The sequence below is a fragment of the Streptomyces sp. NPDC001292 genome, assembly GCF_042896465.1.
GTDB lineage: Bacteria > Actinomycetota > Actinomycetes > Streptomycetales > Streptomycetaceae > Streptomyces.
This window is the reverse complement of record NZ_JBIAXG010000049.1, coordinates 1-56,041: the sequence shown is the minus strand read 5'-3', so window position 1 is coordinate 56,041 and position 56,041 is coordinate 1. Positions and strand designations below refer to the sequence as shown.

Annotated in this window: 56 protein-coding genes and 2 pseudogenes; 44 read left to right on the top strand and 14 right to left on the bottom strand. The window is 69.7% G+C overall.

What is annotated here, in order from left to right:
• Positions 1-28 precede the first annotated feature (28 nt).
• The gene (locus ACFY4A_RS35375; RefSeq protein ID WP_390833403.1) at positions 29-811 is read left to right on the top strand and encodes an HAD family hydrolase; all 783 of its coding nucleotides are present in this window, start codon (positions 29-31) and stop codon (positions 809-811) included.
• Between the two features lie 61 nt (positions 812-872).
• Here the strand turns inward: ACFY4A_RS35375 and ACFY4A_RS35370 are convergent, their stop codons facing one another.
• On the bottom strand, positions 873-1,124 hold the full coding sequence (locus tag ACFY4A_RS35370; RefSeq protein WP_390833402.1) for a helix-turn-helix domain-containing protein: 252 nt from the start codon (positions 1,122-1,124) through the stop codon (positions 873-875).
• A 43-nt stretch (positions 1,125-1,167) separates the two neighbouring features.
• Between ACFY4A_RS35370 and map the strand changes: the two genes are divergently transcribed.
• Together map and ACFY4A_RS35360 are read left to right on the top strand one after the other, a co-directional pair.
• Complete coding sequence (map, locus tag ACFY4A_RS35365; protein WP_390833401.1) at positions 1,168-1,935, top strand: type I methionyl aminopeptidase; 768 nt, start codon at positions 1,168-1,170, stop codon at positions 1,933-1,935.
• Positions 1,936-2,062: 127 nt separating this feature from the next.
• Positions 2,063-4,615, top strand: a complete 2,553-nt coding sequence (locus tag ACFY4A_RS35360) for an ATP-dependent Clp protease ATP-binding subunit (RefSeq protein ID WP_390833400.1) — start codon at positions 2,063-2,065, stop codon at positions 4,613-4,615.
• A gap of 62 nt (positions 4,616-4,677) precedes the next feature.
• Here the strand turns inward: ACFY4A_RS35360 and ggt are convergent, their stop codons facing one another.
• A complete protein-coding gene (gene ggt / locus ACFY4A_RS35355) occupies positions 4,678-6,489 on the bottom strand; it encodes a gamma-glutamyltransferase (RefSeq protein WP_390833399.1) in 1,812 nt (603 codons plus the stop codon).
• Positions 6,490-6,624: 135 nt separating this feature from the next.
• Here ggt and ACFY4A_RS35350 point away from each other — a divergent pair, with 135 nt between their 5' ends.
• Positions 6,625-7,386, top strand: a complete 762-nt coding sequence (locus tag ACFY4A_RS35350; protein ID WP_390833398.1) for a hypothetical protein — start codon at positions 6,625-6,627, stop codon at positions 7,384-7,386.
• A gap of 367 nt (positions 7,387-7,753) precedes the next feature.
• Here ACFY4A_RS35350 and ACFY4A_RS35345 read toward each other — a convergent pair whose 3' ends face one another.
• The 5 genes from ACFY4A_RS35345 to ACFY4A_RS35325 all read right to left on the bottom strand — a co-directional run bounded on the left by ACFY4A_RS35345 (position 7,754) and on the right by ACFY4A_RS35325 (position 12,849).
• A complete protein-coding gene (locus tag ACFY4A_RS35345) occupies positions 7,754-8,194 on the bottom strand; it encodes a DUF6278 family protein (protein WP_390833397.1) in 441 nt (146 codons plus the stop codon).
• Between the two features lie 116 nt (positions 8,195-8,310).
• Positions 8,311-9,090 (bottom strand): exodeoxyribonuclease III, encoded by a 780-nt coding sequence (locus tag ACFY4A_RS35340; protein ID WP_390833396.1) that lies wholly within the window; start codon positions 9,088-9,090, stop codon positions 8,311-8,313.
• Between the two features lie 45 nt (positions 9,091-9,135).
• Positions 9,136-9,771, bottom strand: coding sequence for an MBL fold metallo-hydrolase (locus tag ACFY4A_RS35335; protein WP_390833395.1), 636 nt, complete (start codon positions 9,769-9,771; stop codon positions 9,136-9,138).
• 72 nt (positions 9,772-9,843) lie between these two features.
• Complete coding sequence (locus ACFY4A_RS35330; RefSeq protein WP_390833393.1) at positions 9,844-11,139, bottom strand: alpha/beta fold hydrolase; 1,296 nt, start codon at positions 11,137-11,139, stop codon at positions 9,844-9,846.
• A gap of 492 nt (positions 11,140-11,631) precedes the next feature.
• A complete protein-coding gene (locus ACFY4A_RS35325) occupies positions 11,632-12,849 on the bottom strand; it encodes a tyrosine-type recombinase/integrase (RefSeq protein ID WP_390833392.1) in 1,218 nt (405 codons plus the stop codon).
• A 1,036-nt stretch (positions 12,850-13,885) separates the two neighbouring features.
• On the opposite strand from ACFY4A_RS35325, the gene cutA reads away from it, so the two are divergent.
• Positions 13,886-14,212, top strand: a complete 327-nt coding sequence (gene cutA / locus ACFY4A_RS35320; protein WP_006143010.1) for a divalent-cation tolerance protein CutA — start codon at positions 13,886-13,888, stop codon at positions 14,210-14,212.
• A 65-nt stretch (positions 14,213-14,277) separates the two neighbouring features.
• On the opposite strand, the gene ACFY4A_RS35315 is transcribed toward cutA, so the two are convergent.
• On the bottom strand, positions 14,278-15,519 hold the full coding sequence (locus ACFY4A_RS35315) for a helix-turn-helix transcriptional regulator (protein ID WP_390833391.1): 1,242 nt from the start codon (positions 15,517-15,519) through the stop codon (positions 14,278-14,280).
• A gap of 131 nt (positions 15,520-15,650) precedes the next feature.
• On the opposite strand from ACFY4A_RS35315, the gene ACFY4A_RS35310 reads away from it, so the two are divergent.
• Entirely contained in the window at positions 15,651-16,160 is a 510-nt protein-coding gene (locus ACFY4A_RS35310; RefSeq protein ID WP_181802170.1) for an ATP-binding protein, read from the top strand.
• Between the two features lie 62 nt (positions 16,161-16,222).
• On the opposite strand, the gene ACFY4A_RS35305 is transcribed toward ACFY4A_RS35310, so the two are convergent.
• The 3 genes from ACFY4A_RS35305 to ACFY4A_RS35295 all read right to left on the bottom strand — a co-directional run bounded on the left by ACFY4A_RS35305 (position 16,223) and on the right by ACFY4A_RS35295 (position 18,927).
• A complete protein-coding gene (locus tag ACFY4A_RS35305) occupies positions 16,223-16,723 on the bottom strand; it encodes an SAM-dependent methyltransferase (RefSeq protein WP_390833390.1) in 501 nt (166 codons plus the stop codon).
• Positions 16,724-17,217: 494 nt separating this feature from the next.
• Positions 17,218-18,135, bottom strand: a complete 918-nt coding sequence (locus tag ACFY4A_RS35300; RefSeq protein ID WP_390833389.1) for an SUMF1/EgtB/PvdO family nonheme iron enzyme — start codon at positions 18,133-18,135, stop codon at positions 17,218-17,220.
• Positions 18,136-18,144: 9 nt separating this feature from the next.
• A complete protein-coding gene (locus ACFY4A_RS35295) occupies positions 18,145-18,927 on the bottom strand; it encodes an aminotransferase class IV family protein (RefSeq protein ID WP_040896747.1) in 783 nt (260 codons plus the stop codon).
• A 390-nt stretch (positions 18,928-19,317) separates the two neighbouring features.
• On the opposite strand from ACFY4A_RS35295, the gene ACFY4A_RS35290 reads away from it, so the two are divergent.
• From ACFY4A_RS35290 to ACFY4A_RS35195, 20 genes are all read left to right on the top strand, one after another.
• The gene (locus ACFY4A_RS35290) at positions 19,318-19,710 is read left to right on the top strand and encodes a DUF6415 family natural product biosynthesis protein (protein ID WP_040896748.1); all 393 of its coding nucleotides are present in this window, start codon (positions 19,318-19,320) and stop codon (positions 19,708-19,710) included.
• A 182-nt stretch (positions 19,711-19,892) separates the two neighbouring features.
• Complete coding sequence (locus ACFY4A_RS35285) at positions 19,893-21,410, top strand: ATP-binding protein (protein WP_390833388.1); 1,518 nt, start codon at positions 19,893-19,895, stop codon at positions 21,408-21,410.
• A gap of 70 nt (positions 21,411-21,480) precedes the next feature.
• Positions 21,481-21,996, top strand: coding sequence for a roadblock/LC7 domain-containing protein (locus ACFY4A_RS35280; protein ID WP_061916021.1), 516 nt, complete (start codon positions 21,481-21,483; stop codon positions 21,994-21,996).
• Entirely contained in the window at positions 21,993-22,397 is a 405-nt protein-coding gene (locus ACFY4A_RS35275; RefSeq protein WP_355152121.1) for a DUF742 domain-containing protein, read from the top strand. The genes ACFY4A_RS35280 and ACFY4A_RS35275 overlap by 4 nt, the downstream gene beginning before the upstream one ends.
• Entirely contained in the window at positions 22,369-23,037 is a 669-nt protein-coding gene (locus ACFY4A_RS35270; RefSeq protein WP_390833387.1) for an ATP/GTP-binding protein, read from the top strand. Before ACFY4A_RS35275 ends, ACFY4A_RS35270 begins: the two co-directional genes overlap by 29 nt.
• Positions 23,037-23,678: a GAF domain-containing protein gene (locus tag ACFY4A_RS35265; protein WP_285557742.1), complete on the top strand. Its 642-nt coding sequence runs from the start codon at positions 23,037-23,039 to the stop codon at positions 23,676-23,678. The genes ACFY4A_RS35270 and ACFY4A_RS35265 overlap by 1 nt, the downstream gene beginning before the upstream one ends.
• Positions 23,679-23,765: 87 nt before the next feature.
• Positions 23,766-25,019 (top strand): acyl-CoA dehydrogenase family protein, encoded by a 1,254-nt coding sequence (locus ACFY4A_RS35260; RefSeq protein WP_390833386.1) that lies wholly within the window; start codon positions 23,766-23,768, stop codon positions 25,017-25,019.
• Positions 25,020-25,147: 128 nt separating this feature from the next.
• Positions 25,148-25,639 carry a LuxR C-terminal-related transcriptional regulator gene (locus ACFY4A_RS35255; RefSeq protein WP_390833385.1) on the top strand — a complete coding sequence of 164 codons (492 nt, stop codon included), beginning with the start codon at positions 25,148-25,150 and terminating at the stop codon, positions 25,637-25,639.
• Positions 25,640-25,713: 74 nt separating this feature from the next.
• On the top strand, positions 25,714-26,286 hold the full coding sequence (locus ACFY4A_RS35250) for a hypothetical protein (protein ID WP_390833384.1): 573 nt from the start codon (positions 25,714-25,716) through the stop codon (positions 26,284-26,286).
• Positions 26,283-26,858 (top strand): DUF6624 domain-containing protein, encoded by a 576-nt coding sequence (locus ACFY4A_RS35245; RefSeq protein WP_359223443.1) that lies wholly within the window; start codon positions 26,283-26,285, stop codon positions 26,856-26,858. Before ACFY4A_RS35250 ends, ACFY4A_RS35245 begins: the two co-directional genes overlap by 4 nt.
• Before the next feature lie 73 nt (positions 26,859-26,931).
• Positions 26,932-27,399, top strand: coding sequence for a DUF6082 family protein (locus ACFY4A_RS35240; protein ID WP_390833383.1), 468 nt, complete (start codon positions 26,932-26,934; stop codon positions 27,397-27,399).
• Positions 27,400-27,458: 59 nt separating this feature from the next.
• Positions 27,459-27,869: a 6-pyruvoyl tetrahydropterin synthase family protein gene (locus ACFY4A_RS35235; protein WP_390833382.1), complete on the top strand. Its 411-nt coding sequence runs from the start codon at positions 27,459-27,461 to the stop codon at positions 27,867-27,869.
• Entirely contained in the window at positions 27,866-28,609 is a 744-nt protein-coding gene (locus ACFY4A_RS35230) for a 7-carboxy-7-deazaguanine synthase QueE (protein ID WP_285557734.1), read from the top strand. The genes ACFY4A_RS35235 and ACFY4A_RS35230 overlap by 4 nt, the downstream gene beginning before the upstream one ends.
• 56 nt (positions 28,610-28,665) lie before the next feature.
• The gene (folE, locus tag ACFY4A_RS35225; RefSeq protein ID WP_181802182.1) at positions 28,666-29,295 is read left to right on the top strand and encodes a GTP cyclohydrolase I; all 630 of its coding nucleotides are present in this window, start codon (positions 28,666-28,668) and stop codon (positions 29,293-29,295) included.
• Entirely contained in the window at positions 29,292-30,119 is an 828-nt protein-coding gene (locus tag ACFY4A_RS35220; protein WP_189902691.1) for a hypothetical protein, read from the top strand. Before folE ends, ACFY4A_RS35220 begins: the two co-directional genes overlap by 4 nt.
• Positions 30,116-31,195 (top strand): hypothetical protein, encoded by a 1,080-nt coding sequence (locus ACFY4A_RS35215; RefSeq protein ID WP_222995842.1) that lies wholly within the window; start codon positions 30,116-30,118, stop codon positions 31,193-31,195. Before ACFY4A_RS35220 ends, ACFY4A_RS35215 begins: the two co-directional genes overlap by 4 nt.
• Positions 31,192-31,884, top strand: coding sequence for an AAA family ATPase (locus ACFY4A_RS35210; RefSeq protein ID WP_222995841.1), 693 nt, complete (start codon positions 31,192-31,194; stop codon positions 31,882-31,884). Before ACFY4A_RS35215 ends, ACFY4A_RS35210 begins: the two co-directional genes overlap by 4 nt.
• Before the next feature lie 36 nt (positions 31,885-31,920).
• The gene (locus tag ACFY4A_RS35205; protein ID WP_390833381.1) at positions 31,921-32,850 is read left to right on the top strand and encodes a DUF2797 domain-containing protein; all 930 of its coding nucleotides are present in this window, start codon (positions 31,921-31,923) and stop codon (positions 32,848-32,850) included.
• A gap of 60 nt (positions 32,851-32,910) precedes the next feature.
• Complete coding sequence (locus ACFY4A_RS35200; RefSeq protein WP_222995839.1) at positions 32,911-33,756, top strand: class I SAM-dependent methyltransferase; 846 nt, start codon at positions 32,911-32,913, stop codon at positions 33,754-33,756.
• Entirely contained in the window at positions 33,753-34,298 is a 546-nt protein-coding gene (locus ACFY4A_RS35195; RefSeq protein WP_390833380.1) for an NUDIX hydrolase, read from the top strand. The genes ACFY4A_RS35200 and ACFY4A_RS35195 overlap by 4 nt, the downstream gene beginning before the upstream one ends.
• Positions 34,299-34,318: 20 nt before the next feature.
• On the opposite strand, the gene ACFY4A_RS35190 is transcribed toward ACFY4A_RS35195, so the two are convergent.
• On the bottom strand, positions 34,319-34,825 hold the full coding sequence (locus ACFY4A_RS35190) for an NUDIX domain-containing protein (protein ID WP_176945002.1): 507 nt from the start codon (positions 34,823-34,825) through the stop codon (positions 34,319-34,321).
• 166 nt (positions 34,826-34,991) lie between these two features.
• Between ACFY4A_RS35190 and ACFY4A_RS35185 the strand changes: the two genes are divergently transcribed.
• The 18 genes and pseudogenes from ACFY4A_RS35185 (at position 34,992) to ACFY4A_RS35100 (ending at position 54,015) form a co-directional block, all read left to right on the top strand.
• Positions 34,992-36,200, top strand: coding sequence for a hypothetical protein (locus ACFY4A_RS35185; protein WP_390833379.1), 1,209 nt, complete (start codon positions 34,992-34,994; stop codon positions 36,198-36,200).
• A gap of 470 nt (positions 36,201-36,670) precedes the next feature.
• Positions 36,671-37,138 carry an NUDIX domain-containing protein gene (locus tag ACFY4A_RS35180; protein WP_390833378.1) on the top strand — a complete coding sequence of 156 codons (468 nt, stop codon included), beginning with the start codon at positions 36,671-36,673 and terminating at the stop codon, positions 37,136-37,138.
• Positions 37,135-38,232: a DNA-3-methyladenine glycosylase family protein gene (locus tag ACFY4A_RS35175; RefSeq protein WP_390833377.1), complete on the top strand. Its 1,098-nt coding sequence runs from the start codon at positions 37,135-37,137 to the stop codon at positions 38,230-38,232. Before ACFY4A_RS35180 ends, ACFY4A_RS35175 begins: the two co-directional genes overlap by 4 nt.
• 577 nt (positions 38,233-38,809) lie before the next feature.
• Positions 38,810-40,678 (top strand): ABC transporter ATP-binding protein, encoded by a 1,869-nt coding sequence (locus ACFY4A_RS35170; RefSeq protein ID WP_390833376.1) that lies wholly within the window; start codon positions 38,810-38,812, stop codon positions 40,676-40,678.
• Positions 40,679-40,954: 276 nt separating this feature from the next.
• Complete coding sequence (locus ACFY4A_RS35165; RefSeq protein ID WP_390833375.1) at positions 40,955-42,346, top strand: MFS transporter; 1,392 nt, start codon at positions 40,955-40,957, stop codon at positions 42,344-42,346.
• Positions 42,343-42,792 (top strand): NUDIX domain-containing protein, encoded by a 450-nt coding sequence (locus ACFY4A_RS35160; RefSeq protein ID WP_390833374.1) that lies wholly within the window; start codon positions 42,343-42,345, stop codon positions 42,790-42,792. The genes ACFY4A_RS35165 and ACFY4A_RS35160 overlap by 4 nt, the downstream gene beginning before the upstream one ends.
• Before the next feature lie 191 nt (positions 42,793-42,983).
• The gene (locus ACFY4A_RS35155) at positions 42,984-44,216 is read left to right on the top strand and encodes a methyltransferase domain-containing protein (protein ID WP_390833373.1); all 1,233 of its coding nucleotides are present in this window, start codon (positions 42,984-42,986) and stop codon (positions 44,214-44,216) included.
• 101 nt (positions 44,217-44,317) lie between these two features.
• The gene (locus ACFY4A_RS35150; protein ID WP_390833372.1) at positions 44,318-44,746 is read left to right on the top strand and encodes an HIT family protein; all 429 of its coding nucleotides are present in this window, start codon (positions 44,318-44,320) and stop codon (positions 44,744-44,746) included.
• A pseudogene (locus ACFY4A_RS35145) lies at positions 44,743-45,174 on the top strand (class I SAM-dependent methyltransferase); the annotation flags it as partial. The gene ACFY4A_RS35150 and the pseudogene ACFY4A_RS35145, both read left to right, overlap by 4 nt.
• Before the next feature lie 15 nt (positions 45,175-45,189).
• Entirely contained in the window at positions 45,190-45,579 is a 390-nt protein-coding gene (locus ACFY4A_RS35140) for a hypothetical protein (protein ID WP_390833408.1), read from the top strand.
• Positions 45,576-46,955 carry a phosphotransferase gene (locus ACFY4A_RS35135; protein WP_390833371.1) on the top strand — a complete coding sequence of 460 codons (1,380 nt, stop codon included), beginning with the start codon at positions 45,576-45,578 and terminating at the stop codon, positions 46,953-46,955. Before ACFY4A_RS35140 ends, ACFY4A_RS35135 begins: the two co-directional genes overlap by 4 nt.
• Positions 46,956-47,005: 50 nt before the next feature.
• The gene (gene fxlM / locus ACFY4A_RS35130; RefSeq protein ID WP_390833370.1) at positions 47,006-49,330 is read left to right on the top strand and encodes a methyltransferase, FxLD system; all 2,325 of its coding nucleotides are present in this window, start codon (positions 47,006-47,008) and stop codon (positions 49,328-49,330) included.
• A 190-nt stretch (positions 49,331-49,520) separates the two neighbouring features.
• On the top strand, positions 49,521-50,135 hold the full coding sequence (locus ACFY4A_RS35125; protein WP_390833369.1) for a GFA family protein: 615 nt from the start codon (positions 49,521-49,523) through the stop codon (positions 50,133-50,135).
• 374 nt (positions 50,136-50,509) lie between these two features.
• Positions 50,510-51,583, top strand: a complete 1,074-nt coding sequence (locus tag ACFY4A_RS35120; protein WP_254586648.1) for an NUDIX hydrolase — start codon at positions 50,510-50,512, stop codon at positions 51,581-51,583.
• A gap of 132 nt (positions 51,584-51,715) precedes the next feature.
• Complete coding sequence (locus ACFY4A_RS35115; RefSeq protein ID WP_390833368.1) at positions 51,716-52,543, top strand: NUDIX domain-containing protein; 828 nt, start codon at positions 51,716-51,718, stop codon at positions 52,541-52,543.
• A gap of 14 nt (positions 52,544-52,557) precedes the next feature.
• Positions 52,558-52,746: pseudogene (locus ACFY4A_RS35110) on the top strand (NUDIX hydrolase); the annotation flags it as partial.
• 75 nt (positions 52,747-52,821) lie between these two features.
• Positions 52,822-53,457: a M15 family metallopeptidase gene (locus ACFY4A_RS35105; protein ID WP_254586655.1), complete on the top strand. Its 636-nt coding sequence runs from the start codon at positions 52,822-52,824 to the stop codon at positions 53,455-53,457.
• A gap of 39 nt (positions 53,458-53,496) precedes the next feature.
• Entirely contained in the window at positions 53,497-54,015 is a 519-nt protein-coding gene (locus ACFY4A_RS35100) for an ATP-binding protein (protein WP_055493681.1), read from the top strand.
• Here ACFY4A_RS35100 and ACFY4A_RS35095 read toward each other — a convergent pair.
• A complete protein-coding gene (locus ACFY4A_RS35095; RefSeq protein WP_390833367.1) occupies positions 53,993-55,441 on the bottom strand; it encodes an amidase family protein in 1,449 nt (482 codons plus the stop codon). The two genes, ACFY4A_RS35100 and ACFY4A_RS35095, sit on opposite strands and share 23 nt — an antisense overlap.
• Positions 55,438-55,947, bottom strand: coding sequence for a DUF6545 domain-containing protein (locus ACFY4A_RS35090; protein WP_390833366.1), 510 nt, complete (start codon positions 55,945-55,947; stop codon positions 55,438-55,440). The genes ACFY4A_RS35095 and ACFY4A_RS35090 overlap by 4 nt, the downstream gene beginning before the upstream one ends.
• Positions 55,948-56,041: the final 94 nt, after the last annotated feature.

The window sequence follows — 56,041 nt, the reverse complement described above, 5'->3', positions numbered from 1 at the left end:
CCGTCCCGCGCCAGAACGGCAAGAGCACATGGCCACACATCACATGTTCGACCTCGACTGGACCCCCGCAGCCGTCGTCTTCGACTGCGACGGCACGCTGGTGGACTCCGAACAGCACTGGCAGCAGGCCCGGGTCAGCGTCCTGCGGCACTTCGGCTGCGAACCCGGCCCGGACTTCACGGAACGCGCGAAGGGGCTGCACTACACCGAGTGCGGCGCCCTCATGGCGCGCGTCGCCGGGAGGCCGGACGCCGCCGAGGAGATGACCGAGCGGCTGCTGACGGCCTTCCGCACCCTCGTCGCGCGCGAGCCCGTGGCCGCGCGCGGAGCCAAGGGGCTGGTGACGATCCTGAGCCGGGTCGCACCCCTGGCCGTGGCCAGCAACTGCCCCGCGGACGTGGTGGAGTTCTCCCTGGAGTCGGTGGGCTTACGGCACCACTTCCGGCACATCGTCGTGCCCGACGAGGGGGTCCGCCCCAAGCCGCATCCCGGCACCTACACGGAAGCCGTGCGCCGCCTGGGGGTGGACGACGGCAACGCCCTGGCCGTGGAGGACTCGGTCAACGGGCTGAAGGCCGCGGCGGGCGCCGGCCTGCGGGTGGTCGGGGTGGGTCCGCGACCGGGCCCCGAGGCCGCCGCCCTCGCCGACCTGTGGGTGGGCGCGCTGGACAACGCGGGCTTGATGGCCTGGGCGGCGAGCCGCCCCAGGACCGTCCGGCTCAGGACCGGCACCACCGGCGCGGCGCCGGCCCGCCCGTCGGTTCCGCCCCCTGGCGGCCCCACCCGGTCCGACACCACGTCCGCCCCCTGAGACCCGCGCCGCCCGCGGTGGTCCACCCCACGCCGACGGCCACCGCGGGCGGTGCGGACGGTCATACCCCGGCCAGTGCGCTCCGCTCCGCCAACTCCTCCATGGACAGCCCCAGCACACGGGCCAGCGCGGCGATCGTGAAGAAGGCCGGAGTCGGGGCCCGGCCCGTCTCGATCTTGCGCAGCGTCTCGGCCGAGATGCCCGCGCTCGCCGCGATCTGAGCCATGCTGCGGTCGCCGCGCGCCGCGCGCAGCAGGCGGCCGAGCCGCTCGCCGCGCTCGCGTTCCTCGGGAGTCAGAGGCGTGCGCACCATGCGGGCATTCTACCGCGATTCAAATACCGGTATAGTAATTGGCATGGTAGAACTGAAGACGGATACGTCGATCGACGCGATGCACGAGGCCGGCCAGGTCGTGGCGCGGGCCCTGACCGCCGCGCGCGAGGCCGCCGGCGTGGGAGTGTCCCTGCTGGAGCTGGACGAGCTGGCCCACGACGTCCTGCGGGAGGCGGGCGCCGCCTCGCCGTTCCTCGGCTATCGGCCCTCCTTCGCCCCGACCCCGTTCCCCGCCGTGCTCTGCGCCTCGGTGAACGACGCGATCGTGCACGGGATCCCCACCGGGTACCGGCTGCGCGACGGCGACCTCCTCTCGCTGGACTTCGGCGCGACGCTCGGCGGCTGGGCCGGCGACTCGGCGATCAGCTTCGTCGTGGGCCGGCCGCGCCCCGCGGACCTGCGGCTGATCGAGACCGCCGAGCGGGCTCTGGCCGCGGGCATCGAGGCGGCCGTGGTCGGCAACCGCATCGGCGACATCGCCCACGCCATCGGCTCGGTGTGCCGCGCGGCGGGCTACGGCATCCCGGACGGGTTCGGCGGCCACGGCATCGGCCGCCACATGCACGAGGACCCCGCCGTCCCGAACGAGGGCCGGCCGGGCCGGGGCCTGCCCCTGCGTCACGGCATGGTCCTCGCCATCGAGCCCATGCTGATCGCCGGCGGCTCGGACGGCTACCACGCGGCCCCTGACGGCTGGACCCTGCGCACCGACGACGGCTCCCGCGCGGCCCACGTGGAACACACGGTGGCGATCACGGAAACGGGCCCGCGCGTTCTCACGGAACGGTAGGGCCACCCGCCCGAGGGGCGCGGGGCCCTTGCATGTGCCGTCCGCACGAACTCGTGCCATCGTGGCATGAACGACCCCCACACCGGTTACCCGGCGGGAGCCACTGTCAGCGAAGGAACGGACAGCGATGACCAGCGGCTTCAACGGCCCGGAGGGCGACCGCGACCCCTTCGGTGAACTCTTCGCCCGCTTCTTCGGCGGACCGCGCCCCGGCCCCCGGCAGATAGACATCGGCCGGCTGCTGAGCCAGCCCGCCCGGGAGCTGGTGCGGGGCGCGGCGCAGTACGCCGCGGAGCACGGCAGCCGGGATCTGGACACCGAGCACCTGCTGCGGGCCGCGCTCGCCACCGAGCCCACCCGCAGTCTGCTCAGCCGGTCCGGTGCGGACCCCGACTCCCTGGCGACGCAGATCGACGAGCGGGCCGGCCCCGTGCAGCACCCCCCGGGCGAGACGCCACCGCCGACCTCCCTCTCGCTCACCCCGGCCGTGAAACGCGCCTTCCTCGACGCGCACGACATGGCGCGGGCCAGCGGCGCCGGTTACATCGGCCCGGAGCACGTGCTCAGCGCGCTCGCCGCCAACCCCGACTCGGCGGCCGGGCACATCCTGAACGCGGCCCGGTTCGCCTCGTCCGGCCTGCCGCCCGAGGCTCCGGAGGCCGCCGCGCCACCCGGGACGGAGCGGCAGCGGCCCACCTCGACACCGACCCTCGACAGGTACGGGCGCGATCTGACCGAACTGGCCCGGCAGGGGCGCATCGACCCGGTGATCGGGCGGGAGCAGGAGATCGAGCAGACCATCGAGGTGCTCTCCCGGCGGGGCAAGAACAACCCGGTGCTCATCGGTGACGCGGGCGTCGGCAAGACCGCCATCGTGGAGGGGCTGGCGCAGCGGATCGCCGACGGGGACGTGCCCGACATCCTGACCGGCCGCCGGGTGGTGGCCCTGGACCTGACGGGCGTCGTCGCGGGCACCCGGTACCGGGGCGACTTCGAGGAGCGCCTGAACAACATCGTCACCGAGATCCGCACCAACTCCGAGCGGCTGATCGTCTTCATCGACGAACTGCACACCGTCGTCGGCGCCGGCGCGGGCGGCGAGGGCGGCGCGATGGACGCGGGCAACATCCTCAAGCCCGCCCTCTCCCGCGGCGAGCTGCACATCGTGGGCGCGACCACGCTGGAGGAGTTCCGGCGGATCGAGAAGGACGCGGCGCTGGCCCGCCGGTTCCAGCCGATCCTGGTGCCCGAGCCGTCCGTCGCGGACGCGCTGGAGATCCTGCGCGGACTGCGCGACCGCTACGAGGCCCACCACCAGGTGCGGTACACCGACGAGGCGCTGGTGGCCGCCGTGGAGCTGTCCGACCGCTATCTGACGGAGCGCCGTCTGCCGGACAAGGCGATCGACCTGATCGACCAGGCCGGTGCCCGGGTGAAGCTGCGGGCGCGCACCAAGGGCACCGACGTACGGGCCATGGAGCGCGAGGTCGAGCAGCTCACCCTGGACAAGGACCAGGCGGTCGCGGACGAACAGTACGAGCAGGCCACGCAGTTGCGCGACCGGATCACCGAGCTGAAGCAGCGGATCGGCCAGGCCACCGGCGGCGGCGAGGCCGACGAGGGGCAGCATCTGGAGGTCACGGCGGAGGCCATCGCCGAGGTGGTGTCGCGGCAGACCGGCATCCCCGTCAGCAGCCTCACCCAGGAGGAGAAGGAGCGCCTGCTCGGCCTGGAGCTGCACCTGCACCGGCGGGTCGTCGGTCAGGAGGAGGCCGTGAGCGCGGTCGCCGAGGCGGTGCTGCGCTCCCGCGCCGGGCTGGCCAGCCCGGACCGGCCGATCGGCAGCTTCCTGTTCCTCGGCCCGACCGGCGTCGGCAAGACCGAGCTGGCCCGGGCGCTGGCCGAGGTCCTGTTCTCCAGCGAGGACCGCATGGTCCGCCTGGACATGAGCGAGTACCAGGAGCGGCACACCGTCAGCCGGCTGGTGGGCGCCCCGCCCGGGTACGTCGGCCACGAGGAGGCCGGCCAGCTCACCGAGGTGGTGCGCCGGCACCCGTACTCGCTGCTGCTGCTCGACGAGGTGGAGAAGGCGCACCCCGACGTCTTCAACATCCTGCTCCAGGTGCTCGACGACGGGCGGCTCACCGACTCCCAGGGCCGTACGGTGGACTTCACCCACACCGTCATCGTGATGACCAGCAACCTGGGTTCGGAGGCGATCACCCGGCGCGGCGCCGGCATCGGGTTCGGCGCGGGCGGCGCGGACGCGGACGAGGAGGCACGGCGCGAGCAGATCCTCAGGCCGCTGCGCGAGCACTTCCGGCCCGAGTTCCTCAACCGGATCGACGAGATCGTCGTCTTCCGCCAGCTGACCGCGGAGCAGTTGCGGCAGATCACCGATCTGCTGCTGGAGAAGACACGCCGGCTGCTGCACGCGCAGGGCGTCACGGTCGAGTTCACCGAGGCGGCCGTCGACTGGCTCGCCCGGCGCGGCCACCAGCCCGAGTACGGCGCCCGTCCGCTGCGCCGCACCATCCAGCGCGAGGTCGAGAACCAGCTCTCCCGGCTGCTCCTGGCCGGACGGGTCCGCGAGGGTGGCCGGGTCATGGTGGACGCGAAGGACGGCCGGCTCACGTTCGACACCCAGAACAGGGAGTCGGCGCCCTCGTCCACGGAGTGAACCGAGTGAACCGCCGGGGCCCGCCGTCCCGTTCGGGAGGCGGGCCCCGGCGTGTCACCGTTTTACGGTGAAGGATTCACCACCATCGCCGAGCCGCCGCCCCGGCGCACCTTCTCCGCGGCGGCCAGCCACCTGCCGTCCGGAAGGCTCTGGACGCCCGTGGCGGCACCGATCTCGGGGTTGAGCTTGAAGGAGTGGCCGATCCCCTCCAGCTGCTTCTTCAACACGCTGTCGTAGAGATCGGGTTCGAGTTCCGTCTGCGCGGCGTTGCGCTGGCTGGCGCGCGGTGCGGCGATGGCGTCGACCAGGGACAGGTGCCGGTCGAGGAACCCGGTCAGGGTCTGCAGCACGGTGGTGATGATGGTCGCCCCGCCCGGCGAACCGAGCGCCACCACCGGCCGGTTGAGCCGGTCCAGCACGATCGTCGGCGAGATCGACGAGCGCGGCCGCTTGCCCGGACCGGGCAGGTTCGGGTCGTGCACGGCCGGGTTGGCCGGGGCGAAGGAGAAGTCCGTCAGCTCGTTGTTGAGCAGGAAGCCCCGGCCGGGCACGGTGATGCCGCTGCCGCCGGTCTGCTCGATGGTGAGGGTGTAGGCGACGACGTTGCCCCACCGGTCGGCGACCGTCAGATGCGTGGTGTTCTCGCCCTCGTACGTCGTCGGGGCGGCCGTGCCGCCGCGCGAGCAGGCAGCGGGGTGGCGCGGGTCGCCGGGGGCGAGCGGACTGGTGAGGACCGCGTCGTCCTTGATCAGGCAGGCGCGGGAGTCGGCGTACTTCTGCGACAGCAGTTGCTTCGTGGGCACGTTCTCGAAGGCGGGGTCGCCGACCCAGCGCCCGCGGTCGGCGAAGGCGATACGGCTCGCCTCGATGAAGTGGTGCAGGTACTGGAACTCGCTCGCCGTCGAGAGCTCGGTGCGCTGAAGGATGTTGAGCGCCTCGCCGACGGTCGTGCCGCCGGAGGAGGAGGGCGCCATGGAGAACACGCGCAGGCCCCGGTACGAGGTCTGCGTGGGCACCTGGAGCTTGGCGCGGTAGGCCGCGAGGTCCTTGGCGGACAGCTTGCCCGGGCGGGCGTTCCAGCCCGACTCGGGGTCGACGGGCGGGTGGTTGACGGTCTTGACGATGTCCTTGCCGAGGTCGCCGTGGTAGATCGCGGCGACGCCCTTTGCGGCCAGTTCCCGGTAGGTGCGGGCGAGGTCGGGGTTCTTCAGGGTCGAGCCGACCGCCGGCGGCTTTCCGCCCGGCAGGAACAGCTTGGCGGTGTCGGGGAAGTAGCGGAAGCGGGTCTCGTTGGCGGCGGTCTGCGAGCGGAAGGTCTCGTCGACGGTGAAGCCGTCGCGGGCCAGCTCCTCGGCCGGCTTCAGGACCGTGCCCAGCCGCTTGGTGCCCCAGTGGTCCAGCGCCGTCTGCCAGGTGGCGGGCGTGCCCGGGGTGCCGACGCCCAGACCGCTGCTGACGACGTCACCGAAGGCGAGCGGCTTGCCGTTCTCCAAGAAGAGCTTCGAGTCGGCGGTCAGCGGGGCGGTCTCGCGGCCGTCGATGGTGTGCACCGTGCGCGAGCGGGCGTCGTAGTAGACGAAGTAGCCGCCTCCGCCGATGCCGGCGGAGTAGGGCTCGGTGACGCCGAGGGCGGCGGCGGTGGCGACGGCCGCGTCGACGGCGTTGCCGCCCTGCTTCAGCACCTCGATGCCGGCGGCGGAGGCGTCCGCGTCGACGCTGGCCACGGCGCCGCCGTAGCCGGCCGCCACGGGGACCTTCTCGACCGGTCTCGACTTCGCCTCCTCCTGCGCGGTGGGCGGGGCCGCGGCGCCCACCGACACCACGGCGGCCGAGACCGCCAGGACCGCCAGTTTCCGTGCGACAGGACGACGCATCCGCACCTCCACGCTGGTTGTGGTTCCGTTGCCTGACCGTTCGCGCAGCTTAATTCATTGCCATGCTCTCGTCAGGCCGACAGGGCCAGTCGGGTGTCGAACAAGGGTGCGCAGGACCGGCTACCATGCGCGGCCATGAACGACGACGTGCGCAACATCGTCCTGGGAGTGGCCGCTACAGGGGTCAGCGCCGCGTTCGGCTGGCTGGCCCGCACCTATCTGTGGCGGCGCAGGCTGCGCCGCAAGCAGGCCTTCTTCGGGCTGCCCGAGAACGCCGAGTCGCTGCTGGTGGTCAACCGCGACCCGGCGACGGCGGAACTCGCGGTGCACCGGTTCGACGTGTTCGCCCTGCTCGAACTCGCCGCCCTGATCAAGAGCTGCGGGGCACACGTCCAGATGGTCACCCAGGACACGGTCCATCAGGGCTTCGGTGAGCGCACGGAGTTCTGCGTCGGTGGCCCGGGCTCGAATCGGCGGATGGTGGCGCACATGGCGGCCATGCTGCCGGGCGTGCGGGTGAACACCGACCGGGAGCCGGGCCCGGACCGGTGCGCCTTCCGGATCGGCACCGAGCACTACCGTATGGACCCGGGCGTCACGGAGTACGTGCTGCTGGCCCGTCTCACCGCCGGCGAGCGCAGCGGCACCCGGCCGGTGTTCCTGTTCTGCGGCCAGCGCGCGATCGACAACCAGGCCGCGACCCGCTATCTGGCCCGCAACCACGAGCGGCTGCACCGCAAGTACGGCAACGGCTCCTTCGTGCTGCTGCTGAAGGTGATCAACTCCCAGGCCTACGGCCCGGACGTGGTCGAACTCGTCGCGGACGTGACCCGCGCGGCCCGGACGCCCCTGCCGGAACCCGAAACCGATCCCGCAACAAGCTTTACCAGCACGTAACTTACCGCCGCGCGCCCCGGTGAGCCGTTCGGTGCGGATCCGCGTCGAGCACAACCCGTCCGGCGCGCAGCTGACCTTCTCCTCGCCGGCGGACGGTCCGTCATATCGGTCCGTCCCACTGCGCGAGCAGTGATCTCCGGCTGCCGCCGGCCGGGTATGGCTCTCTGTGACCTGCTGCCCCCTAAGGTCGAGGGGCCGCCGTGGGGGTGCCTCACCCTGCAGCAGCGTCCCCGTCCCGGGGGCGGTGGGCCAAGGCGCCATCACCACAAGGGACGAGCGAAACATCGTAGTCGAGGTCGGACTCGCCGAGCCCGGCGGTGTGGCGGAACGCCCTCCTACGGTCTGCCGCCCTTGCTCGTCCCGGCGCTCACGCCTCCGCGATTTCCGCGTACAGCTGGGAGAGTTCGGGTACTCCGGCGCAGGCCCAGTCGTGGCCGGCGGTCACCACGTCGATCTCGCGTCCGGAGGCCAGCCGGACGACCGGACGGCCGCCCGGCCCGATCTCCCAGCCGGCGCCGGGCACGGTCCGTACGACGACCGTGCCCAGGTACAGCCCGGCGTCGTTGCCGAGCCAAGTCAGGGTCTCCTCGTCGTCGCGCCAGCGCGGCAGCAACTGGTCCAGCGCCTCCAGGGAGGCGGCGGAATCGTCGAGCCGGAGGCCCGCCCCGGACACCTGGGACCGCAACAGCTCGCACTCGGAGAGGAGTTGGGCGAGGCCCGCCCGGCCCTCGGACCCCTCGGAGAACACCACGGCACCGAAGGACGAGTCCTGCCTTTTGCGCCACCTGCCCAGGAAAGGGATGTCCATGGCCCCAGGGTGACATCCGCACCGCCGGGCGCACCACAGGCGCGCGGGCCCGGCCGGACCCCGGGGCCTCTCGTTCGGATCATGCCGGGCTCGCGGGCTGATCCGCACGAAAGGCCCTAGACGTCGAGGTCCACCACCACCGGGGCGTGGTCGGACGCACCCTTGCCCTTGCGCTCCTCGCGGTCGACGTAGGCGTCGGTGACCGCCTTCGCGAAGGGCTGGTTGGCGTACACAAGGTCGATGCGCATGCCGCGGTTCTTGGGGAAGCAGAGCTGGCGGTAGTCCCAGTACGTGAAGGGGTGGTCGTACTTCAGGGGCCGGGGGACCACGTCCGAGAGGCCGACCTCGCGCAGCGCTGTCAGGGCGGCGCGCTCGGCCGGGGTGACGTGGGTGGAGCCCTCGAAGGCGGCGCGGTCGTAGACGTCGTCGTCCGTCGGCGCGACGTTGTAGTCGCCGAGGACGGCGAAGGGGCGGCTGCCGCCCGCGTCACCGGCGACGGCCGCCCTGAGGGCCTCGAACCACTGGATCTTGTAGGCGTAGTGGGGGTGGTCCACCTCGCGGCCATTGGGCACGTACACCGACCAGACGCGGATCGGGCCGCAGGTCGCCGAGATGGCACGGGGTTCCTCGACGCCCTCGTAGCCGGGGTCGCCGGGCAGGCCGCGGACCACGTCCTCGAGCCCGACGCGGGAGAGCACCGCCACGCCGTTCCACCGGCCGGTGGCGTGGACCGCCGCCTGGTAGCCCAGTTCGCGCAGCTGGTCGAACGGGAACTGGTCCTCGGCGACCTTGGCCTCCTGCAGGCACAGCACGTCCGTGCCGCTGCTCTCCAGCCAGGCCAGCAGCCTGGGCAGGCGGGCGGTGATCGAGTTCACGTTCCAGGTCGCGATGCGCATGCCTCACAACCTACCCGGCGCCACTGACAACGCCCTCTGCCCGGCTCAGACCTCCGCCGACGCCCCCGGCGTCAGCCGCAGGTGCTCCGCGCCGCCCAGGGCGCCGATCTGACGGTCGTAGATCGGGCGGGCCAGGTCGGTCAGGAGGGCGTCGTGAATGTCGTAGGCGCGCCGCGGCCCGACCTCGCGAACGTAGTCGATCACCTCGGAGATCTTGTTCCAGGGCGCCATCACCGGCAGCATCAGTGTCTCGACCGGGACACCGGGCACGGTGAGCGCGTCGCCCGGGTGGAAGACGCGGCCGCCGTCGACGAGGTAGCCGACGTTGGTGATGCGCGGGATGTCCGGGTGGATCACCGCGTGCAGCTCGCCGTGGACCTGCACGTCGAAGCCCGCGGCGGTGAAGGTGTCGCCGTGGCCGACGGTGTGGACGCGGCCCGGGAAGGCGGCGGCGATCTGCTCCGCGACGGACTTCAGGGTCCAGATCTCGGTGCCGGGGCGGGACTCCAGGGCGGCCCGCAGACGCCCCTCGTCGAAATGGTCGGCGTGCTCGTGGGTGACCAGGATCACGTCCGCGCCGGACGCGGCGTCCTGCTCGCTGAACCCGCCGGGGTCGATGACGAGCGTCTGCCCGTCCTTCTCCAGGCGTACGCAGGCGTGCGACTTCTTCGTGAGTCTCATACTCCCCAGCCTGGACCACCCGTGCGCCGGGCGCGCGGGTGGTCCCCGGTAGCGGCGCCCGGCCGTGGGGGATCACTCCGTGAGCGTCGTCTCCTCGCGTATGACCTGCTGGGCGATCCGGAAGGCCGCGCCCGCGGCGGGAATCCCGCAGTACACCGCGGTCTGCAGCAGCACCTCCTTGATCTCGTCCGGGGTCAGGCCGGTGCGCAGGGCGGCCCGGGTGTGGGCGGCGACATCCTGGAGATGGCCGCCCGCTACCAGGGCGGTGAGGGCGACACAGCTGCGGGTGCGCCGGTCGAGGCCGGGCCGGTCCCAGATCTCGCCCCAGGCGTAGCGGGTCAGGAACTCCTGGAAGTCGCCGGAGAAGTCCTCCGCCTCGGCGAGCGCCCCGTCCACGTGCGCGTCGCCCAGCACCTCGCGGCGGATCTTCAGACCGGTGCCGTACCGGTCCGGCAGGCCCGCCGCCTGCGCCGGTACGGGCGCCGGGGCGATCTCGGCGATGGGCGAGGTCTGCGGGGGCGCGGCGAGCACCGGCTTGACCGGGGGCCCGACGATCGCCATGTGACCGGTGGTCGAGTCGAAGCCGGGGTGCCAGGCGGTGGAGAAGTGCCGCACCAGCAGGTCGGTCACCGCGACGGGCTGTTCCACCGGCACCAGGTGGGAGGCGCCGGGCACGACGGCCAGGCGGGCGTCGCGGATGCCGGCGACCAGGGTGCGCGCCTCGGCGGGGCCGGTGACCTGGTCGTCGGAGCCGACCAGGACCAGCGTGGGCACGCCGACGTGGCCGAGGTCGGCGCGGGCGTCGAAGACGGCCAGGGCCTCGCAGGCGGCGATGTAGCAGCCGGGGTCGGTGGTGCGCACCATCTGCACGGCCCAGTCGGTGATCGCGGGCTGCGCGGCGGCGAAACCGCCGGTGAACCACCGTTCCGGGGAGGTGCGGGCGATCGGGTCGAGCCCGTTCGTCCGGACGATCACCCCGCGCTGCCGGAACTCGTCCGGGGTGCCGAACCGCGGCGAGGTGGCGATCAGCGCGAGGGAGGCGAGACGTTCCGGGTGGCGCAGTGCCAGTTCGATGCCGATCGCGCCGCCGAGCGCGCACCCGGCGTAGCCAAAACGCTGCACACCCAGTCCGTCCAGAGTGGCCAGCAGTCGGGTGACCAGGTCGGAGACCGAGTCGGCGGGGTGCGCGGGCGCTCCCCCGTGTCCCGGCAGGTCGAACCGGAACACACGCCAGTGCTTCGTCAGCTCCGGGACCTGCCGGTCCCACATGTGCCATGTGGTACCCAGTGAGGGACCCAAGATCAGGACCGGAGCGTCTTCTGGCCCGTCAAAGCGGTATTGCAGGGTGTTCGGGGGTGTCTCACTCACGCCCCAGACCCTCTCACGTCTCACGAAATCTCACACGGCCAGGTGAACCCGGCGGCTCGTGACCTCGCGGCGCGGCATGCCCGGCACTGCCGAGACCCTCATGGGTGCAGGTACGGGTTCTTCGATGTGCACGCCTGACGGTGGGGACAGTGCGTCCTCCCGGCTCGCCCACCCTCCCAATCCCTGCGCCGCACAGCTTCCCACCCTCGGCACGGCTTTCCAGACGGTCTGGTTTGCAGCAAAGCGTGTAGTGCCGTCCCCAAGGATCGGCATGACGCACCTGAAAACCTTCCGGGATTCACCGACGAACAGCCCGAACGCCACACGGCGGGCAAGCTCTGCCTTCCCTCGCAGGAGGGGAGACGTTGGCCGCAGCCTGGCCGCCCCTCCCCCGTTGCCGTCGCTGGCCCACAGCCAGCAGCCGGCCTCCGGGTCACCTCGATTTGACTGCCATACGGCTGGGCAGGTCTCCCAATCGGCAGGCCGCCTGAGTCACGCTTGCCCCTCCGTCGCAGTACCGTGCAGGCCGTCCCACGTCGTGGCGGCTCCGCGGAGGTCCTCCACGTCCGGCTTCACGTACCACTTCTTGGTGGTCTTGACGTTCGTGTGTCCGGCCCACCGGGCAAGGATGTGATCCGGCACGCCTTTGTTGGCGAGGTATGTGAGGCAGGAGGAGCGAGCGTCGTAGAGGCGCACTCTGCGGAGTTCAAGGATCTCCATGAGCCGGTAAGCGCGTCTGCGGAGCTGCTTGATCGTGAAGGCTTCCCCGGTCTCGTGCACCACGACGTATCCGGAATCCGAGTAAGCCTCACCGAGGACGAGCTTCTCCTTGGCTTGGAGAGCCCTGAACGACTTGAGGGCAGCCAGCACCGGTGCCGGCAAAGGAAGATCCCGTTCCCCAGCCAGGGACTTGGTGTCCTTCTCCACAACGTACCGATTTCCGATCATCGTCCGCGTGTTGGCTATGGTGATCGTGGCGGCTTCCAAGTCCACGTCTTCCCATCGGAGTCCGCAGACTTCAGCCGGACGTAGACCCATGAGGGACAGCAAGAGGGCAGCGTAAAGCCGTTCTGTCCGGACACCGTGAATGAACGTCTGAATCTCCTGCACGTTCCACGGCTTCACCTCCTGCTTCTTCTTTCGCTCTTCTTTACGTGCCCTACGTGGGATGGTCACATGTTGGGCTACATTCATGGTTACTAGCCGACGCGTAACGGCTCGATTCAGGGCGTCCTTCAATCGGGCGAGACTCATTTCCACGCTGGTCACTCCCAGCGGAGTACCTGCTTTACCACCACGTACACGCCCGTGCTTCAACGCCCAGTGCATCCACTCTTCTACATCTTCCTCGGTGAGTTCCTGAAGCCGGATGCGCCCCAGCCTCCCCCGAACCCGGTCGAGGGTGACCCGATAGTTGTAGACAGTGGTCTCTTCCAGATCCTCTGCTTTCATGGCCAGCCACTGATCAAGCCACTCATTGACAGTTATCTGGTTGGGAGGTACGAATGTCCCTTCCTCGCGGCGGTTGGTGATGCGCGCGTACTCAGCCTTCGCCTCCTTGAGAGTGGCGAACGTACGCGTCAGCTGCTTCCGCCTCCCGGTGGCAGGGTCGACACCCACGTCGACTACGAACCGGTAGCGCACCTGCCCCTTGGAGTTGGGTGGAAGCTTCTTGATCGGAACGGACAGGGGGTACTCACTCTCCTTCAAGGGAACCTGCACCAGCAGGGCGCCGGATCATCTGGCTGGCACCAGACCAGTGCCATTCCGTTTCACGGGCTGCTGAGTTCGCTGCAGCTCCGCCGCCAAGCACAGCCGCGCATGCGAACGTCCTCAAGGAACCTCACGATCGCCGGTTTTGCTAACCGGCGATCGTCGTCTATGTTGCGCACCGCATCACGAAGGCGGCATCTGCTTAGGCCCGCCGCAGCCAGGGCCAGCCGACGCGCAACCAGGTGCGCGCCGTCCGTGGCGAGCACCAGCAGACCGTCATCGGTGAGGCGGTCGAGATTCCGGGCAGCGAGTCGCTCGTCCTGATGGCGAGTGCCACTTGCCGTGTTGCGGCGCCAAGACGTGCCGCACGGTATGCGAGGGCGGCACTGACGCTGCGATAGCCGGGTTGCAACAGGTCCTCGCCGAACAGGCCAGCCACGCAAAGGCAGACGTACAGCCCGGCGGAAAGGGTCCCGTAGTCGCCGGCTGCCTGGCTGTACCAGGCGTTCAGACGCGCCGCGGGTATAAAGAGCGGGTGCAGTGAAGCGAGCTGATCGAATAGCGGAGTCAGACAGGCGGACCTCCCCAAGTAGGAGCCCTGCCAGCAAGGCAGTCACACGGGTGCAGGATTCCAAGGCATTTCGCAACCTGAGCCGCAGTGGAGCATCTGCACATCCTGGCCTGGTGTTTTCCGGGACGTTGTACGTTGACATGGTCCGGACGGAGGTATCCAGTCCTGTGGTCCTATTTCTCGTCTGCCGTGAGCGAATGGCCGCCGACAGCCAGCAAGTCCTCCTGTCGCGGGCTTGTGAAGCACACGGACCCGGCGCCTGCATAATGAAGCCGCACGACCTCGTTGATGAGAACCTGCCACCGCAGTGCCGAAGCGACGCGTCCCCCGCATGGCCCGCCGTCACTTGACTGGTACAGGTCGTGGTCGAGCCCTCACTCGCCTTCAGAGGTGGCGACCGGCTCTCGGTGTGCCCTGGACGGCTGGGTAGGGTCGCGGTACCCGAGCTGGAGAGGTAGTTGCATGGCCCACGATATTGTGATTGCTCAGACGACCAGCGACGACGAGGGGCAGGCGACGATGCTGGCCCGAGGTGCGGTCGAGAGCAAGCTGGCAGCGGGAGTTCACATCGATGCGCCAATCACCGCCTTCTACTGGTGGAAGGGGAAGGTCGAGGCGGCGCGGGAGTGGCGCATCTCGTATATGACTACGACGGACCGCCTTCCCGCGCTAGAAGCGTGGGTGCACGAGAAGCACTCGTACGACGTCCCCCAATGGATCACACTGCCCGTAACCGGCGGGTCGGAGGCGTACCTGTCCTGGGTCTTCGAGGAGACGGAATCCGACTGAGGAGCCACGGGCCGGGCGTCGGTGACGTTGGTGCCCTGGGCTTGCCGCGTGCCACCCGAGGTGGATCAGGATGCGAACCGCCGGAAATGAACGGCAAGTTCGTGCTCGCTGTCAGGGAGCAACGCTGCAATAGCCGCCGCCCGCTCCTTGCCCATGGTGTTGGGCTTGGCCTGTGCCGCCGCAGCGAACTGGCGGGCCACGTAGACGCCTTGGTCGACGTCACCCCCACGCAGTAGGGCCGACGCCAGATCACCGAGGACTACGACGCCTCCGTCCGGTAGCCCGTCTCCGAGGCGGTCGACCGCGGTATCAGCTGTGGACGTGAGCTCGGGGCGCCTCAGCTGGCCGTACACGGACAGGGCCAACGAGTCCATGCGGTATGGGGTCACGAACCTGACCCATGCCTGCTCGCTGGTGTAGTCCGCGAAATCGTAGGCGAAGCGAGCTCGGTCTAACGCCTGGAGCGCCCCCACCTCGTCGCCGGCCGCCGCAGCTTCTTCCGCGTGCCTACCGAGAACCCAGGCGGCAGCAGTAGCGTTACCGTGGCCTCGCACGTCGTTGGCGGCTTGGGAGAGGAACTCCATCTTCGCCTTTGGCGTCAAAGCGCCGTAGCTGCTGTAGGTCAGGGCCAGGGCTCGGAGTGGAGGATGCCCGGCAGCCGCCGCGCACTGCGACGTGACCTTGTAGTAGGCGTTGGCTTTGTCGTGCTCCCCCAGGTCCCAGGCCACCCAACCGGCCAGAGCGGCGGTTTCCCCGGCGGCGATGGTGAGAGCGCCTTCGTGTTCGCCTGCACGAGGCAGGGCCGTAGTGATCGCGTCAAGATGCGACTCGACCGTTTTTTGTAGCCGCCGCGCGCTGAGGTTGAGTTCCTGGACGTGCAGTTCAGCGGCTCGGTCGATGAGCGCAGAGGCAGCGGGCGAATCGATCTTGGTCCCCTTGCTGAGGGCGAAGGCGAGGCGCCCCCAGGGCTCGGCGGCCACGCTCACGCCGATAGTGGCGCTACCCAGGAGCGTGCGACGCTTCACGGCGTCTTGGTCCTCCCCTGCATCGGCATGCCCCTTTCTCTTCCGAGCGCGGGCGGCCTTGGCCTCTCGCTGTAGTTCCTCGAAGGGGACACCGCAGGCCGCCGCGATGTGGCCGATTGTGTGGTTGGTAGGAATGTTCTCGAAGTTCTCATAACGGCTGATCTCTCGGCGGGTCATGGTGTCCCGGCCGGAGACAGCGTTGATCGCCTCCGCCTGCTCCTCCTGTGTCCGGCCCGCCTCCTGCCGAAGCCGGAGGAGCAGGTCGGCGAACGGGTCTGGCATGAGTGTGACCTCTGTTGGTGGGCGGAATCCAATCATGGCCTCAATTCCCCCCTCCAGTTTCCCCCTTGACATAATTTTCCCCCTCTGGATTCCCCTGGTCGACGGCGTCGCAGCACGGTGCCATAGCCCACATGACCAGGCTCCAAGAGGCGGCCCCGCCCGGCGGGGGCATCCGTAGCTGTGCGGCTACAGCAGGCGCGTCATGCGTCAGGCCAGTTCAGGAAGACGAGCCCGGCGCATGGGAGAGGGCAGAGGTACCGGCGGCATCCCATGCCTGTCAGGCGGCCCTTCTCCCCGACCTCGCGAAGGTCGGGGAGATGCGGCGCATAGCCAGGGCGTTCCTGCGGCGGTGCCGTGTTTCGGAGCCGGTGGCGGGGCTCGTCGTACTGGCCGTTTCGGAGCTGGTCACCAACGCCGTGGTCCACGGTGAGGGCGAAGTCGTGCTCCGCATCACGGTGGCCGTCGACGTGGTGCGTGTCTCGGTAACCGACCACAACCCGGCGCCCGCTGTGCTCAAGGAAGCCGGACCCGACGGCGAATCGGGGCGCGGGATCCGGCTGGTCGATGCGATCTCAGACGTATGGGAGAGCAGCGGTGAGGAGACGTGGTGTGAGTTCCGAGACGCGAGGGCTGCAGCTTGAGCCAGACCTCCAGTTGGTTCCCGACGATGCAAATGGCAAGCCGGGCAGCTCAGTCGCTTCTGTCATGCAGGGCGCTCCGAGGGCCGTTCGCCTGCCTTCGCCCAGTAATTCGGTTCGAGCATCTCGCCGGGCCAGGCGGGCTGACGGATCGGGCCACGAGGCCCCATCTGTTCGAAGTACGGTGCCAAGTCGATCACGGGCGTTCCGTCTACAGCGTCGAGATCGGTGACCAACAGATCCCGCCCCTCGACCTTGAGCAGCCGCGGGTAGCTGATCGCCAGTTGATTGGGACGCCGATGGTTGCGGTGGACGAAGGTACCGGTCGGCGGCCAGTCCGGATTCCCGCGGGGGCTGCGCGCGTGGAGCTGGACGTCTTCGGGTCGCGCCAGATGGAAGCGCCACGTCACCGTCAGGTGGGAGAACTCATCGATGCCCTGGAGGGTTTCCAGGGGGTATGCGTCGTTGAGTCGGATGACCGACTCGACCCCACCCTGGTAGTCATCCTGAACGCAGGTGTGGCCGCCAACGACCGTTGCGATCGATTCGACCTCGTACGTCGTCACCGGTACTGGGTCCTCCCCCTTGGAGACGCGGATCCACGAGGTGCCGTACGGGGCCCTGAGCCCGTGTCGCGGTCAGCCTATGTCCCGCAGCATGTTCCGCGCCCGGTGGTCCAGTTCGGTGAGGTGGCGACCGAGGCGTTGCCGGTCAGGCGGCAGCTCGCTCTGAATGCGGACGATGCCGTCGCGGGCACGACCGAACTGCGCTGGACATCTGTCATGGCCGCGCCCGGCAGGAAGCCCTTCGTGACGCCGACGAGAACGGCCGCTGCCTGGTGCTCGTGCAGTCGCTCACCCAAGAGGGACGAGGGGCCTGGCCGAGTCGAGGACGCCGACGCCATCACATGGTGTGAGCTGAGATTGGCGGCAAGCTGATGACAAGCAACCGCAGTACGAGGTGCGCCCCGTCATCGCCTGATGCGGGCAGCGCCCTGATGGCCGGAGCCGTCTCTCACGGCAACCGATGCAGGATCGACTGGTCGCTCACGGCTCCCGAATCACGCTGGCACAGCACAGCGGAATCCAGTGTCGTTGTCCTTCATCGAGGCAGCGGCAGTGTTCATCAAGGACGGCGCAGCCCGTTCGATCGGGGACGTGAACGCCGAGCCTTTCAGGTAGTACCGCCCGATGCCGGGCTCCTCTTCGGTGGAGCACCACTCCCAGACGTTGCCGCACATGTCGAAGATGCCGAATGGGCTGACGCCGGATTGGTAACGGGAGACGGGGGTCGTCGCGTCGATGCCGGCCTCGGCCGTGTTCGCCTTCGCGGCGGTCGGTTCGTTGCCCCAGGGGTAGATGCGCCCGCGCGGTCCGCGAGCCGCCTTCTCCCACTGCCGAGCGGTCGGCAGAGCTTTGCTTGCCCAGCGGGCGTAGGCGGTCGCGTCGTGCCACGTCACCCACACCACGGGGTGGGTGGCCAGGGCGGCGGGGCAGCGGCCGTCAGGCCAGTGCTGGGGTGGCCGGTGATTGGTGGCCTGCACGAACTTCGCGTAGTCCTCGTTGGTCGTCGGGTAGACGTCGATGAAGAACGGCTCCAGCCACACCGCGCGGTTGTCGGGGCCGGAGAGGTAGATGCCCTCTTCGACGAGGGTCATGACCTTCCCGTCGATCGAGTGCCGGCGGGTGCTCGGGTCCTTTCGCAGCAGTTCCTCGGCGCGCTCATCATGCTCAGCAGCGGCACGTTCGGTCAGGAGCGTGGCGAACCGCTGCTGGACGTCGGGCTCGGCTTGGGCCAGGAGAGTATCCAGGGCTGCCTGGTTGTCGAGCTCGAGTTCGATGGTCTCCGCCCGGCTCTTCCAGCGAGGGATCTGACGGGGGTTGACTCCCACCAGTTCAGCGAACTCCTTCTGTGTTTTCCGCATGGCCTTGCGCAGCAGCTCGGCTTCACGGCCGGTCCACCTAGTCACCCCTGCCATGGTGCTGCTTTACAGCGTCTCGCCGGGGATCGACAGGTACGCCTCCTGGAGCCGCGTCAAGACGGGGTGTTCGACGGGGAGCTGGGTGTCGTCGATCGCGGCCAAGGGGCGGACGCCGATCGAGGTGTTCGTGGCAAAGGCCGCAGCCATGCCCTTCGCCTGTTCCAACGTAACGGTGGCGGTGCGGTGTTCGACTTGCTGCTGGAGCAGGGTCATGGTGACGCCGGGCAGTACGGGGGCGTCGGGCCACACCACGGTGCCTTCCTGGTCGATGAAGGCCACGTTCCAAGTACCGCCCTCGGAGACGAAGCCGTCGCGGCCGACGAACAAGGCGTCGTCGAAGCCCGCTCGCTGGGCCGCGCCCCTGATGTGCAATGCGCCGAAGAGGCCGACGTGCTTCACCTCGGGGAGGTCACGCTCGTAGACCAGGCTCTGGGCGCGCAGCGGAGCCGGCGGCAGGGCGCCGGCTCCGCGCACGGACACGAGAACGTGCGGTTCGTTGGCGTCAGCCGGGTGGCCCAGCTCGACCTTCGGGTCGTAGATCGTGACACGGACGACGCACGGATGGGGCTGTGCCTCCAGGGCCTGGCGGACGTACTCGCGCACGCGGTCGGTGTCCAAAGCCGCATGCCACACGATCTTGCAGTCCCGTGCGAGGCGTTCCATGTGCAGCGTCAGGCCGCGGATGGTGCCGTCGGAGTCGACGCGCATGGACGTGAAGTGGCCGACGTTTGTGAGCGCCAAGGGAAGCAGGTCGTCTACGGATACGGGCGTTCCATCGAGAGTCACCATGGCGCCCAGCATGTCAGGCCCCTTTGCTCCGGCGGCACCCCAAACAGGGTTACTGACGAGTCAACGTCATCTGAAAGTCATTCCCCAGGCTTCACCGCGAGGTGTTCTCTAGTCACCGCGCAATCACGTCGAGTGATCGGCGAGGTGATCAGCGCAGCGCGATGTCACGACGCCGCATGCCGCGCTCCCGTGTGCCACCCGCCGGGGAGAACACGGTTGCGCCCGACACCAGGCGTCTCACCGACCACGGCCAAGCCGAGTTGGCCTCATGCGAACAGGAGTTGTCTCATGCGTCGTCGGCTGACTTTCCGCCGGGACGCCAGCCAGCGCGTTGGCCCGGGCGGACAGGGCGCTGTCGGTGCCGAACCAGGCCCTGACCGCGAACGGTCGATGGCCGCAGCGGAGACGGTGGCGCTCGTGCTGGACGAGGAGTCGCCGCTGCCGGAGAGCGCCGCCGACGTGGAGGAACTCGCGTGCCGCCTTCGCGGTCACGTCAGCCAGCTCGGGCTGGTTGTGCCCCCGGAAGCACCCGTACTGCGCCGCGCGCAGCAACTCGCCTCGGCGGGCATCCCCGAGGGCTACATGCCCAGCAGGGTCCATCTGGTCAGGCTGGCCGAGGCAACCCAAGACCTCATCGCTGCCGTGCAGGCCCACGACGTGCCCCCTGCGAAGCCGGTCCAGAGACGGCGCTGGTGGAAGCCGCCGATCAACGTGCTGCGCGGCGCGGTCTTCGCTCTCGCCCTCGCCTGCGTGGTTCTGGCCGCGTCGGTGCCCCGGACATGACCGCCGCCGGGGCAGTTCTGATCGCGCTGATTCTCGGTCCCATGGCGTGGCTGGCTCTTCGTGGTGATCGAGTATGCGGCTGCATCGCTCCACGGGAGCTCGACCCCACGCAGCACACACCAGACCTGCGCAGACCTGACGCCGCAGCACGCCTAGCCACCCCCACCCTGACGAGGATTCCCATGCCTGACAGCGCCTTTGCGGCAGGGCCGGCCGCCACCGGCCACCGCCGACGGCGGCCTCAGATCGACGCGTTCACGCTGCACCATGTCCACCGCGCCGTCGCACTGCCCCTAGTGCTCCTTGCCGTACTGCTGGGTGCCGCCTTCATCCTCTGGTCGGTGTCCGCGGTGGGCCCCGGCTGGCTCCTCGCCGGCCTGGTCTGCGGACTGGCGGGGGGCGCCACGCTGGCGGCTCGCGGAGCGCGAACGGCTGCAGGGGCCGTGCAGACGGCTGCGGAGCATGCCCAGGCAGCGGCATTGGCAGCGGTCGCAGGAGCAGCGGCGGCCGTCGAAAAGTCGGTGCAGTGGTCGGCAGACGAGCTGTGCCGCGGGGGACGACCGCCGCTGCCGGACCTGCTGGTGCCACCATCGGCCAGTCCGAACGCCGAGATCAACAAGGCGTTGAGTGCCCTCCAGGTGCAGGCCATCGCGTCGCTGATACGGGTGCACGACGAGTCCCAGTCCGTCGTCCTCCTGGAAGTGCTGCGTCGCCTGGCCATGCGCGAGCACGCGCTGGTCGGCAAGGCGCTTGAGGCACTGAGCCAGCTGGAGATGCTGACCGACGACCCGGAGTTGCTCGCCAAGATCTTCGAGATCGATCACCTCGTGACACGGATGCGCCGCCAGGTCGAGAGCACGGCGGTGCTGGGCGGGCAGTCCCTGCGCAGCGTGCGTCGGCCCGTTCCCGTCAAGAGCGTGCTGCGCGGCGCCGTCTCCGAGGTCGTGCAGTACCCGCGGGTGGCGGTTGCGGCCGGATCCGTGGGCGCGGAGCTGGGCCTTCCCGGCCATGTGGGTCCGGACCTGACGCACCTGCTGGCTGAGCTGATCGAGAACGCCTGTGAGTGTTCCGATCCGGCTACGAAGGTGATGGTGCGTGCGCAGCGGGTGGCGAACGGGCTGGCGGTCGAGGTCGAGGACCGGGCCATCCCCATGCATCCTCAGACGCGGGCGCAGATGAACCACCTGCTCCAGGCCCCCGACGAGGTCGACGTCAGCGGCCAGGTGCGAGCGGGGCAGCTCGGCTTGCTGGTCGCAGCGAAGATCGCCCAGTCGCACGGGCTGTCCGTTCTCCTGCAGGAGAACGTGACGGGAGGCACCACCGCCCTGGTGGTCATCCCGGCACGGCTCCTAGTAGCGATTCCCTCCGTCGACGATGCGAGCGCGCTGCCCCAGGACGCCCGCCCCTTGGCGCCGCAACCGCAGCAGGTTGCCGCGACTCCAGCCACCCCGAGGCCGGGGCAGGTCCCACTCCCCGGTGCCTCAGGGGCGCCGGAAGCCGCACAGGCAGGTCACCCTGCTGATCCACCCGCGCTTCCCACGCGTAGACGCCAGGCCGGCACGTTCCGTCCGCCACACGAGCGGGAGCAAGCCCCCGTGACCGAGGCGACGCCAGGGCTCGCAGCCGCCTTCCGCACCGGCATCCAGGCCGGCGGGCAAGCCGGTTCTCCCACCGCTTCGACAGAGCACCCAAGGCCCTGAACCTCGTCCCTCCACGTTCCCGGTGGCCGTTACATCCGCTGGCCCTTCCCCCCTTTCTGGAGCGATCCCTATGAGTACCCACCCCGCGATGAACAACGTGACCGGCGACGCACCCGCAACGGAGACAACGGCAAGCGGACAGCGGGACAACATGGCGTGGCTGCTGCGGCAGTTCGCCTCCGACACGACGGGCGTCACGCACGCCGTCCTGCTCTCGCGGGACGGACTGCGGCTGCTGGACAGCGACGTCGACAAGGACTGGGCGGACGAACTGTCGGCCGCCATCAGCGGAGTGGCCTCACTCGCGGCGAACATCACCGGTCCCACCCACAAGAAGAGGCCGGCGAGGCAGGTCGTCATCGAGCGAGACGACTGTCTGATCTTCGTCCAGAGTTCCGGTCGCAGCGCGGCCTTCGAGGGCCATCCCGGCAACGAACGGGGAGTGGTGGACACGGTCCTCGCGGTGATCGCGACCATGGACGCCGATGCCGGCACCGTCGGGTTCGAGATGGGGCGCCTGGTGCAGAAGTTCGCCCCCTACATGCAGATCCCCGTCCGCGTCGGCACGGGTGATGAGGTCCGGTGACCGCACACGGGAGCGCGGCCGAGGATTCGACGTTCGTGCGGACCTACACCCTGACGCGCGGTCGCACCCGGCCACGGCATCTGCTCGGCCTGGACACGGTGCTGGACGCCGGACCCGGGCGGCCCGGCCCGGGCCAGGCCGAAGAATGCGCAGAGATCCTCGCCCTGTGCCGGGAGCACCGGCGTTCGGTGACCGAGCTGGCGGGCCGACTCGGCCGTCCCGTAACCGCCGTCAAGATCCTTATCTCCGACCTCCTGGACGCCGACGCCCTGGTCGTCCCCGTCACCGCCTATGCCGCGTCCGACGCGCATGCACGTCCCTCTACACAACTGCTGGCGGCCCTATCTGCGGGCCTGAAGAGGAAGTGGCCCGATGCCATCGCCTACCCCCAGGCCGGGTGACCCGGCCGTGGTGCTGCGGCCGTCGTCGCGCCCGCGTACCGGTGCACCGACCGTGCTGAAGGTCGTGATCGCTGGCGGTTTCGGCGCGGGCAAGACCACCGCCGTGGGTGCCGTCAGTGAGATCACGCCGCTGAGCACGGAGGAGTACCTGACCGAGGCGAGCGCGGACGTGGACAGCCTGGCGGGCGTCGAGGCCAAGCAGACCACCACGGTCGCCTTCGACTTCGGTCGCCTCAACCTGCCCGACGCGCCCGTGCCCCTGGAATTGTTCCTGTTCGGCACGCCCGGCCAGGACCGGTTCGTCGACCTCTGGTACGACCTCTGTCGCGGAGCCGTCGGCGCGGTCGTCCTGGTCGACACCCGCCGCCTGGAAAGCAGCTTCACCCCCGTCGGTTTCTTCGAGGACATCGGCCTGCCCTTCGTCGTCGCGGTGAACCAGTTCGACGGAGCACATCGTTACCACCCCGATGAGGTCCGCACCGCCCTCGAACTGCCCGCCTCTGTGCCGGTGGTCACCTGCGACGCCCGCGATCCGAACCACGTCGCTGGCGTCCTGCTGACCCTCGTTGGTCACGCCTTGAAGAGCGCATCGGCAAGCCCCGCTCGCCCCGCATCCACTACCACCTTTCAGGACGCCTGATGTCGTATCAGCCCAACGACCCCTACCGCGCGCGGCAGACCGCCCCCCTCACGCAGTCGCTGCCGCGACGTACCATGCGGGACGTCACCCATGGGCCATCCCTCCCCGCCGGCGCCGCCGTCCCCGTCCCGCAGGCCCAGCAGGCGACCGAGCTGGCGCAGCGGTACGAGCTGCTGGATCGCCTAGGCGTGCCCACCGCTGCCAGCGAGGACTTCGACGAACTGGCCCGCGACATGGCAACACAAGCCGGGTTCCTGTACGGCTTCGTCAACCTCTTCCTGGAGGAGCAGACCTTCGTCGGGCTGCACCAGCCGCCCGCGGACAGCGGGTACGTCATCGTCGGCCGCACCATGAGCCGCGACCACGGCTGGTGCCCGGAGGTCATGGCCCGCAAGAAGGCCCTTCCGCTGCATGACGTGCACGCCAGCCCGCGCTTCAGCGGCAACCCCGTGGTCGACGCGGTCGGGATCCGCTCCTACTTCGGTGCCCCGCTCATCCACGACAGCGGCACCGTGCTGGGCACGGTGTGCGTCATCGACCCCGAGAAGCGGCCCCTGAGCGAGGCCCGACGGCTGAGAGACATCGTCATCAACGCCGGCGTCCGGGTGATGGACCACATCGCCCGCGCGCCCGTCCGCTAGTCCGTTGCACGACCCCCCACCCGGGAGCCGCAGGCGATCCCCGGCCGCTCCACCGTGCGACCTTCATCCAGGGAGAGGGAGAGGACCATGCCCGCCACACCCACCACGCCGCCGCCGGCGCTGCGCCCCTATCTCAACGCCCGCCACGAACTGCTGTGGGACGAGGCGGACGCCTTCGCGGCCGAGCACATCGCGCCGCGCGCCGCACGCATGGAGGCCGCCCCCGGCAGGGTGGAGCGCAAGGTCGCCGACCTGATGGCCGCACGACGCTGGTTCGCCGTCACCGTCCCGTCCTCCTTCGGCGGGCTGGACGCCGGACACGTGGCCAAGACAATCCTCGTCCACCGCATTGCCCGCGTCTCGGCGGCTGCGGCGGCCATCCTCCAGGCCACGCTGATCCCCGTCGGCGCCCTGCTGCACTTCGCCACCTATGAGCAGAAGGGCCGCTGGCTGCCCCGCGTAGCGGACGGTTCACTGCTCTTGTCGATCGCCGTGACCGAACCGCGAGCCGGCGGACACATCGGCGGCATCGAGACCATCGCCGAGCACGTCGGCAACGAATGGGTGATCACCGGCAGCAAGATCCACATCGGGAATAGCCACCTCGCGGGAGCCCACCTCGTGGTCGCCCGGACCGCCAAGGCAGGCGTGAGCACCTCCCAGGCGCTGACCGCGTTCATGGTCGAATCCAAGCGCCGAGGGCTCTCAGTCGCCGACCACCGTCCCGGCCTCGGCCTGCACGGCTTCTCCGCCGGCCGCCTCGACCTCGATCACGTCCGCGTCCCCGAGGAAAACGTGGTCGGAGAGATCGGCCAGGGGCTGGGCGTAGCGCAGAGCAGCAGCATCCTGTACGGCCGTCCCAACCTGGCCGCAGTCAGCCTGGGAATACACGAGGCAGTCGTGGCCACCTCGACCGCTTACCTCAAGACGCGCTCCCGCTACCGGGGCGCCCTCTCCGATCTGCCGGTTCTGCGGGACCGCATCGGTGACATGGAGGCCCGCCTGCGCGCCGGGCGAATCCTGGCCTATCAGTCCGTGCACCTCCTCGACCAGGGCCTGCCCTGCGACACCGACCTGATCAACGCCAAGTACCTCGGCCACCAGTGGGCGATGCAGTCAACCCAGGACGCCATGGAGCTGCACGGCGCCCACGCCCTCAACGGCGACTACATCCTCCAGCGCCTGTGGCGCGACATCCAGTTCACCTACCCACCGGCCGGAACCGGCGAAGTCCAGCGCATACGCCTCGCCGACGCCGCCTTCGACGAGGCCCACATCCAGTGGTCAGAACGTCTCGCCGCCGAAGCGGCGTGGGCCCGCCCCGACCCGACAGCCGCATGAGCCCCCGTGTGCGGCGCCCCGTGAATCCAGACCGCCGCGCACGGGCCCGTGTCGCCGGCCCCCGTCCCCCGCGGGGTCCGGCGACACCCCACCCGATATCCCTCAACCCAGCCGCGAAAGAGACACCCGTGACCCCGCGCATGACGACCAGCGCACCGATCACCCCCCTGACCCCGACCCAGCAGCGCGTCGCCCAGCACCTCGTGGACGGCCTCAGCCCTCAAGAGATCGCCACGAGGACCGGGCTGTCGGCCGTGACCGTCCGCCAGTACGTACGCGACATCCGGGAGAGCCTCCACTGCCCGCCCCGCTGCAAGCCCCCGGTGATCGTGCACTTCCTGTGCAACGCCCGGCAGGTCGCTCCGCCCACAACGGACAGGCCAATCCCGGAACTCAGTCCAGAGCAGCAACTGTTGCTGCGGGCGGTCGCTGAGCACAGCAATCCCAGCGACATTGCTGCCATAGCCAAGATCGCGCCCGCCGACGTCCGAGCCGCACATGACGAACTGCTCGACAAGACCGGGGCGGCCAACACCACCCAACTTGTCGTCTGGGCCCACGCGTGGGGCCTGCTGGGCACCAGGCGGGCCACCACGATGGAGAGCGGAGCGAGCCAGTGAATGCCTCACCCGCTTCTGCGGCCATCGAGTCCTCCCCCGCGCCTCGAAGCCAATGCGCGACAGGGTTACCGGCCGTGTACGAGATGCGGTCGTTGCGCACCGACGCCGAACGGGACGAGGCCGCGGCCCTCGTCCAGGACCGTCAGCACTGGCTCGCCATGCCCGGCGTGCCGACCCCCGCCCGGTCCGATATCCCGGCCCTGTTCCGCGCCCCGCAGGTGAAGCCGGCCGGACTGTTCGAGGACGGGCTGCTTCTGGCCTGCATGATCCCGCAACGCGGGCCCGACCTCGGATGGGGCGAAGGCCCGTGCCTCTTCCTGGACTGCGTCCACACCCTGCCCGGTCACTCCGATGACACCGTCCGGCTGATCACTCTGTGGGCCTCCGACTTCGCCGCCCGGCTCGAGGTACCGCTTGTGCGGGCAGAGGCCATGGCCCGCCATCCTCTCGACGTCGATCCGATCGCCACATTCCTTCGTCGGCTCACCGACATGGGCTGGGACGTCCGTGGATCGGGCACCGGACAGCACCATGACCGAGTCGCGCGTCTCGAACTCACCGCCGAGCTTCGGCCTGGGCTGAGCGCGCTCATCGGCTGCCAGGTTCACGAGCCGCAGTCCGCCGCCGACCAGCGGAGTATCGCGTGAGGACCGCGGAACCGCTGCGGCCGGACCTCGCCCGCGAACTCATCGCCCGCGCCGCACAGTCGGCAGCACGCCGGGCCAGACGCGTACGCAACCAGCTCGACGCCGTCCACCTCGGCCAGGACCGTCACGCTGAGCACGCCGACACCAAAGTGCTGCGCCGCATCCTGGCCGAACATGACTGGCCCGGCCACCGTCTCGTGGGCCCCGACGCAGCACGTGCCGCCTGGAGCATCGCTCTTCACGCCGACGACGAACCCGACTTCCAGCGGGCGGCCACCACCCTTTTGAAACGTGCGGTCCAGGACGGCGATGCGCGCATCCAGCACTGGGCCCACCTTCACGACCGCGCCCTGGTCAACAGCGGGCGACCCCAAGAGTTCGGGACGCAACTCGTCCTCAGCGCAGCAGGGGTGGAGCTGTGCCCACTGCGTATGCCGCAGTTGCTGGACCAGCGAAGGGCCGCCGTCGGACTGCCGCCGATCGCCGTCGCTTTGGACACTGTGCGCCGCCGGTACGCCCTGGATCGCATTGACGGCGGCTCACCGGCCGTCGTGCTAGCGGGGGTCGCATGACGCAGCGAGCCCCGCAGGCTTCCACAGACCCGCCTTCGCCCCAGATCACTTTGCGTGAAAGGACCGTTAAAGCATGAAGCTCACCACCGCCGTCCTCGCTGCCGGCGCCGCAGTTTCCCTCGCCACCGTCGTGGTCGGAGCCGCCCGGCTGGGGCAGGACGCGCGGCACCAGGCCGAACGAAATGAGGCGACCGTCGCGCGCAACCAACTCGACTGGCTGACGCAGATGTCCGCCAACCCTGACCTCGCCAAGCTCTGGACGCCCGAGGACCTGGATGTCGAGGAGTACATGCAGCTGCTGAAGGCCAACCAGCTCCTCTGCATGCTCAGTCTGCGCGACCGCCTCGGCTTCGTCCGGGACGGGCGTCTGCCGTTCTACGCCTCGAAGCTGATGGAGAGGGACGTCTGCCGGCGGTACTGGGCCCGTTTCGGGGGCCTCCGCGCTCAGGAGGCCGAGGGCGACGAGCGCGCCGAGCACTTCACCAAGGTGCTGGACAAGGCCGCGAAGAACCACCTGGGGGCACAGCCCGTAGCCGCCTGAAGAGGCGGCTGCCCCACCCCGCCCGAATCAGCCACACCCTCACCTCTCGGAGAAATCGAATGGGCTTCACTGCTGTTCCACTACCGCCCGGCAATTTCACCATCGGTAAGAAGTTCGCCTTCGAGGCTGGCCATCGGCTTCCCCGGCTGCCGCATGAGCACAAGTGCTCCCGCCAGCACGGGCACAGCTACGAGGTTGAGGTCATCCTCACTGCATCCGCGCTGGGGGATCCCGGCTTTGTCACGGACTTCGGTGCGCTCGCCCCGTTCAAGTCGTTCCTGGACACCGAGCTCGACCACCACAACCTGCACGAGATCCTGCCCTTCGAGCCCACCTCGGAGCGCCTGGCCCAGTTCCTGGCCGGCTGGTTCGTTCAGAACCTCCAGTCGGAGATCCCCGGCCGCCTTGTCGCCGTCCTAGTCCGCGAGACCGCAAGCAGCTGGGCCCGCTTCGATGTGGTGGGCCAATGACCACAACCAAGCCGCTCAACCTCGAACCGGAAGCTGCCGAAGGCGAATCCCTGATCGTCGCGGAGTGCTTCGGTACCGAGGTGCCGACGTTTCAGGGCGAGGGCCCAAGCTGCGGACACCCGGCCCTGTTCATCCGCCTGTCCCGGTGCAACCTCACTTGCACGAGATGCGACACGAAGTACACCTGGGACTGGTCTCGTTTCGACCCGCACGAGGAGTCGACGAGGCAATCCGTCGCGGGCCTGGTGGCCTGGGCCACGTCCTCACCGGTCGAGCTGGTCGTGATCACCGGCGGCGAGCCGTTGATCCAGCAGGCGCGACTGGTGCCTCTCGTCCGGGGACTGATAGCAGCCGGCAAGCGGATCGAGTTCGAGACGAACGGCACCATCGCGCCCACTCCCGAGCTGGTGGCCGACGGGGTCCGGTTCAACGTCTCGCCCAAGCTTGCCAGCTTCGGCGTGAAGGAGACCAAGAGCATCGTGCCAGCCGCGCTGGAGGCGTTTGTGGCCTCCGGGCGGGCGGCGTTCAAGTTCGTCGCTTCCACGGTGGACGACCTCGACCGGATCGCCGAGCTGGCCGACGCCCACCGGCTCGCGCCGGTGTGGGTGATGCCGGAGGGCACCACCCCCGAGGTGATCACCGCGACTACCCGGGTCCTCGCGGACGGGGTCGCGGCCCGGCACTGGCACTTCACCACCCGTCTTCACGTGTTGGCCTTCGCGGACGCCCGAGGCCGCTGACCGCACGCGACTCCACGCCCCATCCGTTCCCCAGTCCCCGGAAACGAGAGACGCCCATGACGACCTCTATCGCCAGCCCTGCGGCGGCGCCGACGGCTGCCGTCGCCGGGCCCACTGCGGTCATCGACACCGGCCGGGTCGCCGGCCTGATCCACCAGCTCTTGGTCGAGCTGGGCGAGAACCCCGCCCGCGAGGGGCTGACCGGCACCCCGGACCGCGTCGCGGCCTGGTGGAGAGCCTTCCTGTCCCCGGACGGCGCCGAAACGGCCACCTGCTTCACCGAGTCCCAGCTGGGTGGTCAGCTGGTCATCGTGGGCGGCATGAGCGTGTGGTCGCTCTGCGAGCACCACATGCTGCCCATGAACTTGCAGGTCACGGCTGGATACGTGCCGGATGGCGAGGTGGTGGGCCTGTCGAAGTTCGGGCGGATCGCCCAGCACTTCGCCGGCCGACTACAGGTCCAGGAACGCTTCACCCGCCAGGTCGCCGAATACCTCAACGGCGTGATCGGACACGAGAACATCGCCGTCGCCGTGCGCGGCGTGCACCTGTGCATGAGCATGCGGGGCGTACGGATGGAGGAGGCTCGCACCACCACGGTGCACTCGGGCGGGCGCTTCGGCACCGACCCCGTCCTTTCCCAGCAGTTCCTCACCCTCACCACCGGCCTGTGGGGGGCGTCGTGATCACCACCGCGGGCATCGACTTCTCCGTCATCGCTCCGCCTGCCTACCTGAAGAACTTCGTCGCCCAGGAGCCGGCCCGCGTCCACCACGTGGCCGCCCAGCACGTGCTGTCCGACGAGAGCTACCGGGCCTTCTTCGCTCACGAGGCCGAGCGCGGCGCCGAGATCATCATCGACAACGGGCTCTTCGACCTCGGCTACGCCCTGCCGGCGGAAAGCCTCGTCGAAGCCGCGCTGGCGGTGTCCGCGAGGGAGATCATCCTGCCGGACGTCATGCGGGACGGGACCGCGACCTTGAAGGCGAGCGAGAAGGCCGCGCGAGAGATCCGGAAGCTGTCCGGCGACGCATTCCGGCTGTGCGCGGTCCTGCACGCCGCGGACGACGACGAGTGGCTGCGCACCTACGACGCCTTCGTGACCAGCGGCTGGGCCGGGGCCATCGCCCTGCCGGCCTCGCGTCGACCGGATCCCGACGAGCAACTGTGCCGCACCCGCTGGTTGGCGACCGCCTACCTGCAGGATCGCGGCCTGGTCGACGATCTGCTCATCTACCGGCTGCTCGGTCTGGGCCGGACCGGGCACCTGGAGCTGATCGAGCAGCGCGAGCACGAGTGGATCTCCTCCGTGGACGGCGCAGCTCCGGTCATCCTCGGCGCGATGGGCGTCGCCCTGCTGCCCGAAGGGCCATACGAGAAGCCCTCCACGCCCCGCATCGAGAAGCTCGGCCCAATCCCCGAAGACCGGTTCGACCTCATCCGGAAGAACATCTCCGTCGTTCGCGCGGCGGCCGGCAGCACCGTGACGATCGCCGAGGAGCACCGATGACGCCCTTACTCGCCGACCCGACCCCCGGACTCCTGCGCGCCGCTCCGATCGAGCCGGCCGGGCACACTATGACCCACGCGAGGCTGCTGCGCTACCTGGAGATCAAGGTCCACCACCTCATCCAGGACCAGGACTGGGACAGCATCCGCGTCATCGGCGGCTACGACCGCACGGCGGTGATCTCCCGGTACGAGAAGACCGGGAAGCTGTTCAACATCGAACGGCCCACCGCAGAGATCCACGGCCGTGACCTCATCGTCAAGGCGTTCCCCGGAGCCGACTACGTCCAGCACTACGCCCTGATCATCGCCACGTATCTGGCCATGACCGGCCGCCCCGTCGGCACCGTCACCTATCAGCCGCCCGAGCAGGAGGAGTGCCGAACGGCGCTCGACGCGCTCGACCTGGAACTGGACGGCGACCTGGTGATCGTCGGCTGGGGCCTTCAGTACCTCGCTCCCGAGAACGGAGTGTGGACCCGCGGACCCGGCTACGCCTGGCAGCGCCTCGACGTCGCCGGCCGTCGCGTGGTCTACCTCGGGTTCCTCCACAGCATCTGGGGAGACGTGGCCGGACGGGTCGTCACGCGCCTTGCCGAACTCGGCGCAGGCGACGTCGTCTACGTCGGCAAGGTCGGCTCGCTGACCCCTGGCGTCGAACCGAACGCCTGGCTGGCGACCGGCAACACCAGCCTGGTACGCGGGGCGATGGTGAGCTGGGACGACTTCTTCGGCGACTACGCCGCCGCCCACGATGGGGTGCGCAGCGGCCTGCACGTGTCCTCCCCGTCGATCCTGCTGGAGAACCGCGACTGGCTGGCCCAGCACACCGCCTCGTACGCCTTCGTCGACCCGGAGATCGGCCCCATGGGGGCGGCGGCGCGCCAGGCGGGGATCAGATTCGGTTACCTCCACGTCATTTCCAACAACCTCGCCACGCACTATCCCGCCGACCTGTCCAATGAGCGTCACAGCGACGTCCTGCGCCAGCGCGCCGTCCTGGTGGACCGCATCCGCACCATCATCACCGGCCGCCTGACCGCCAGCCCGACCCACCCCCTGGGAGAATCCCGATGACGGCGAACGCGCCGACCACCACCGCAGCCGGGAAGCTGATCACCTTCGTCGGTGGTGACGGGGCCGGCAAGTCCACCCTCGCCGCCCGCCTGCACCAGGCCCTCAACGACGCCGGCCACACGGCAGTCCTCATCGGCAAGCACAGCACCGACGTCCGCCGGGACCCGGAGCTGTCCGCCTACCTCGACCGCCTCAACGAGCTGGTCTACCGGCGCGACGTCGGCGTCGCCCAGGCATGCGGCGACCACTACTGGCTGCTTGCCCTGGCCTCCTGGTACACCCTGCAGGACCGGCTCGTCATCCAGCCGGCCCTCGCCGCGGGAACCCACGTGATCCTCGACAACGCGCACCACAAGATCCTCGCTCGGTACGCGGTCAACCCCGAGGTCTCCCCCCGCCTGTGCGAGCAGGTCTTCGCGCATCTCACAAAGCCGGACCTGGTGTTCTTCCTGAACATCGGTGCCCGCGAGGCTCTCGTCCGCAAAGGCTCGTTCACTTCCCTGGAGGCCGGCCACGCCGGCGGCGGTGACGAGGACTTCATCCGCTACCAGGACACCGTCCTGGACCAGATGCGCGAACAGGCGGAGCGCGGCGCCTGGCTGACGCTGGACGTCGCCCAGTTGGACCGCGAGCAGGTCTTCAAGGCTGCCGCCGCTGCCCTGGCCGACCGTCTGCGTCTGACCGTCTAAACCGGCCCTCCCTCCCCGATCGACAAGGAACGCACCATGGACCAGGCCCTGCCCGCCAGCGGGACATACGTCTGTCACGGCATCACCTGGGCGAGCGCAGACCCCCGTCTTCTGCTCGCCCCCGTGACCGGCGGACCACTCGTCTACGCCCCGGTCATGGGCAGGCGCCTGAGTTACCAGGTGAGCGGTACCGGCCGGTGGTGCACCGGCCGGTACCGGTTCGCCGACCGCGTCCGCGTCGAGGCGGTCGCCTGCCCTGACCGGGCCCCGGCCGAGGCCGGCGGACAGTGCCCGGCCTGCGCCGGGCGGGACGACTTCCGCTTCGCCCACCGGTTCCACTCCGGCGGGCATGTTCCCGACGCCCTGGCGGCGTACATGGCCCAGCCGCACTGGCTGTACCTGGCGACGTTCGCCGACGGCACCACCAAGATCGGCACCGCGGCCGAACCCCGTAAGCGCTCCCGCCTCGACGAACAGGGTGCCCTGATCGCTACCTACCTCGCCCGGAGTGCTGACGGCCGCGCCGTGCGGTTCCTGGAGGATGCCCTCACCCGCCACCTCGGCCTGACACAGACCGTGCGGGCCGCGGCCAAGCTGACGGCCCTGGCCGAGCTGCGCGACCTCGCCCCGGCCGGTGCCGCCCACCATCAGCACCTCGACCGCGCCACCGCGGCCCTGAGCGGCCTGAACGTCCCGGCCACACCGGAGCCGTGGACGCCGCCCGGCGAAGGCGAACTGCTGCGGACGCCGAAGACCGGGCGCGCCTTGTACCCGCACGACCCACGCTCCGGTGAGCACGGGCTGACGGTGCTCTCCTGCCTCGGCTCCCAGGTCCTCGCCACCCTCGACGGCGACGGTGAACAACTGCCCTACCTGCTCGACCTCGGCACCCTCAAGGGCCGGCGCATCGTCCTCGGCGCACAGTTCTCCTCACCGCCCGCCACCGTACAGTCCGCGCTCTTTTGACCCTGCCCGAACACCCGGCCTGCACTGCCGGGCCGCTCTGAGAAGCGAGGCCACAGCAACATGGCACCCCAGGACGCCATCCTCGGCTGGGACGAGGACAGCAACGCCGAGGCGTACGACGCCTTCACCCGCGCCCACCCCATGTACGACGCGACCAGCCGCGACCTTGCCCGCCGAGGCCATCTGGCCAACGCCAGCCTGGTGGTCGACCTGTGCGGCGGCGCCGGCGCGACCGCCCGCGCGATCCTCGACCTGATCCCGGCCCGCGCTCGGGTCGTCTCCGTCGACAACGCCGCCGCAATGCAGCGTGTCGGTCGCCGCACCCTGACCGACGCCCGCCTGACCTGGATCACCTCCCCGGCCGAACGGCTCGCCGACCACCTGCACGCCAGCAGCGCCGACGCCGTAGTGTGCAACTCCGCGATCTGGAAGACCGACACCGCCGCAGTGTTCGCAGCCGTCGCCCACATCCTGCGCCCAGGCGGGCACTTCGTCTTCAACATCGGCGGCGGCTTCGCCGGCGTCCGGCACCCCGACGAACTGTCAACCCGCACCGGGCCTTCCCTAAACGCCCTCATCCGCCAAGTCGCCGCTGAGACCCACGGATACACCCCACCGCCGCGCGACGCGGACAGGCCACCGAAGCTGCCGCTGAAAACAGTCACCGAGCAGCTGACCGCAGCCGGACTGACGGTCGTCGGCACAGAGCTCACCGCCCAGCACAGCACCATGGCCGAGAAGAAGGCGTGGCTGTCCATCCCCGTCTTCGCGCGGCCCGAAGGCGACTTCACCCACGCCCAGCGGATGCAGATCCTCGACACCGCCTACGCCATGACCACCCCCGATGCCCCGGCCGTGACGAGCTGGCTCGTCGTCGTCGCCCAACGGCCGAAGGCCGCCGCATGACTCCGGCCGCCCCGGCTCCCGGCGGCGGGGCCCGCCTCTGTGACCACGCAAGCGTCGGGGTACTGATCTCCTCCCCGAGCGGCCTGCTGGTGTTCGAGCGGGCGACTCCTCCGGCCGGAATCGCCCCGGTCGCCGGCCACGTCGACGAGCATGGCGGCCCCGAGCAGGCCGCCCGCGACGAAGTCACCGAAGAGGTCGGTCTCACCGTCACCCACCTGCACCTGCTGCTGAACCAGTGGCGCCCCAACCACTGCCACCGCACGCCCAACGGTCCGGTCGGCCACCACTGGTGGATCTTCCAGGCCGAGGTTTCCGGGTCGCTGTGCCCCTCGCCCCGGGAGGTCCGCGCCCCTCGGTGGATCCACCCAGCCCAGCTGCAGCAGCACGCGCTGCGGACCGCCGCGCACGCCAACGGATGCCTGGACCGTGAGGAGTTCGAACGCGAACCCGGCCTGGAGCCGGTGTGGTGCCGCTTCCTGCACGACCTTGAGCTCGTCACCCTGCCCTCGGCCGACCTCGACCGGATCGAGGCCCTCCTGTGAACGGCGGCCAGGGACCTACCTCAGCAGGAGCCGACCGCCCGGCCGGCTGCCAGACGGCGAGCGTGCGCACGGATCCGCTCGCGGTCCTCGGGGAAGACACTGTCCCAGCCTGTGTCCAGACGGAACCATGCCGCCGGCTGGTTCTGCTCCCCGGCGAGCGGCACGTCGCGTCCCACGATCGCGGCGTAGGACAGGCCCAGGGTCGGAGACCAGTCGGCCCGGTAGGAACGCACCGCCACGGCCGCGGGCTCGGGCAGCAACTCGGTGCGCAGGCCGGTCTCCTCCAGCAGCTCTCGTGCCGCCGCCGCACGCGGCGCCTCGCCCGGCTCCACCTTGCCGCCCGGCGGCACCCATCCGCGCACGCGGTGCTTGACCAGCAGGACGTGCTCGAAAGCAGGGTCGGTGACCCACACCTCGGCCGCCAGCGGCTCCATGGGATGCCGGCGGGCTTCCTCCAGCCAGGCCCGTGCACCGTCGAACTCCCATGCGGCGAGGCGGGCATCCGCAACAGCCTCGCCCAAGATCATCTGACCAACTTCACCATGACTCACCCGCCCCACCCTAGGCCGACGAACCGGCCGGACGTCGCAGCGACGAGCAGGCAGCCATACGGGGAGGTCCGGCCGACCCGGTGGCCCCTTCGGGCTGCAGGGCGATCACCCGTGGCACCCGCTTCACACGAAGGAGACCAGCGTGCACGATGAGCAGCCCTCGTACCGGGGAGCCTGGGTCGTCCTCGGCGGCGTCCGCCTCCTCAACCGCACCGCGCCACGGCGACCAGACGAGCCGATCGTGCTCGTACGGGTGCCACCGCAGGAGGTATGCCGGCCGGCCACCACCGTGATCGTCCGCTGGAACGCGCTGGGGCCCTGCCCGGCCGAAGCGCTGCAGCCCGGCGGCACCCGGCTCGGGGCGGCCAGGATCGACGGCGGCGAACTGTTCCCCGACGCCATCGCCGGTCGCGCCCTGCGCGGCCTGGTCGGTACCGAGGACACCCCCGGCCTGGTGCCGCTGTGCTACCTGGCTGAACATCCCGGCGGCGGCTACCACGCGTACGCGCAGATCCGCTTCCATCCCGAGGACGCCTGCTTCGTCCGCACCACCCGGGAACCAGTCGGCCACGGCCCGGTCGAGGAACTGCGCTGGTTCGACCCCGTGCTGACGGCGCACGCAGAGTCGAGCACGGCGCTCAACAACCATCTGCGGTACTTCCGCAAGCACTTCTCCGGCACCGAGCTGGAGTTCAAGTACACCCTTGCCCCGGCACCGGACATCTGGTCCGCGTCCATGGAACTGCTCAAGGCACTGCGCGACGGCAAGCTGGAAGGCTGCCGTCCGGAGTACCGGGAAGAGTTCCAGATCCACCACACCGAGAACCATCTGTTCGACGTCACCGGCCCCGAGCCCGAGATCGGCTACGCCTCCTTCATCCCCACCGTCACCGCCGGGCACGTGCTCAAACGAAAGTGGTTCACCGAGGACGCCTTCGCCCGCCGCGAGGAACTCACCCCTGGCCTCGACATCACCCCCGACCGCTTCGAGACGTTCCTGCGCGAAGACCTGAACCTCCAGGTCCGGGCCATGCCGCCCTTCCAGCGCGTCCGTTACGACATCCAGTGCGAGTCGCTGCGCACCGGACACGTCTACGGCATCTTCCTCGACCGCTGCGCCCTCCTGGCGGCCCCCGACGTGGTGCTCTCCCAGTGCGAGCTGGAGTACCTCCGCTCACGCAGCATCCTCGACCACCACCAGGACGAGATCCTCATCGAGATGAAGCGGATCGACAGCTGGCTCTGCGAGTACCTCGCCAGTCACGGTTGGACCGCCGAGCACACCTTCTACTCCAAGCGCAGCTTCCTTCGCGACGCCATCGCCCTCCGCCCGGACCTCGCCACGCCATGACTGATCAAGCGCCCCCCGGCAATCCCCCGCAGGAGGTAGCGCAACCCACATGAGTGATCGAACACTGCATCACAGCCCGCCCCAACCGACCGCACAAGGAGAGAGCCCTGTATTCGAAATCAGGTTCTAGATTTCGCCCCCCTCCACCCGTTACGGCTACAGCAGGCCCGCCGTTACCCGATCACCTGTCCGCATCTCGCCCCGAGGAGTCCCCATGCATCCCGTACGCCGCCCTGGACTCGTTCATCCTGCGTTCGAAAATGCCGCTACCTCCTCGGGCGCCAGCCTTCGCCTCACCTCCGGTCGCGCAGCTCTGCTCGCCGACAGGTCACGACCGGATACGAGGTACCTGGCATGACGCAGCCCACACCTCTCTCGTCCTCCGTCCTCACCCATAGCTTTCGGCACGGCGGTGCCCTCGTGACCAACGGTCGGCACACCGTAGAACGCCTGGTACAGGAGGGCCGCCCGTGAGCGACTCGCCTCACCATCTGATCGCCGACGTGGCACAGGTCCTGCTCCGTACGAACGGCGCCGCCCTGTGCGTACGCCGCGCACTGGACGCCGCCCTCGCACCGGGACAGCTCACTGTCGTGGGCGGCCACCTCGAAGTCGGCGAACCACTCGACCATGCTGCGCGACGCGATGCCATGGAGGAGGTGGGGGTCCATATCACTGCTGAGCAGCAGGAGTTCTGCGGGCTAATCCACCACCACGACTCCGACGGTGGCCTGGACCGGATCACCGCCGTGTTCCTGGCGCAGTCCTGGACGGGTGAGCCGTACAACGCCGAGCCACACAAGCACGAAGGGCTCTTCTGGGTGCCGATGGAACGACCGTCGCCGGACTGTCACCCCTACACCGCCACCATCTTCCACATGCTCACCCACGGCCCGTCCTACCGGGCCATCAACTGGCCTGCGGGAGGCGCCCGGTGAAGAGATTCTTCGGCCCGGTCACGATGGCCGATCCGCAGGTCTCCGACGCCGAACACGAGCTGTTCGGCGGCCCCCTGCGACCCACGGCAGCCACCCGGGAGCATGACGTGAACCCCCGCACCCTCGACCACACCGACACCCTCGAACTACCCGTCACCGGCGACGGTCCGTTCAACGCCCTGCACACCTTCTGGAAGCCGTCCCACTACGCCACCGGCCTGGAAGCCCACACCGAGTCCTGCAGCTGGCGTACCTTCCGAGTCGGCGACCTCGTGGTCGGAGTCCGGCTGCATGCCGAGGACCGCACCGTGATCGCCGACATCTACACCGCCGATGACTCCAAGCCCGCCGACCGCGAGGAGCTGACGCGCCGGCTCATCTCTTCATACGGGTTGGACGAAGACCAGGCGGCGTTCGCGGAACTCGCGTCCCATGTGCCCGCAATGCGCGAGGCACTCGCAGCCCTGGGCGGGATGCGGCAGTCGTGCCCGGAGGACCACTTCGAGATCGCCGTGATCGCCCTGCTGCTGCAGAACGTCACCATCCGCCGCACCGCCCAGATGACCCGCAATTTGCTGGCCCACTACGGCCATCTCGTCCACTTCGACGGGATCACGCTGCGGGCCTGGTTCACCCCAGACGAGATCGCCCACGTTCCGCCCGAGACGCTGAAGGAACGGGACCGGCTGGGCTTTCGCGCCAAAAGCCTTCCGCACTACGCGGCCTACTTCCGCGACCACAGCGCCGAGGACCTCAAGGCTGCCGGAAACCTGATAGAGGCCGTCCAGGAAATCAAAGGAGTGGGCCCCTACACCGCCGCGGTAATTGCCTCCCACGCTTCCCGCGACCCTGCCGCTTTCGGCATCGACGTGTGGAACCGCAAGATCCTTGCGCGCCGCCTCCTCGACGCTGACGACGCCGCGCCGGAGACCGTGATGACCCGCCTCAACGAACTGTTCCCCGGCTACGCCGGCACCGCCGGCCTCTACCTCGTCGAGCACGAGTACCTGACCAATCCCATCGCCCCGCTCCTGCGTTCCGGCCCCGACGCCCTCACCGCATGGAACGCGGCCCTGGAGCAGACCGGAACCTGACCCGCCCCAGGTCGAGAGCAGCGGACGCCACCGCCGCCGCTGCTCCTCGTTGCCATGCCCGCACCGCGCCTGACGGGATCCCCCGCAATACCTCGAAAGGGTGATCCCAGCTGTTCGAGCGACACAGGCGCGACCCACGACAAGGCCCGCTTGGCCCCGGCCACCCAATAGAACATCCGTCCACTATCTGCCCCGGATCTGCCCGTGACAGACCCGTCCGGGGGCCGTTGTTAGAGCACCAGTACCCCTCGTGCGTCCATCTGGAGGACTCCGTGAACCCTGTGCCCGTCCCTGCGAATCCCATCGCCGCATTCGAACGTCCTATGTCGGCTGTCCCGTGCTCCGCACGATCCGGGCGGCAAGTTGACGCCGCCGCCCAGCGCGCAGCACGACCGGATACGAGGTGGGCAGCATGAGTGAGCCCACCGATGCATCACCCGACAACATCCCGGGGCCGCGCACCGCCCCGCTGGAGTCCACACCCTCCTCGTTGCCTCCCGGACCGACGACCGGGCCCGACGCGTCCTCTACAGCCGAGCCGGATGAGCCATCGGAAACGGCTGCCAGGGAGCCTCAGATGCGGTATGTCGATCTGACGGGCAGCCGTGAAGCGGCCGGCCGTTCGATCAGGATGCGCGATATGGCCCGGCGGCTGCCGCAGCTGGTACGCCGGTCACTGGCTCTCGCATGGCGGGTCGACCGCCGAGCGACCATCGGTCTCCTGCTGTGCCAGGCCGTCACCGGCGTGATGCAAGCCCTCGGCCTAGTCGCCATCAGCGGCACCCTGACCGCCCTGCTGACCAGCGGAGACGTCTACCAAAAGCTTCTTCAGGCGTGGCCGTCCGTGGCCCTGCTGGCCGGCACCGCCGGCGTACGCGCCCTTCTGGGGATCACCGTCTCCTGGCTGTCTTCCCGGTTGGGCCCACTGATGTCGCGCGAGGCCGAGCAGATGCTGCTCACCGGCTGCGCCGAGGTGGAGCTGTGCGCCTATGACGACCCCGACTTCAACCACGACCGCGAAGCCGCCGACCGCGGGGCGCAAGTCACCGGGAACCTGATCGACGAGGGGCAGGACCTGATCGCCTCGTCGGCCTCCTTCGTCGCTGGAGCGATCGTGCTGGCCGGCGTGCACTGGATCCTTCTCCCACTTCTGGTCGCGGCCAGCCTGCCGCAGGCCCTGGCCCAGGTCAGCGCCGCACGTGTGCGATACCTGGCGAATCTGCGCAGCAACGGCGACCTGCGGATGCTGTCGATCCTGCGCTGGCACATCTACACCAAGGAGGCCGCCGACCAGATCCGTGCCAGCACCATGGCCGCCTTCCTCTCCGACCGGTATCGGCAGACGGTCGCCCGGATCAACCGCGAGGACCGCGCCGCAGCCGACAAGGGGGCCCGCATGTCCCTGATCGGCGCGCTGTGCGGCGGCGTGGGTTCGGCGGTCGTATGGGCGGCGGTCGTGTGGCTGCTGGCCACCGGCCGCATCAGCGTCGGACACGCCGGGACGGCTGTGTTCGCCTTGCAGACGGTGGGCCAGTCGGTCCGCGGTCTGGTCTCGGTAGGGGCGCGCGCCGTGCGCACGGGCCTATACATGGACGACTGGAGCGGCTTCCTGGACAAGGCCGGAGGGTTCCGCATGCGCCGGGGCACGCATCGCCCGGGGCCGCCGAAGAAGATCGAGATCAAGTCGGTCACACACCGGTACGCGGGCAAGAACCAAGACGCTCTGTCCGACGTGACACTCACCCTTCGCCAGGGCGAGGTCACCGCCCTTGTCGGCTTCAACGGCTCGGGTAAGTCGACGCTGTCGAAATTGATCAGTGGCCTGTACCTGCCCACCGAGGGGCAGGTGCTGTGGGACGGCGTTCCCACCGGCGACTCCGATCCGCAGGCGCTGTGGCAGCAGGTGGCTCTGGTGCCACAGACGTACGCGCGTTGGCCGTTGACGGTGCGGGAGAACATCACCCTCGGGCAGCCCACGGCGCGTGGGGACGCAGCGGTACGCGAGGCGTGTGAGGCCGCTGGCGCCGACGAGGTCGTCGACAAGCTCGGCGCCGGGTTGGACACCCTTCTCGCCCGCGAGTGGCTCAACGGGGAGGAACTGAGCGGGGGCCAGTGGCAGCGCATCGCTCTCGGGCGGGCGTTCTTCCGCCAGGCGGGGCTTTTGGTTCTTGACGAGCCGACCGCGAACCTCGATCCGCTTGCCGAGTACCGGATTTTCCAGCGGCTACGGGGCCTTGCCCGGGACCGGGTGGTACTGCTGGTGACCCACCGCATCACCAGCGTCGCCGTAGCCGACCGGATCGTCGTTCTCGACGAGGGCAGGGTCGTGCAGGAGGGCACCTACGAAGAGCTTGCCGAGCAACCAGGTCTGTTCCGACAGCTGCTGTCGTGCCAGCTCTCCTCGGATGCCCGGGACGATGACGAACAGCGGCAGGCGTCCGCATGAGCACACGCCCGCGGAAGAGCATCGTGCTCACAGACCTGTCCGCCGCCGTGAGCACACAGCACACCGCCATGCTTGCCCGTCCGGATGCCGATGTGCTGACCGGCCCACAGCCATCTGACGCCCCCCTTCTGCGGCGGAAGGGGTTTCTGCTCCGCGGCTGTATCCGGGGCAGCGACCCGGGCGTGGACACTGCGGTGCCTGGGATGCCCGAGCAACAAGATCACGCATCCACGGTCGTGCCGGGCGTGCGCCCGACGGGAGCCGAGGGGGTAGGTCGTGTCCTCCTCGTATGACCGCGTCTCGTCGGCCGGACGGACGTCGCTGTGGCGGCACCAGGACTTCCGTCGGTACCTGACCGGCCAGGCCGCCAGTGTGGCCGGCAGCTCGATCAGCGCGATGGCCCTGCCCGTGCTGGCCGTTCTCGTACTGGATGCCAGCCCTGCCCGGGTTGCCTGGATCACGTTCATGGGCCAACTCCCGCCCGCCCTTCTGGCGCTGCACGCCGGAGCGCTGGCCGACCGGTACTCCAAGCGGAAGCAGATGATCACCGGAGATCTGGTCAGTGCCGCCGCGCTGGCCAGCGTGCCCGCAGCGGCGGCGCTGGACAGGCTGTCCCTGGCTCAGCTCATGGTGGTCGCTGCGGTGCAGGGTGCGGCAGGGGTGCTGCATGATGCCGCAGCGATCAGTCTCCTGCCCGGCTTGGTCGACCGGTCCCTGATCCAACGGAGCAACAGCCGTATCGGCGCCCTGTTCGCCGTCGCCGCCACCGCCGGCAGCAACCTCGGCGCCGCCCTGACCGCGCTCCTCGGACCGGCCCGGGCACTGCTCGGTGACGTCGGCTCCTACCTCGTCAGCGCCTGGTGCACCGCCCGCATCCAGACTCGCGAGACCGCCCGGGCGCGAGCAGGAAGCGACCGTCTGCACATCGAGATCGGTGAGGGCCTGCGGTACGTAAGCCGTGACCACCGGCTGCGCACGCTGACCCTGGTCAACGCGACTACCTCGGCCGCCCTGGCACTCCTCAACACCCTGTGGGCCCTGTACCTGCTCAAGTCCCTTTCGATGAGCCCGACCGCCTTCGGCGTGGTCCTGGGGCTGGGAGCCCTCGGCGCGGCGGCAGGAGCGCTTGCCGCGCCAGCCCTCGCGCGACGGTACGGGCCCGGGCCGATGATGCTCGTCGCGCTCGCGCTCACCCCGCTCACCCAGATCCCGCTGCTGCTCGCTTCCCCAGCCCCGGCCTGGCAGACCGGGATCGGCGCCGCCCTGTTTCTCCAGCTGGCCTGCGCCGCGGCGGCGGGAACCACCCAGCGCTCCATTCGTCAGGTCGTCACCGCCGATGACATGCAGGCCCGCATGCAGGCCGTGAGCACCTGGCTCACCTCAGGCGCCCGGCCGGTGGCCGCCCTGGTCGCTGGCGGCCTCGGGACACGGATCGGCGTACGGCCCACCCTGATCGTCGGCACCTGCCTGCTCCTCGTCCCCCTCATGGTCCTCTACCGCTCCCCACTACGCGGCCTCCGCCAGATGCCCGGAGCCCAGCCCGCCCCCTCCCATCCAGGAGATCCACTCATGCAACCACCCGTCCCCACCCTCTCACCTCCACCCGGCGCCGCCCCCGCCGGCGACGGACAGCGCAATCCCGCGGTGGGCGGAGGTGGTACGGCGTGAGCGCGGAACTGAACGTGATCGGCGGCCACCTGTACCTGGAGCGGGACGGCATGGTGCTGCTCGGGCAGCGGCACCCGGATTCGTCATACGCGGGCGGCCAGTGGCATCTGCTCGCCGGCCATGTGGAACGAGAACCGGCCCGGACCTGCGTGGCACGGGAGGCGATGGAGGAGGCGAAGCTGGTCGTCGCCGAGGAGGACCTCATCCTCGTTCATACGGTGCACCTCCTCGACCACGAGGACGCCGTCCCGCGCGTGGGCTTCTTCTTCCAGGCCAGCCGGTGGGAGGGCGAGCCCCGCGTGCTGGAGCCGGACAAGTGCCTCCGTTGGGCCTGGTGGCCTGTCGACCGCCTGCCGGAGCCGACCGTTCCCTACACCCGAGCAGCCATCGAGGGGATTCGTGCCGGCCGGCTGTATACCGAGATCGGTTGGGAGCGGCAGAAGTGAGCGCCCCGGAAATGGACACGCACCGGCCTGGTCCCGAAGCCGCCCAACAGCCGGACTCCTCTTGCAACCACCGCGCACAGATCCCAGATACACCCGCACCTCCCGGCGCAAGCACTGCAAGGACGGCCGTAGGCCCAACCGGTCAGGAACAAGGAGAGGGTTCTGCATCGAGCACGTCCCAGCGTCCGAGGATGTCCGCTGACCTGCTCGCCGCAACGACCGCCGCCCGCACCGCGATGGTCGACCGCCTCGTCGCCGACGGCGTGCTGACCGACCCGCGTCTGCGCGATGCCCTCCTACGTGTGCGGCGGGAAGTGCTCCTCCCCCACGCGTACGTCCGGGTCAGCGGCCCAGGCGCGGATCCGATCGACTGGCGGCTCCTCGACGGCTCGCACCCCGACGACCAAGCGGAGTGGCTCGACCTCGTCCACAGCGGCGACTCCGTCCTGCTCCAGCGCGACGGCGAGCCGCTGGACGCCCTTCGCCGGGGACCGGTGACCGGCGGCCACATGACCTCCATGAGCACCTACGCCCCTGCCACCATCGAGGTGTTGCAATGCCTCCAACTGGACTGCGGGCAGCGGTTCCTGGACCTTGGTTCGGGTCCGGGGATCTCCCTGGCGCTCGCCGCTGCCATCACGGGCCCTGGCCGTGCCACCGGGGTCGAACGCGATCCGCACATGAGCGTATTCGCCCAGCGGAACCTGGACCGGCTCGGGCTGGAAGCGACGGTCGTCGAAGGTGACGCGCTCAACGGACACGCCACCGGGGCACCGTATGACCGGATCCATTCCGGCATCGGCGTGCCCTGCATCCCGCTGGCCTGGGTGGAGCAGCTCGGCCCCGGCGGAACGCTGCTGACCACGCTCGTGACCAGAACGCCCAGCTGGCCCGGCCAGATGCGCGCCACCCGCACGATGAAGGGCAGGCTTCAGGCGGTGCTGACGGGCCGGCCGCGCGGCCACCGGCCCCTGCTCGGCTACGAGTGGCTCACCGCCGTGAACCACCGTCCCCAGGTCAAGGCCGACCCCGGCCGACCGCGCCCAACCCGGCTCGCGCCGCCCGACGATGACGCCTACGGCTTCTGGATCGCCGCCGCGTACCTGGCACCGGGCTTGATCAGGGATTTCCAGGCCGACACGATGACCATCGTCGCCCCGAAGGAGGATTCCTGGGCGGTGGCCGGCCCCGGCGACGGCACGGTCCGCGTGCACGGGCCGCGTGACGTGTGGGCCGAACTCGAAAACGTCCACGACGCTTGGGAGCGGGCGGGCCGTCCGGACACGTACCGGGTCGATATTCCGGACGGCGGGGGCCCGCAGCGCGTCGCCTCCGGTCCCGGCCGGATGGCCCTCACCTGGACGCTGCCCCCGCTCGCCGCCGTCCCCCACCAGACGTCTCCATCGCTCGGGAGTTGTCCATGACCCAGCAACGGCAACCCGTTCCCCCGCCCGCCGACGGCCCCAGTCGACCGGCCGGGTGGTCCGAGGAATTCCTCCGCCACCGCGACGGCCAGGGCTGCCCCATGTGTGACAACGACTTCGCCGCCGAAGACATCGGCTGGGGCATCCTGCTCCACCAGGGCGAAGTGGCCAACGCCTACCTGTGGCGCTCGGGCCAGGTCCGGGGCTACTGCGTACTCATTCACCGCGGCGCACCGCACGTCGCCGAGCCCACCGACCTCTCAGACGCCCAGGCCGCCGCGTACTGGGCCGACACCCTCACGCTCGGCAAGGCCCTGACGGCGTTCTACCAGCCGATGAAGATGAACTACTCCACCCTCGGCAACGTGGTGCCCCACCTCCACACCCACATCGTTCCCCGCTACGCCGACCACGCCGACCCGGCGCCAGGCGGGCCGCTCCCGTGGACGGCCCTAGATACAAACCGCCAGGACGAAGAACAGCTCCAGGCGGACGCCGCCGCGCTGCGCGCGCTGCTGGAGCAGGCATGACGGGCCGCCCGGAAGAAGAGTCCGGGGACCTGTTCGCCTCTGCTGCGGCCGATTACGCCCGATACCGGCCGGGCATCCCGTCCGAAGCGGTCCGCCTACTCGCCGGCACAGTGAGAGGTGCCGCCCGGCCTGTCGTGCTCGATCTCGGCTCCGGGACCGGGCAGGTTGCAGCTGCGCTGCTCCCCGCTCTTGCGCATGTGGCCCGCCTGGACTTAGTGGATCCGGACGCAGGGATGCTCCGCGAGGCCGCTGAAACCCTCGCCCCGCTCCTAGGTGACTGCCCCGCTGGCTTCCACCGCGTCGGAGCCGAAGACTTCACGCCGCCGTTCGACGGCTACCGAGCAGACCTGGTCACCTGCGCGCGGGCGTTTCACTGGATGCCTCGGCCCGCAGTCCTCTCGATGGCCGACCGCGTCACCGCTCCCGGGGCCAGCATGGCGATCATGGGGGATGGCAGCCTCTGGACCCACCCAACGCAATGGACGACGGAGCTGAAGCGGCTCATCCAGTCCTACCTCGGCCCCGAGCGACGGGCCGGCACCGCTGGGGCGTACACAGAGCCGGTGCGCCGTTACGAGGACGACCTCGCCGAGTCCGCGTTCAGCGACGTCACCGAGCACCGGTTCCCAGTCCGCCGCAGGTGGACACCCGCAGCTGTGGTCGGCTATCTGCGCAGCACGAGCTTCGCCCGCCCGGCGCTCTTCGGCGATCTGCACGCACGGTTCGAGCAGGAGGCTCATTTGCTGCTGGAGGAACACGGACGAAATGAAGGGCTCATTGAGGACGCTGTGTTCACCGTGCTGCTCGCCCGCCGCCCCGGCGGTGACCGGTGAGCGGGGGGCGGCACACCGAGCCGCTGGACGTGCACCTGGTCGCGGTCCGCGATACCGAGGCCGGCACCGAAGTGCTCCTGTCCCGGCGGGCCGGCGACGTCTACGCGACAGGGCTTTGGCACCTCCCATCTGGTCACCTCGACCCCGGAGAGGATGTCGTCACCGCGCTCGTGCGGGAGACCGGAGAGGAGACGGGCGTCCTCGTCGACCCCGCTGATGTCCGCGCGGCCGTCACCGTGCACCACCGTTCCCCCGGCGGGGGCACGCGCGTGGGGTTCTTCTTCGAGGTCCGGCACTGGCGTGGCAGCCCCCGCGTCATGGAGCCGGACCGGTGCGACGCCATGGCCTGGTTCCCGCTCGACGCGCTGCCACAGCCGATGGTGGCCTACTGCCGGGCCGGGCTGGACGCCTACCGGGCCGGAGCCCGGCTCGCCCTGCACTTCCAGGAGCCCGGCGATCCCATCGCCTACGACCCGGCCGTCGACCGGCTGCGCCTCCTCCCCCACGCCGGCCCAGGCAGCACGATGCCCGAGGACGCGGTGCGGGGCTTCGTCGAGCGGGCGGTCGGCCGGATCACCGACTGGACGGATGTCTCCTGGGCACGTAAGGGCAGCCAGGTGTGGCGGGCACGCGATGCCGAGGATGGGGTGTGGTTCGTCAAGACCCACCAGAACGACCGCTTCCACCAGCGCGAGGTGGCCGCCTTCCGCAGCTGGGTCCCCCGTCTGGGCCCGATGGCACCCCGGCTGATGGCCGCCGATGAATCACTACGGGCCGTCGTCCTCACCGCGGTGCCAGGCCGTTCTCTGCACGGCGCCGTCCACCCACCCGAACAAGAGCGACGGATCTTCCACCGCATCGGGCAGCTCGCGGCAACCATCCACCGCAGCGCCCCGGCACTGCCGTCCCTCCCCGACTCCATGCCACTTGAGAAGCTGGAACGGCACCTGGACGGCGCACGCGCCTACCTTGAGCCCGGGGACGAGGCATTCATCCGCGCCACCACAAAGGGGGCAGCAGGTCTGCCGGCACTGGAGAGGGTTCCCACGCACGGCGACTTCCAGCGGCGGAACCTTCGCTGGGAGAAGACGACTGGCACGTTGTACGTGATCGACTTCGAAAGAAGCGAACACGGTCCGGCCGTCAGGGACTTCGTCCGCCTGTCCGACGCCTGGCACGGCCGGCCGGACCTGCACGAGGCCCTGATGACCGGCTACGGCCGCCCCCTGTCCCTCGCCGAAGAAGAGCACCTGGTCGTCCTGTCCGTATTGGATGCCGTCTCCGGCATCCAATACGGCGCCGCCCACGGCGATCCGGAACTCGTCGAGCGAGGCCGCCGCACCCTGGCCCGGCTCCGCGCAACGGACCGTCTTTGACCAGCACACCACACCACCCACCAGCTGAAGAGCAGTTGAGGAGCACGCCCGTGGCGTACGTCGTCCGCGACCAGTGGCAGCAGCACTATGCCGACGGCAAGGGGTTCCGGGAACTCGGTGAGCGCGAGCGGGCCCTGCTCGCCGAGCACGCTCCCGTTCCCGATGGCGGCGGCCGGGCGCTCGATGTGGGCTGCGGCACCGGCAGCCTGGCCGCCTACCTTTCCTCCCTCGGCTACACGGTGGACGCCGTCGACTTCGCCGACAGTGCTCTCGCCCGGGCCCGGGACGAACACGCCGACGTCGAGCGGGTGCGCTGGATCTGCCTGGACATCGAGCGCGACGACCCGGCAGATCTGCACGAGGACGGCTACGACCTGGTCACCATGCGGCTGATGTACCCCTTCCTGCGCGATCGCAGCCGCGTCCTGCACGGGCTCGGTGAACGACTGCGGCCCGGCGGCACGCTTGTGGCCATCACCCCCGTGGTCGAGCACACCCCGGCCGAACGACGGGACATCGCCCTCGACGAGGACGAGGTCCGCCTGCTCGCCGAAGGCTGGGAGACCGTCGAGCGGCTGGAGGCGGACCAGCTCGCTGTCCTGGTCCTGCGCGGCCCGTGCCACACCGGCACCCGGGCGGTGGAGCGACAGCGACCGCCCACCGGTCTGGCTGTGACAGGCGCCCTTGCGGTCGTCACCGACGAGGCCGGCCGGGTCCTGCTCGGCCGCTCGCGCCGGGGCATGTGGGAACTTCCCGGCGGGAAGACCAGTGGTGCGGAGTCCTTCGAAGCGGCGGCGGTTCGGGAACTGGCCGAGGAGACGGGCCTGACCGCCTCGGCCTCGGACGCGCACGTGGTCACGATGCTGGCCGACGACAGCCACGGCGTGCCGCGGCTCACCGCGGTCGTCCGTATCACCGCATGGTCCGGCACCCTCGCCAACCGAGAACGGCAGTTGTTCGACCGGTGGGAGTGGCATGACCTGCACGCCGTGGCCTGCCTCGGTCCCGTGTTCGCTCCAGCCGCGCAGGCCCTGGGCGCGACCTGGCCCGGGGTTATTCCTGGCCTTGCACCGGTCCACTCCTATCCGCTCGCGATCGACCAGCCGCCCGTGCCCGGTGAACCGGCCGAAGCTGTCCGGCTGCGCCAGCAGATGACCCAGACGGTCATCGACGGCGGCTGGGCGCCCTCCGAACCGGTACAGCAGGCGCTGCGCACGGTGCCCCGGCACCGCTTCGTCCCCGAGAAAGCCCTGAAGACCGCGTACGACGGCGGCGACCGGGCCGTCGTCACCCGCCGCGACGAGACGGGGAAGGCGACCAGTTCGGTGTCCGCTGCCTGGCTCCAGGCCGACATGCTCCAAAGCCTGTGCCTGAAGCCGGGAGCGATCGTGTTCGAGGCGGGATCCGGCGGCTACAACGCCGAGCTCATCGCCCATGTGGCCGGCCCCACGGGCAGGGTGGTCACCGGCGACATCGACCCCTACGTCGTACACCGCACCCGGCGGTTGACCACAGAGGCCGGCAGCGGCCGTGTCACCGCGTTCCAGGGCGATGCGGCACTCGGCGCCCCCTCACACCTCGTACCGCGCGGCGGCTTCGACGCAATCGTGATCACCTACAACTCCTGGGACATCTCCCCCTCCTGGCGGGAGCAGGTAGCTGAGGGCGGGCGCCTAGTCCTGCCCCTCGAAATCCACGGATACACCCGGGCGATCGCGTTCGAGCGACGCTGCGAGGTACTGCACGCGCGGAAGTTCACGCACTGCGGATTCCTCCGCGCCCAGGGCGAACACGCCCGCCCTATCCCGGCCGTGGACCTCCTCGACGGCGAGCTGAAGCTCCGATTCGAAGACGGCACCCCCGCCTCGACGAAGGGATTGGAAGAGGCGCTGCGCGGGCCGCGCCACCAGGTCGCCACCGGGGTCACCATGGGGGCGGGCTTCTACTTCGGCTCGCTGCAGCTCTACGCGGCCACCACATTGCCAGGCTTCGTCCGTCTGTCCGCCCACCGGGACAAAGGCACCGGCGTCACCCAGATCGCGAAGGACGGCGATGCGCCGGCGATCCTCGGCGACGCCTCACTGGCCTACCTCATCCACGTCCAGACCCGGCGCGCTGACAGCCCTGCGGAAAAGGAGTGGGAGTGGGTCGTCCATGCCTTCGGACAGCACGGCCCGCAGCTCGCCGAGCAGCTGGCGGCCACGGTGAGAGCCTGGGACCGCGACGTACGCACGAACGACGGCAAGCAAAGCGACCCTGTCCTGACCGTTCACCCGGCTAGCACCCCCGACGGCCAGCTACCCGCCGGGGACGTCCTGGACAAGCCCCACAGCCGCCTCGTGTTCCAGTGGCCGGGCCGTGTGCCTTCACCGTAGACCCGGCCGGACGAAAGACGTGGGGCTGGCGCTGAAGCGCGCCGGACCGGGACGGCCTGCTATGTCCGGCATACGTGAGCCCGACGGAACCCCGGCTCACGGGCGTCGAGTCCCACCCCTCATCTATCCCTGCACCTGCTAGAAGCCTCCACGACCCTGCCGTCCGCATCCCGTTTCCTCGAGGAGATCCATGGCCGAGACGACCCGCCTCTCCGAACAAGCCGAGCGCGAAATCTGCAACACCACACGCGGTCCTTCCGGTGACCCGGTGCTGATGCACACACCGTCCCGCCTGGTGTCCGACAGCCAGCAAGCCGACGGATCCGAAGCCACCGAACAGGCTGTCACCCTCTTGGCCCCAGAGATCCGAACCGGCCGATGCCAGTGCGGTGACATCTCATACGAGGTAAGCGGCCTCCCGGATGATCCCCATCTGTGTTCATGTCCTCATGAAACCCGGATCTCCGGCGGTCCAGCCGTACTCTGGGTCGGCTTCCACAAGAACGGGCTGGCCTGGACAGGCCCCGGCGGTGAACCGACCTGGTACGCGACATGGCCAGACCTTCGCCGCGGGTTCTGCCCCCGCTGCGGCACCCACCTGATCTCCGTCGCTGACTCCACGGACATGATCATGGTGACCGGCTTCAGTCTCGACCTCCCCCACCAACGCGGTATCGAGCCCGTTGGGCATTCCTTCCGAGAGAACGCCGTTCCGTGGATGAAGATCACTCTCGCCCCAGAACCGCCCCGGTCCGCGGCCACGCTACCGTCCGGTTCATCACTAGCCCGCACGCCGGGCGGCTGATGTCCGTCGCCGGGCTGCCGAAGCCGGCCCAGGCGTGCCGGTCGTCCGCTGGCGGACGCCGATCGGCAGCACGGTCCACACCCCTGCGGCCAACGCGACTCACCAACGTGGCCATCGGCAACCGGATCGGCGTCCTGGACGAAGGACGGATCACCCAGGAGAGCACCTACGACCAACTCACCCAGGAACCGAGGCTGTTCCAGTCCTAGTGGGAGCTGCAGCGACGGAGCGGCGGCGCCGCCTGATCCACGCTCCCCCGTCCGCGCCATGACACGCCCGCCCACCGTCCTGAAAGGCAGAGCCACGTGGCCTCCCCCGCTTCTCCTTCGGATCGCGTTGCACCCCGGGCTGCCCTCTCGGCAGCGCAGTACGCCGTGTCCTCCCGGCATGCGGTGTGGCTCGGCGCCGCCGCGATCGTCACCGACCAGGTCGGCCGCGTCCTGCTGGTACACCCCACCTACCATGAGGACGACCGGTGGCTCTTGCCCGGAGGGATCGTTGAACCCGGCGAACACCCGCACGACGCCTGCCGACGCGAGATCACCGAAGAACTGGGTCTGCCGAACCTGCCCCTGGCGAGCGTGCTCGCCGTCCACTCCCTCTCGTCACACCACGCCGCCATCCGGCGCGGCATCCCATGCCCCGGAGAGATCCGCTACGTCTTCGACGGCGGAACCCTCACCCCTGACCAGGCGAAGGCGATCCGCCTGCCGCGCGAGGAACTATCCGAGTACGCCTTCCTCGAAACGCGGGACGCGATGCAGCGGCTGCGCCCCGTGGACGGGCAGATCATGCTCGCCGCCTACCGTGCCCGCCTCGGGAACACCGCCACCGCCCACCTCGCCGACGGCCGGCACATCCTCGATATCCCACCCCTGGACCGCCATGACGTCCACGTCCGCTACCGGCCCCTGTGGGACAGCCCCCTCAACCGTGACCCTGTCCCTGAACGGCTCCCCGTGCAGCAAGCCTGGGCGTGGTGCTTCGTGCCCGACGGCCGGGTCGTCCTCGTCGCCGACCCAAGCCCCCGGGGCGCGCTGCCCATGCTGCCAGGCGGCACTGTGGAAAGGACCGACACGACACCCGAGGACACCCTCCACCGCGAAGCCGCCGAGGAAGCCCAGCTCACCCTGACCGACCCGGTGCGACTGGGCTGGGTGCTGGACGAGACCGGCGAGGTCTACGGCGGAGTGGGCCCCAACGCCCGGCTCCGCCTAGCCGCCCGGGTCACCGATATCGGGCCGGCGACCGTCGACCCCGCCACCGGCCACCCCTTCGCACGCCTGCTCGCAACCCCCGCCCAGGCAGCTGCCCTTCTGGGATGGGGGCCGCCAGGAGCGCGGCAAGCCCGACTCGCCGCTGAGACAGCCCGAGAGCGTTGGGGCCTGCCCACCGCTCGCCCCACCGCAATCGACGAAGTCCCTGCGGAGGGGATGCGGCTGAGCTGACACGAGCGACCGCCCTTTTCAACTCTGGACCAGCCAGACCATCGATCGGAGGCACGCGTGCCTGACGACACCCAACAGGCGATCTCATCTGTCCCGAGCCCGGCGACAGGAGGTGGACCGCGGGAGCACCACATGCACCTGCTCCCGCGGTACTACCGTCAAGTAGAGGCAGGGCGCAAGACGATCGAAGTGAGGGCGGCCACCCCGCAGAAGCGCGCCGTTGCCGTCGGTGACACGGTCGTCTTCCACGACCGCGACACAGGCCGGGAGCTCGACGTCATCGTGCAACGGATCACCCCGTACCCCTCCTTCGAGGATCTGCTCAGTTCAGAGGACCTTCGGCGCATCGACCCGAACGGGCCGCCCGGAGAACTGCTCGCCAACCTGCGCAGCATCTACCCGCCAGCCAAGGAGGGCCTCGGCGTCCTCGCCTTCGCATTCGACCACCGCCCTGCACGGCCAGGCCGACCGATGCCGATGACGCCCGCGCAGTACGCGCAGACCGTCCCCCACCATACGGTGTACGGCTGCCTGTACATCCGCGACGAACACGACCGGCCGGTTCAACTGCGCTCGGTCTACGGCTCGCGCCTCTGGCAGTTCCCGGGCGGCAACCTGGACGCCCAAGGAGAGGACCCGCTGCAAACCGCTCGCCGCGAAGCGGTCGAAGAGACTGGCCTCGAACTGGGCCTGGATACGCCGAAGCTACTCCTGACGCACTTCCTGCACGCCGGGCCCCGCCTGCCGCTGAACAAGGTAGGGCTCATCTTCGACGGAGGCCGGCTCACCGCAGAGCAGCTCGGTCGGATCCGACTCGATCCCGCCGAGCACGACATGTGGGCCGTGCACGACCTCGCCACCTGGCAGGGCCTGATGGCGCCGCGCGCCTTCGCTCGCCTCGACGCCATCGAACGGGCCCGTCGTGGCGAAGGCCCCGCCTACCTCACCACGCACACCTGATCCCGAGCGCACCCACCCAGCCGGACGAAAGCGTCGGCGACTGGGCTTGGCACCCGCTCGATCAGCTCCCCGACAGCCTGTTCGTGTGCAGCGCCCAGATCCTCACCGCATGGCGGCCCGACTTGGCCATCGACCACTCACCAGCGCACTCCACGCGTTTCGCATCCGGACCAGCGGCCATGCCGGGCGACGGCCTGGCCTGACCGCCAGCACCCTCGTACGCCTGCGGCACCGCTCATCTTTTACTGTCGAAGGAGACGTAGTTGAAGATCGTGCTGATGTCCGACCCTCGGGTCGCCGCCATCCCTGTTCAGGACTGCGGCGAGGAACTCATCGACATACGGGCGTCCGGCCTGTTCCTCGTCGATCAACGCAAGCAGGACCCCGACGGCCACTTCGCGCACCTGCGGCACGGGCTCATCGAGCGCCTGGAACACGCCCAGCGACTGCTTCCCACTGAGTTCCGCCTGCTCGTCGTCGAGGGGTACCGGCCTCCGGCGCTCCAGCGGGCGTACTTCGAGGAGTACGCGACCGAGCTGCGTCGCGGAAACCCCGACTGGAGCGACAGCCGCGTCCACGAGGCCGCAAGCCGCTACGTCTCCCCACCGGAGATCGCGCCGCACAGCGCCGGCGCGGCCGTCGACCTGACCCTCGCGGCCTCGGACGGCCAGGAGGTCGACATGGGGACGAGGATGAACGCCTCCCCAGAGGAAAGCGACGGCGCCTGCTACACCCGCGCGAACTCGATCAGCGGCGCTGCCCGGGCCCATCGCGACACGCTCTGCCGCGTCATGTCAGCCGCCGGTTTTGTGAACTATCCAACGGAGTGGTGGCATTTCAGCTATGGAGACCGATACTGGGCCCTCCACACCGGCCAGGCAGCCGCGGTCTACGGACCACGCGACCGCACGTAAGCAGCAGCTATCAGCAGTACCGCGAGGGAGCGCGACATCGTGAGCAAGCCGACCGCCGTCCTGCTCATCGGGATCACCGGCTCCGGCAAGACGCACCTTGCACAGGCCCTCGCCGCGACGGGCCTTGTCCGCCTCAGCGTTGACGAGGAGGTCCACCGCCTCCACGGCCGGTATGGGGTCGACTACCCCGAGCACGGGTATTTCGAGCGCGAGGCTCCTGCGGTCGAGACGGTACGTGCGCAGCTCACGGAGCACCTGCGCGCGGGCCGTGCCGTCGTCCTCGACCACGGCCTGTGGCGTCGTTCCGATCGCGAGGAATGGAAGAAGACAGTCCGGGCCGCGGGCGCACTCCCGCTGCTCGTCTACCTGCCGGCCTCCAGGGAGGAGCTCCTGCGGCGCCTCGCCGCGCGCAACCAGCGCAAGGACGCCAATGCCTTGAACGTGACTTCCGAAGCCTTGGACGACTTCTTCGCTCGGTTCGAACCGCCTACCGACGATGAAGGTGCCGTCATCACCTACAACGGCGACGCAGAGGTCATCCGCTCCATGATCCGATGACGCCCCCGGCCGTCCCGCCGAGCAGAGGCGCCAGGTGCTCGGCCATCACGAGCAAGGACCGCTCCGAATAGGCCGGTCCTACCAGCTGCACACCGATCGGGAGGCCATCGGCGCTACGCGCAGCAGGCATGACCAGGCTGGGCAGACCGACGTGGCTGGTCAGATTGGCCCAGCCGGTCTGGTCGAAGAAGCTCCGCTCAACGCCGTCGACCACGAGAGAGCGGCTCCCGGCCGGGATCGCCGCCGTAGGAGCGGCGGGCGTAATGAGGACGTCGTGCTGGGCGTCGGCGAAGAACCGGTGCCACGTCTGCCGGAGGCGGTGGCGCTCCTCGTTGGCGCGGAGCCAGACACGGTGTGTCTGCGTTCGGTGGCGGAGGAAGGCGGCTCGAGGGCTCGCATCGTCCGTGTGCAGGTCACGGGCAGCGGCGAGTTCGGCGGCGCCGGCGTCGTCGTCGGTGGCTGCGGTCGTGGTGGCGTAAAGGAGCTGCTCGAAGAGGCGCAGAGAGTCAGCGAAGCCGACCGGCCCCGTGGTGTGGCGGACACTCGCGCCGGCGGAGGTCAGCGTCCGTTCGACGGCGGCGAGAGCATCGGCGGTGTTGCGGTCGACTGAGCAGCTCGCGTCGTCGGCCCACACTGCCACGCGGAGCTGGCCGATCTCGCGTTGCGCCGTGGGCAGCGTGACGCTCCAGGGGTTGTTCTCGTCGGGTGACGGTGTCGTCAGTGCGGCGAGGAGCAGGTCGAGGTCTCGGGGGTGCCGGGCCAGGGGGCCGGGGGTGACCATGTCGCTGCTGGTGATCCACCCCGGCGGGCGAGGGACGTGGCCGCGGGCTGGGATGAGTCCCTGCGTGGGGCGCAGGCCGTAGACACCGCAGTAGTGGGCGGGGAGCCGCAGGGAGCCGGCGAGGTCGCTGCCGAGGTCGGCGGGGGTCAGACGGGCGGCGACTGCTGCGGCGGGGCCGCCGGAGGAGCCGCCGGTAGTGCGCTTGGGATCATGCGGGTTAAGCGTGGGGCCGAACAGGACGTTGTCGGTGTGCAGGTCTTGGCAGTACGCCGGGGTATTGGTCTTGCCCATGATGACGGCGCCTTGGTGGCGGAGCCGGGCGACGGCGTCGGCGTCGTGTGCGGGAACGTGATCGGCGAGGTCCTCGGCACCGCTGGTGGTGCGCAGGCCGGCCGTCTCGAAGCTGTCCTTGATCGTGAGGGGAAGGCCGTCGAGGATGCCGGTGCTCTCGTTGCGGGCGCGGCGTTCGTCGGCTGCGTGTGCGACGGCTCGGGCCGTGCTGTCGTCGCGGGTGACGACGGCGTTGATCTGGCTGGCGTCGATCTGCGCCAGGTGGAGGTCGAGCAGTTCGCGGCTGGAGATCTCGCGGCGATCCAGGGCCTGGAGCTGGACGTGGGCGGGCTGGTGGGTGAGGTCGGTCGTCATGCAGAGACCTGCTCAAGGTGGGGGGCTCGTGCGGGCTGGCGGGGCAGGTGGCGCGCGACGTCGAGGAGAGCGTCGATGTCGTCCATGGGCCTGCTGGTCTGGCGTTCGGAGTCGGCGAACTCGGTGAGCTGGTCGGTCTCCGGGCGGGTACCGGCTGCCCGGGCGGCGATTCCGGCGAGGATCTGGTCGGCGGTGACGGCCGCGGACAGCTCTTGTCCGTGAAGCCCTCGGGCCCGGTGGCGGGCTTCGCTGGCTTCGCGGACTGCGGCATCAAGGTACTGACGGATCACGAACCGTCCGTCTCTGATCTCGACTGCTCGGCGGTAGAGCCGGATCGAGATGCTGCGGAAGCGGCGCCTCTGGGCCGGGTCGACTCGGTCGATCGGCAGTGCGATCTCGGGCGCCTCGCTGTAGAACGCCAGCCACAGGGGGCGTAGGCCGTAGTAGCTGCGGTATTCCTTGATCCGGTACTGGAGGCTCTGAGCCTGATCGTTGATGGTGGGCACTAGGAGCGTGGGTCAGTAACGGGCAATTGGCCGGTCGGTCGTGATCGGTGTGATTGATTGCGGTCGGGCGGCGGGCCCGGGGTCCCGACCTGCC

Excerpts from the sequence above, each read along its gene's own strand:
- ACFY4A_RS35375 (WP_390833403.1), top strand. The coding sequence starts at position 29 with ATGGCCACACATCACATGTTCGACCTCGACTGGACCCCCGCAGCCGTC.
- ACFY4A_RS35370 (WP_390833402.1), bottom strand. The coding sequence starts at position 1,124 with ATGGTGCGCACGCCTCTGACTCCCGAGGAACGCGAGCGCGGCGAGCGG.
- map (WP_390833401.1), top strand. The coding sequence starts at position 1,168 with ATGGTAGAACTGAAGACGGATACGTCGATCGACGCGATGCACGAGGCC.
- ACFY4A_RS35360 (WP_390833400.1), top strand. The coding sequence starts at position 2,063 with ATGACCAGCGGCTTCAACGGCCCGGAGGGCGACCGCGACCCCTTCGGT.
- ggt (WP_390833399.1), bottom strand. The coding sequence starts at position 6,489 with ATGCGTCGTCCTGTCGCACGGAAACTGGCGGTCCTGGCGGTCTCGGCC.
- ACFY4A_RS35350 (WP_390833398.1), top strand. The coding sequence starts at position 6,625 with ATGAACGACGACGTGCGCAACATCGTCCTGGGAGTGGCCGCTACAGGG.
- ACFY4A_RS35345 (WP_390833397.1), bottom strand. The coding sequence starts at position 8,194 with ATGGACATCCCTTTCCTGGGCAGGTGGCGCAAAAGGCAGGACTCGTCC.
- ACFY4A_RS35340 (WP_390833396.1), bottom strand. The coding sequence starts at position 9,090 with ATGCGCATCGCGACCTGGAACGTGAACTCGATCACCGCCCGCCTGCCC.
- ACFY4A_RS35335 (WP_390833395.1), bottom strand. The coding sequence starts at position 9,771 with ATGAGACTCACGAAGAAGTCGCACGCCTGCGTACGCCTGGAGAAGGAC.
- cutA (WP_006143010.1), top strand. The coding sequence starts at position 13,886 with ATGGCCCACGATATTGTGATTGCTCAGACGACCAGCGACGACGAGGGG.
- ACFY4A_RS35315 (WP_390833391.1), bottom strand. The coding sequence starts at position 15,519 with ATGCCAGACCCGTTCGCCGACCTGCTCCTCCGGCTTCGGCAGGAGGCG.
- ACFY4A_RS35310 (WP_181802170.1), top strand. The coding sequence starts at position 15,651 with ATGACCAGGCTCCAAGAGGCGGCCCCGCCCGGCGGGGGCATCCGTAGC.
- ACFY4A_RS35300 (WP_390833389.1), bottom strand. The coding sequence starts at position 18,135 with ATGGCAGGGGTGACTAGGTGGACCGGCCGTGAAGCCGAGCTGCTGCGC.
- ACFY4A_RS35295 (WP_040896747.1), bottom strand. The coding sequence starts at position 18,927 with ATGGTGACTCTCGATGGAACGCCCGTATCCGTAGACGACCTGCTTCCC.
- ACFY4A_RS35290 (WP_040896748.1), top strand. The coding sequence starts at position 19,318 with ATGGCCGCAGCGGAGACGGTGGCGCTCGTGCTGGACGAGGAGTCGCCG.
- ACFY4A_RS35285 (WP_390833388.1), top strand. The coding sequence starts at position 19,893 with ATGCCTGACAGCGCCTTTGCGGCAGGGCCGGCCGCCACCGGCCACCGC.
- ACFY4A_RS35280 (WP_061916021.1), top strand. The coding sequence starts at position 21,481 with ATGAGTACCCACCCCGCGATGAACAACGTGACCGGCGACGCACCCGCA.
- ACFY4A_RS35270 (WP_390833387.1), top strand. The coding sequence starts at position 22,369 with ATGCCATCGCCTACCCCCAGGCCGGGTGACCCGGCCGTGGTGCTGCGG.
- ACFY4A_RS35265 (WP_285557742.1), top strand. The coding sequence starts at position 23,037 with ATGTCGTATCAGCCCAACGACCCCTACCGCGCGCGGCAGACCGCCCCC.
- ACFY4A_RS35260 (WP_390833386.1), top strand. The coding sequence starts at position 23,766 with ATGCCCGCCACACCCACCACGCCGCCGCCGGCGCTGCGCCCCTATCTC.
- ACFY4A_RS35240 (WP_390833383.1), top strand. The coding sequence starts at position 26,932 with ATGAAGCTCACCACCGCCGTCCTCGCTGCCGGCGCCGCAGTTTCCCTC.
- ACFY4A_RS35235 (WP_390833382.1), top strand. The coding sequence starts at position 27,459 with ATGGGCTTCACTGCTGTTCCACTACCGCCCGGCAATTTCACCATCGGT.
- ACFY4A_RS35230 (WP_285557734.1), top strand. The coding sequence starts at position 27,866 with ATGACCACAACCAAGCCGCTCAACCTCGAACCGGAAGCTGCCGAAGGC.
- folE (WP_181802182.1), top strand. The coding sequence starts at position 28,666 with ATGACGACCTCTATCGCCAGCCCTGCGGCGGCGCCGACGGCTGCCGTC.
- ACFY4A_RS35215 (WP_222995842.1), top strand. The coding sequence starts at position 30,116 with ATGACGCCCTTACTCGCCGACCCGACCCCCGGACTCCTGCGCGCCGCT.
- ACFY4A_RS35210 (WP_222995841.1), top strand. The coding sequence starts at position 31,192 with ATGACGGCGAACGCGCCGACCACCACCGCAGCCGGGAAGCTGATCACC.
- ACFY4A_RS35205 (WP_390833381.1), top strand. The coding sequence starts at position 31,921 with ATGGACCAGGCCCTGCCCGCCAGCGGGACATACGTCTGTCACGGCATC.
- ACFY4A_RS35200 (WP_222995839.1), top strand. The coding sequence starts at position 32,911 with ATGGCACCCCAGGACGCCATCCTCGGCTGGGACGAGGACAGCAACGCC.
- ACFY4A_RS35195 (WP_390833380.1), top strand. The coding sequence starts at position 33,753 with ATGACTCCGGCCGCCCCGGCTCCCGGCGGCGGGGCCCGCCTCTGTGAC.
- ACFY4A_RS35190 (WP_176945002.1), bottom strand. The coding sequence starts at position 34,825 with ATGATCTTGGGCGAGGCTGTTGCGGATGCCCGCCTCGCCGCATGGGAG.
- ACFY4A_RS35170 (WP_390833376.1), top strand. The coding sequence starts at position 38,810 with ATGCGGTATGTCGATCTGACGGGCAGCCGTGAAGCGGCCGGCCGTTCG.
- ACFY4A_RS35155 (WP_390833373.1), top strand. The coding sequence starts at position 42,984 with ATGTCCGCTGACCTGCTCGCCGCAACGACCGCCGCCCGCACCGCGATG.
- ACFY4A_RS35150 (WP_390833372.1), top strand. The coding sequence starts at position 44,318 with ATGTGTGACAACGACTTCGCCGCCGAAGACATCGGCTGGGGCATCCTG.
- ACFY4A_RS35140 (WP_390833408.1), top strand. The coding sequence starts at position 45,190 with ATGGGGGATGGCAGCCTCTGGACCCACCCAACGCAATGGACGACGGAG.
- ACFY4A_RS35125 (WP_390833369.1), top strand. The coding sequence starts at position 49,521 with ATGGCCGAGACGACCCGCCTCTCCGAACAAGCCGAGCGCGAAATCTGC.
- ACFY4A_RS35115 (WP_390833368.1), top strand. The coding sequence starts at position 51,716 with ATGCACCTGCTCCCGCGGTACTACCGTCAAGTAGAGGCAGGGCGCAAG.
- ACFY4A_RS35105 (WP_254586655.1), top strand. The coding sequence starts at position 52,822 with ATGTCCGACCCTCGGGTCGCCGCCATCCCTGTTCAGGACTGCGGCGAG.
- ACFY4A_RS35095 (WP_390833367.1), bottom strand. The coding sequence starts at position 55,441 with ATGACGACCGACCTCACCCACCAGCCCGCCCACGTCCAGCTCCAGGCC.